The sequence below is a fragment of the Mycolicibacterium stellerae genome, from assembly GCF_003719305.1.
GTDB classification, from domain to species: Bacteria; Actinomycetota; Actinomycetes; order Mycobacteriales; family Mycobacteriaceae; genus Mycobacterium; species Mycobacterium stellerae.
The window spans coordinates 56,588-111,817 of sequence record NZ_RARC01000016.1; the positions used below are offsets into that span (position 1 = coordinate 56,588).

Here is a 55,230-nt window from a genome sequence, read left to right on the forward strand (position 1 = left end):
TCCTCGGCAAAGAGGCCGCACAGAACATCCTGGCGTTCAGGTTCGCCAACGGCCTTTTCGAGCCGATCTGGAACCGCAACTTCATCGACCACATTCAGATCGACATCCCAGAGACCCTCGGGCTCGACGAGCGTGCCAACTTCTACGAAAGCACCGGCGCCTATAAGGACATGGTGGTCACTCACCTGTTGCAGGTGATGGCGTTCGTCGTGATGGAGCCGCCGACGGCCCTGGAGCCGCGTGCCATCAGCGAAGAGAAGAACAAGGTGTTCCGGTCGATGCTGCCGATCAGGTGTTCCGACGTGGTGCGCGGCCAGTTCGCGGGATACCGCCAATTGGAGGGTGTGGCAAGGGATTCCGATACCGAGACGTTCATCGCACTGAAGGTCGGTATCGACAACTGGCGCTGGGCGGGCGTCCCGGTCTACTTACGTACGGGTAAGCGGATGGCCGAGGGCATGCGGATCATCTCGATTGCGTTCAAAGAGGCGCCGCGGTCCATGTTCCCTTCGGGCTCCGGCGTCGGCTCACAGGGACCCGACCACCTCACCTTCGACCTCGCCGACAACTCCAAGGTGTCGCTGTCCTTCTACGGCAAGCGACCAGGACCCGGAATGAAGCTCGACAAGCTCTCGATGCAGTTCTCCACTCAAGAGACCGACACCATGAACGACGTGCTCGAGGCGTACGAGCGGCTGATCCTCGACGCGATGCGCGGCGACCACACCCTGTTCACCACCGCAGAGGGCATCGAGTCGCTCTGGGAGCGTTCGGAGGACCTGCTGGCCGACCCGCCGCCGGTCAAGTCATACCCGCAAGGTACGTGGGGGCCCAACGCGATTCACCAACTCGTCGCACCCAACGCGTGGCGGCTGCCGTTCGAGCGGGCGTGGCGCGAGAAGAAGTAAAGGGCGCCCAGAAGCAACAATCCCCCGCACACACCAGGTGTGTCGGGGGATTGCGTCTGCTCGCGCAGAAACTGCTACTTGGCCTTCTCGAGGATCTCGACGAGCCGCCAGCGCTTGGTGGCCGACAGCGGACGGGTCTCCATCAGCGACACCCGGTCGCCGATGCCCGCGATGCCGTTCTCGTCGTGCGCCTTGACCTTGGTCGTGGTGCGGATGATCTTGCCGTAGAGCGGGTGCTTCACCCGGTCCTCCAGCTCGACCACGATGGTCTTCTGCATCTTGTCGCTCACCACGTAGCCGATGCGCGTCTTGCGACGGTTGCGCGGCTTCTCGGTCCGCGGGGTGTACGCCGGACCCTTGGTTGCCTTCTCTGCCATTACGATTCCTCACCAACGGGTCCGGAAGCCAGACCCAACTCACGTTCGCGCAGCACGGTGTACACGCGCGCGATCTCCTGACGCACTACCCGCAGCCGACGGTTGTTGGCCAGCTGGCCGGTCGCCATCTGGAAGCGCAGATTGAACAGCTCTTCCTTCGACTCGCGCACCTTCTCATGCAGCTCTTCGTCGGTCAGCTCGCGCAGTTCGCCCGGCGTCACTCCTACTGCCATCAGAACTGCTCCTCTCGGGTAACGATGCGTGCCTTGATCGGCAGCTTGTGGATGGCGCGGGTCAGCGCCTCCCTGGCGACCTTCTCGTCGGGATAGCTCAACTCGAACAGCACGCGACCCGGCTTGACGTTGGAAATCCACCACTCCGGCGAACCCTTGCCCGAACCCATGCGGGTTTCGGCAGGCTTCTTGGTCAGCGGGCGGTCGGGGAAGATGTTGATCCACACCTTGCCGCCACGCTTGATGTGCCGGTTGATCGCGATACGAGCTGACTCGATCTGCCGGTTGGTGACGTAGGCGTGCTCCAGTGCCTGGATGCCGTAGTCACCGAAACTCACCGTCGTACCGCCGCTGGCGATGCCGCGCTGACGCGGGTGATGCTGCTTGCGGTGCTTGACCTTACGGGGAATCAACATGGCTAGCTCTCCGTGCTTTGGGTTGACTCCGGGGTCGCCTCGGTTGCAGCGCCTGCAGCGGCCTCGGTGCCTGTCGACGCCTCCGCGACGGCGGGTGCCTCCTCGGTACCCGACTGTGCGGGGCCGGCTTCGCCGCCGGATGCCGCGCGACCGGCTTCGGTGCTCGTGGCGGTGGTCCCCGACGCGCCACTGCGACGCGGACGGCTGCCCGACGGACGCTCGCGGCGCGGACGATCGGCGCCCGCGGGAACGGCGGCGGTGAGTTCGCGCTTGCCGCCGACGATGTCGCCCTTGTAGATCCAGACCTTCACGCCGATGCGGCCGAACGTCGTCTTGGCCTCATACAGGCCGTAGTCGATGTCGGCGCGCAGCGTGTGCAGCGGAACGCGGCCCTCGCGGTAGAACTCCGAGCGGCTCATCTCGGCGCCGCCGAGGCGGCCGGAGCACTGCACCCGGATGCCCTTGACGTTGGGCTGACGCATCGCGGACTGGATGGCCTTGCGCATCGCGCGACGGAATGCCACGCGGTTGCTGAGCTGCTCGGCGACACCCTGGGCGACCAGCTGAGCCTGCGACTCAGGGTTCTTCACCTCGAGGATGTTCAGCTGAACCTGCTTTTTCGTCAGCTTCTCCAGGTCGGCCCGGATGCGGTCGGCTTCGGTGCCGCGACGGCCGATGACGATGCCCGGCCTTGCGGTGTGGATGTCGACGCGGACCCGGTCACGGGTGCGCTCGATCTCCACGTCGGCGATACCGGCGCGCTCGAGACCGGTGGCAAGCAGCCGACGGATCGCGACGTCTTCTTTGACGTAGTCCTTGTACTGCTTGTCGGCGTACCACCGGGATTTCCAGTCGGTGGTGATGCCGAGCCGGAAGCCGTGGGGGTTGATTTTCTGGCCCACTATTGCGAGCCTCCCTTCGCTTCGTCAGAAGCCTTTGATGCAGTGCCCGATGTCGCCGACTTCGCGGCCGCGGAAGCCTTCTTGGCGGCCTTCTTTGCCGGTGCCTTCTCAGCGGTCGCCTTCTGCGCAGTCGCCTTCGTTGCGGGTGCCTTCTTCGCCGGCGCCTTCTTGGCGGCGGCCTTGCTGCCCTGCGCGCGACGCGAACGGGTTGAGCTGGCCGACTGACCGGCGCGCTCACCGCGTGCCGGACGACTCTCGACGATCACCGTGATGTGGCTGGTGCGCTTGCGGATTCGGAACGCACGTCCCTGCGCGCGCGGCCGGATGCGCTTGGCCGTCGGACCCTCATCCGCGTAGACGGCGGCGACGACGAGCGTCGAGGGATCCAACCCGTCATTGTTCTGCGCGTTGGCGGCGGCGCTGGCGATCACCTTGGCGACCGGCTCGCTCGCCGACTGCGGCGCCCAGCGCAGGATGTCGAGCGCTTCGGACACGGTCTTACCGCGCACCAGGTCGATGACCCGGCGCGCCTTGGTCGCCGACACGCGGACAAAGCGGGCCTTCGCCGTCGCGCTCGGGTATTCGGTCTCAACAGAGGTCATCGCCGTTTGGCCTTCCGGTCATCTTTGATGTGACCCTTGAACGTGCGGGTGGGTGCGAACTCGCCAAGCTTGTGTCCGACCATCGCCTCGGTGACGAACACCGGGACATGCTTGCGGCCGTCGTGCACCGCGAAGGTGTGCCCGATGAAGTCGGGGATGATGGTCGACCGGCGAGACCAGGTCTTGATCACCTGTTTCGTGTTCTTCTCGTTCTGTACGTCGACCTTCTTCAAAAGATGGTCGTCGACGAACGGACCTTTCTTCAGGCTGCGTGGCATCGGCTACTCCTACCGGTGGTGCTTCTTGCCGGTGCGCCGGCGTCTGACGATGAGCTTGTCGCTCTGCTTATTGCGCTTACGGGTCCGGCCCTCGGGCTTGCCCCACGGGCTGACCGGGTGACGGCCACCGGAGGTCTTGCCCTCGCCGCCGCCATGCGGGTGGTCGACCGGGTTCATCACGACACCACGAACGGTGGGGCGCTTGCCCTTCCACCGCATACGGCCGGCCTTGCCCCAGTTGATGTTCGCCTGCTCGGCGTTGCCGACCTCGCCGACGGTGGCGCGGCAGCGCACATCGACACGGCGGATCTCACCGCTGGGCATACGCAGCGAGGCGTAGGTGCCTTCCTTGCCCAACAGCTGAATCGACGCGCCTGCCGAGCGGGCCATCTTGGCGCCGCCGCCCGGACGCAGCTCCACAGCGTGGATCAGCGTGCCTGCGGGGATGTTGCGCAGCGGCAGGTTGTTGCCGGGTTTGATGTCGGCGTTCGCGCCGGACTCGACAATGTGTCCCTGCGCCAGACCCTGCGGCGCAATGATGTAGCGCTTCTCGCCGTCCAGGTAGTGCAGCAGCGCGATATTGGCGGTGCGGTTCGGGTCGTACTCGATGTGTGCGACCTTGGCGTCGACGCCGTCCTTGTCGTGGCGACGGAAGTCGATCACGCGGTAGGCGCGCTTGTGGCCGCCGCCCTTGTGCCGGGTGGTGATTCGGCCGTGCGCGTTACGTCCGCCCTTGCCGTGCAGCGGGCGCACAAGCGACTTCTCCGGCTCCGTGCGAGTGATCTCGGCGAAGTCGGAGACGCTTGCACCGCGGCGACCGGGGGTCGTCGGCTTGTACTTGCGAATTCCCATGTCTTCTAATCCCTTACCCGGCGGTTACGCCGGTGCTCCGAACAGATCGATCGGCTTGCTGCCCTCGGCGAGCGTGACTATGGCGCGCTTGGTGTTCTTGCGCTTGCCGTAGCCTGCGCGGGTGCGCTTGCGCTTGCCCTGGCGGTTGGCGGTGTTCACGGACGAGACCTTGACCTTGAAGATCTTCTCGATCGCGATCTTGATCTGGGTCTTGTTCGAGTCGGGGTGGACGACGAACGTGTAGACGTTGTCCTCGATCAGCGCATAGGACTTCTCGGAGATGACCGGCGACAGGATGATGTCGCGCGGATCGGTGATGGTCGACATCAGGCCGAAACCTCCTCGTCAGTCTTCGTGTTGGCGCTGATGTAGGCATCCAGCGCCTCGACGCTGAACACCACGTCGTCGGCGTGCAGCACGTCGTAGGTGTTGAGCTGGTCCGGCAAGAGCAGATGGACGCCAGGAAGATTGCGCACGCTCTTGGCGCCGGCCTCGTCGCTGCGGCCGATGACGATGAGCACCTGCTTGCCCTCGACCAGCGTGGCCAGGAACGTCTTGGCGCTCTTCGTCGACGGCGTCTGCCCCTCGACGAGCTCGGTCACCGCGTGGATGCGGCCGTTGCGGGCCCGGTCGGACAGCGCGCCGAGCAGTGCGGCACGAATCATCTTCTTCGGGGTCCGCTCGCTGTAGTCGCGCGGCTTGGGGCCGTGCACCACGCCGCCACCGGTGAACTGGGGAGCCCGCGTCGAACCCTGTCGGGCACGGCCGGTTCCCTTCTGCCGGTACGGTTTCCGGCCGCCACCGCGGACCTCGCCGCGGGTCTTGGCCGAGTGCGTGCCCTGACGGGCGGCCGCCAGTTGCGCCGTCACCACCTGATGCATCAGCGCGATGTTCGGCTCGACGTCGAACAGCTCGGCGGGCAGCTCGACGGAGCCGTCCTTCTTGCCTGCCGGGGTGTGAACGTCGATCTTCACGGTCTTGGTGGCCATTACTTCTCGCCTCGCTTGATTGCGCTGCGGACCGTCACCAGTCCGCCGTTGCGACCGGGGATCGCGCCCTTGATCAACAGCACGCCGTTCTCGGCATCGACCTTGTGCACCACCAGGTTCTGCGTCGTGATGCGGTCGCTGCCCATCCGGCCCGACATGCGGGTGCCCTTGAACACACGGCCGGGGGTGGCGCAGCCACCGATCGAGCCTGGACGACGGTGCACAGCCTGCGCGCCGTGGCTCGCGCCCTGGCCCTTGAAACCGTGACGCTTCATGGTGCCCGCGAAACCCTTGCCCTTGGAGGTGCCCGTCACGTCGACATAGGCGCCGTCGCTGAAGATCTCGGCGGTCAACTCCTGGCCGACCTCGAATTCTGCTGCGGCGGCCTCGTCGTCGAGCCGGAACTCCGCGATATGACGGCGCGGGTTGACCCCCGCCGCGGCGTACTGCCCGGACAGCGGTTTGTTCACCTTGCGCGGGCTGATCTCGCCGTAGGCGAGCTGCACCGCGCTGTAACCGTCGCGTTCCGGAGTACGGATCATCGTGACAACGTTGGGGCCGGCCTTGACGACCGTCACGGGCACGACCTTGTTGTTCTCGTCGAACACCTGCGTCATGCCCAGCTTGGTGCCCAGAATGCTTTTTCTAGCCATTTCTCGTGGGTCTCCTACTGGATGTTGACGTCGACACTGGCCGGCAGATCGATGCGCATGAGGGCGTCAACGGTCTTCGGCGTCGGGTCGAGGATGTCGATCAGTCGCTTGTGCGTGCGCATCTCGAAGTGCTCCCGCGAGTCCTTGTACTTATGCGGGGACCTGATGACGCAATACACGTTCTTTTCGGTCGGCAGCGGCACTGGACCTACGACACTGGCGCCTGTACGGGTGACCGTTTCAACGATCTTTCGCGCCGAGGCGTCAATCGCCTCGTGGTCGTAGGCCTTGAGCCTGATGCGGATCTTCTGTCCCGCCACGCTTCTCCTACCTCGCTCCTGCTTCGTACATCGGCCGGCCCGTTACCGGACCTGGTCCCTGCGCTTCGCCCCCGTGGGTTATCCACGCGGACACAGCGCTGGTGTTGCCGCCGCTGTTTACCTGTCTGAAGTTCACCGGTCCCCGCGGTCGGGTGTGTCACCCGCACGCGCACTTCGACTCGACGGAAATTCCGCCTTCGTCGAAGATGGCACCGTGTGCGCCCGTTTGGGCGCCGGTTGTATGCCCGGCCAGGCGCAAACCCGGCTCAAGGCAACCCGAACAGTATGCCTCAGATCTGTGGTTGCTCCAAATCCCTGGCCATGGCATTGCCGCGCTGGCAGGCGGCCCGCGCGGCCGCGCTGCGGTGGCGCTTTCTTACTCCAGAGTAAGGTAGCTCGCCATGGCCGCTCCGACCACCACCTACAAGATGTGGAAACGCCTCGCCGGACATCCGGGCGGTGCCCGCCAGTTCTCGACGGCAGCGATGGTCCGGGTGGCGTATTTCGCGTCGCTCGCCCCGTATGTGGTTCGCATGGAGCCCGGGCTCGCCGAGGTCACCATCGGCTCACTTCAGCCGAGGTTGTAGCGGGCGAACTCTATCTGGATTCCGTCAGGATCGACGAAGTCGAACATTGTTCCGAGGTCCCCGGCTACGTTCCGGATCTCCGATCGCGCAACACCAGAGGTGTCAAGCCAACTCGCCCATGCCCGGAGGTCATCCAAAGACTCAGCCTCAAGCGCGAAATGATCCAGACCGGTACGCACAGGGTCGAACCGTTCACCTGCGTTGCTCGAATGCTCGCACAGGTCAAACACTTGGCCGCCCAGGCTCAGAATCGCCGCGCGCCCTGGGAAACGACGGCTGTCCTCACCCTCGGGGGTATCCGCCATCAAGAGATCAGCGCCGAGCACGTCGCAATAGAAACGAATGCTGCGCTCAAGGTTGGCCACCGAAATCCCAAAGTGATGCAGTCCGGCCAAGCGCGGACGAGTTGAATCGCTTTCCACGAGCTTTGATCGTGCCAGCGGCGGCACTGATACACGTCGTTTTTGACCATCGTCGGCCGACATCACCTGCTGGGTCACGCGAGTTGATTCTGCGTCGGCGGCGGCGGTCTCTCGCACTTCGTCGCCATCACCGCAGACTCAACGAAAACGTCAGCGCAGATACGTGCCGTGACCCACTCGCACCAGGTCGCCGTCGAAGGTCAGCACCTCGTTGACCAGTTCGCTTCGGTGGTTCCGGTAGTTGATCACCAGCGTCGACTCGCCCTGGTACACCCCGATGACGTCGAAGTGAAGGTCGGACAGCATCGTCAAGGCCGTTGTCCAATAGTGACGCAACGCATCCTTGCCACGGACCACGCCTTTAGAGTCGGGTAGCACGCGCGCCGCCACCGGCGAGGTGAACTCGATGTCGTCGTGGAAATGCGCGAGCACGGCCTCCACGTCGTGGGCGTTCCACGCGCGCACCCACTCCTCGGCGAACGTCCGGGGATCGGGGGTCGGCATCTGGCAAGCCTAAGGATCAGCCGGGCAGGTTCGCCCAGAACGCGCACTGGTGGCTGTCGTCGAAGTCGGTGACGACGCGACTGCCGTCGGGCTGCAACGACATCCACGGCTGCCCGGCGCCGTCGGCACCAACGGCGGGCCACTCCGGCTGGCCGACGGCATCGGGCGACGCATCGGCGATGAACCGGCTCCAGTAGTCGAGCATCTGGTCCGACAGTTTCTGTTGCGGGGGGTCCAACGGCTCTGCACCGCCGATCTCGAAGAGAAAGCGCAGCTCTAATGAGTGGCTGGCGCCGACCGGAAACGGCAATGTGCGCATCGCCTCCGGCGCGGGCGCATTGCGGTCGTTGAACTCATAGGCGTAGACCGGCCCCACCCGGGCGAGGTCGTCGCCCATCCGCTCGTTGACACACGAGAACACCCCGTCGGTGACCGCGGCCGAGTACGCGGATGGCACATTGCCGCCGTAATCGCTGAGCGGGTAGCGCTCGCCGACGGCAACAGCATTGGCGCCGAACGTATCTCGCAGCAGTTCCGGATACCGCTCGGAGGTGTAGACCTCTCCGAACCGCAAATACTGCAGCGCAACGAAGAGCGTGAACTCATCGCGGTTCGTGCCGATCAGCACCGGTACACGTGCGGCCTCATTCTGTGCGATCGCGGTGACCGGATCGACCGGAAGCGCCGCGCTGCCGGTCACGGGTCCGGCCAGCGCGTCGTCGCCGATGTTGTAGAAAGTCACCGGTTCTCGCAGTTTGTCCAGCGGCAATGACCTCAGGCAGTCCGCGGCGGTCTTCGGATCTCCGCATCCGACTTTGGCGGCGTAGTCGACGCTGTGCCATTCTGCGGTCGGCAGGTCGGCCTGAGCGCCGCACGGCGCACTCTGAATGATCGCCGCGCGGAACAATCCCTTCGAGCCCGGCGCCACCAGGTGATCACATACCGACATGCCGCCCGCCGACTCCCCTGCGACGGTCACCTTGTCCGGGTCGCCGCCGAAGTCGGCGATGTTGTCCCTGACCCAGCGCAATGCCGCCTGCTGGTCCTGCAATCCGTAGTTGCCGACGTCGCCGGCCGGGCCGAGGGCCGGATGGGCAAGGAACCCCAGCGTCCCGAGCCGATAATTGATGGTGACGACGATGACGTCGCCGCGCGACACGAGCCACCGGCCGTCGTAGATCTTGCCGCTGCCACCGGTGAACGAGCCGCCGTGGATCCACACCATGACCGGCCGCGGCGCTCCCTTCATCGCGGGAGTCCACACGTTCAGGTTCAGGCAGTCCTCATCGCTCTGCTTGCCGAATTCCGGATCGGCACCGGGGTCCTGGATGCACCGCGACCCCGGCTTGGTGGCATCGCGTATCCCTTCCCAGGCCGGTGCCGGTGCGGGCGGACGGAAGCGCAGCGGGCCCACAGGCGGTGCCGCGTAAGGGATACCGGCGAACAGCCGATGATCCCACTCGACTTGGCCGCGCACCGTGCCGCTGGCCGTCTGCACCAGAGACGTATCCGACTGTGGCGCGGGTGTGGGGACCACCGGTGACGGCGGCTCGAGGATTGCCGGAATGGCCGCTCCCGGCGATGCGCCGACGAGCCGTCCGAGCGCAACCACCAGCACCGTCGCCATCACGACGATCAAGACCACTCGTAGGCTTCGAGCCGTGCCTGGCTGCACGGAGTTCGAGCCTACGCAGCCTTGCGGCATAACCCTGGATCGCCGATGCGCCGATCCCCTAGACTGCTAACTTGACACCCGTCAAGTTATCTTCCAGCCCAACCCTCAGGGAGAGTCGATGAGCCCGCGCACGATGGACGAGGCCGCCAGGGTGCTGGCCGACCCGACCGCCTACGCCGACGACGACCGGTTGCATACCGCGCTTACCCACCTGCGGGCCAATAATCCGGTGGCATGGGTCGACAACCCGCCGTACCGGCCGTTCTGGGCGATCACCAAGCACGAAGACATCATGGCAATCGAGCGGGCCAACGACCTGTTTCTATCGGAGCCGCGCCCGCTGCTGGCCGCCGCCGAGGTCGACGATGTGCTCAAGGCACAACAAGAAGCCGGTCTGGGCATCCGCACGCTGATTCACATGGACGACCCGCACCATCGCAAGGTTCGCGCCATCGGGGCGGACTGGTTCCGCCCGAAGGCGATGCGCGCGCTAAAGGTTCGAGTGGACGAACTCGCCAAGCGTTACGTCGACACGATGCGCGACATCGGACCCGAATGCGATTTTGTCGAGGACATCGCAGTCAATTTCCCTCTGTACGTGATTCTTTCGCTGCTCGGCCTGCCCGAGGACGACTTTCTGCGGATGATGAAGCTGACACAGGAGATGTTCGGCGGCGACGACAAGGAGCACCAGCGGGGCGGTTCGTCCGAGGACCTGTTGGCTGTGCTGGCGGACTTCTTCAACTACTTCGGGGCCTTGACGGCGTCGCGACGCGCCAACCCGACGGACGATCTTGCCTCCGCGATAGCCAACGGCAGCGTCGACGGCGAACTGATGTCGGATATGGACACCTTGTCCTACTACGTGATCGTCGCCAGCGCCGGCCACGACACCACGAAGGACGCGATCTCCGGCGGCCTGCACGCGCTCATCCAGAACCCCGGGGAGCTAGCGCGTGTGCGGAACAACATGGAGCTGATGCCGACCGCGGTCGAGGAGATGATCCGCTGGGCGACGCCGGTGAAGGAGTTCATGCGGACTGCGGCCGAGGACACCACCGTCCGTGGCGTGCCGATCGCCAAGGGTGAATCCGTCTATCTGGCATACGTTTCGGGCAATCGTGACGAGGACGTCTTCAACGAGCCGTTCCGGTTCGACGTCGGCCGCGACCCGAACAAGCACCTGGCCTTCGGTTACGGCGTGCATTTCTGCCTTGGCGCCGCGCTGGCCCGAATGGAGATGAACAGCCTCTTCACCGAATTGTTGCCCCGCCTGGAGTCCATCGAATTGGCCGGCGAGCCCGAGCTGTCCGCGACGACGTTCGTCGGCGGACTCAAGCATCTGCCTATTCGCTACTCGCTGCGCTGAGCCCCTCGGCTTTCTTGCGATGGGTGGCGAGGAAACCGTCGACGGCGCAGACCGCAATCTCGCGATAGTCGAAGTCCGGCAAGGTCGACAGTTTGCCCAAGGCGATCGGGCCTAGAAGCAAGGCCGCCGCCTTGGTGCGGTCGATGTCACCGAGTTCGGCGATCGCCTGCGGGCTGCTCAGAATCGCCTCGAACGGCGCTGCGTACTGCTCGGCGACACGCTCGCGCAGAGTACGCACCTCGGGGCTGTCCTGCGAGCCCCGATGCGGTGCGCCAGGCAGTCTCTCGAGGTCCCCACCCAGGGTCAACCACGACATCGCAGTCAGCGTGACCGGAGCCTCGGCGATCAAATCGGCCTGCGCCTGCACAAGCTCGATCAACCGGTCCCGCAACGAACCTTCGGCGGGGGGCGTCGGCGCCGGCGGGATCAGTGCGTGAAATGCCGCCGCCAGCAGATCATTTCCGCTCGGGAAGTGTCGGTAGAGCGTGGCGCGAGCCACGTTGGCTGCTCGGGTGACCGCGTCGACGGTCACCGCGCTCGGGCCTCCCGAGCGCAGCAGCGTGGTCGCGGCATCGAGCAGCCGGGCCCGCGACCGCGCCGGTCGTGGATCATTGCGCCCCTCGGTCATGGTTTGCGCCCCCTTCCATCCGGGAACAAGACTGTCGATCTCGGAACGAGACTGTTAGTCTCAAAAATAGCCCGACCGAAAGTAGGTGCCGATTATGGTCGATACCCTCGTCCGGTCTGATCAGGATATCGACGCCAACCTGGCCTCCCTGTCGAAATTCGGCCGGTTCTGGTTGTTGACGGTCGCGGCTGTCGACGTGCTGCTGGTGATCTCCTCGATGGTCGCGCTGAACACCGCGCTTCCTGACATCGCGCTCGACACTGGGGCGACCCAGGCGCAACTCACCTGGGTCGTCGACGGGTACACGTTGGTACTCGCCTGCTTGCTGTTGCCTGCCGGCGCACTCGGTGATCGATACGGGCGGCGCGGTGCGCTGCTTGTCGGACTGGCGATCTTTGCGATCGCCTCGCTCGCGCCGACGGTTTTCGACAGCCCGGTGCAGATCATCACCGCGCGCGCGGTTGCGGGTATCGGCGCGGCATTCATCATGCCCGCCACCCTGTCCCTGCTTACCGCCGCTTTCCCGAAAAGCGAGCGCAACAAGGCCATCGGTATCTGGGCGGGCGTCGCGAGTTCTGGAGCGATCGTCGGCTTCATGGGAACAGGAATACTGCTGCACTTCTTCGGATGGCAGTCGGTGTTCTACGCATTTGCCGTCGCAAGCCTTGGGCTGCTCGTGTGCACGTGCACCATCCGTTCCTCGCGGGACGAGACCGCCACTCCGGTGGACTGGGTCGGCGCGGTGCTCATCGGCGGCGCCGTCGCGGTCTTCGTGTTCGGCGTGGTGGAGGCACCGGTTCGCGGGTGGACTCACCCTGTCGTATGGGGATGCATGACGGCCGGTGTCGCACTGGCCATGGCGTTCGTTGTCGTCGAACTGCGACGTAGGCATCCGCTGCTCGACGTGCGGCTGTTCATGCGGCCGGACTTCACCACCGGAGCGGCCGGCATCACCTTTTTGTTCTTCGCCAACTTCGGCTTCTTCTTCGTCGTCATGCAGTACATGCAGCTGATCCTTGGATACAGTCCGCTCCAAACAGCTTGGGCGCTAGGGCCGGTGGCCGTGCCGATCATCGTCCTTGGCGCAACGATGCACCTGATTCTTCCCAGGGTCGGCCTGCGACTCGTGGTGTCCGTCGGCCTGCTGCTGATGGCCGTCGGGCTGTTCAGCATGCGCTATCTGCAGGCCGACTCCGCCTACATCGAACTCGTGTGGCCGTTCCTGGTCACCAGCGCCGGAATCGGACTATGCGTTGCGCCGACGACGTCGGCGATCATGAACGCCGTCCCCACCGAAAAGCAGGGGGTGGCCTCGGCCGTCAACGACGCGACCCGGGAGGTCGGTGCAGCGGTCGGAATCGCCGTCGCTGGATCGGTGCTGGCCGCGCAGTACACCAATGCGCTGGCTCCTAGCCTGCGCGCATTCCCCGAGCAGATCCGCGACGCGGCTGCCGACTCGCTCGCCAACGCGCTCGAGATCGCCAAACAGCTTGGCCCGCAGGGCCCTGCGTTGAGGAAGCTCGCCGAATCGGCCTTCCTCGATGCGATGGACATGTCGCTGGTTGTCGTTTCCACAGTGCTCGCCGTCGCGGCCGTCTTCGTCGCGGTATGGGCACCGGGCCGGGACGGCCAACAGCTTGGGTTCGTTCGCAGACTTGGCTCCAGTCGGTCAGGCGACGACGAACTCGGCGGCGCGATGGCCGAGCATCACGATCGTGGCGTGGGGGCCGCGGCCGGTGACGGTCGGCAAGACCGACCCGTCGACGACCCATAGTCCGTCGACGCCGCGCACCCGACATCGCTCGTCGACGACCGCCGCGGCATCACCGTCAGATCCCATCGGCGCCGTCGCACACAGGTGCTGGGACGTCGACCAGGTCGCATGCCCGACTTCGGTTGACGACGACGCCAATTCACGTGCAAGTTCAGCGCCGGCGCTCAACATCGCCACATCGTGCGGGTCGCTGTCGTAACGATGCTCGATGACCGGCGCCACCGCAGGCTCGTCCGACACTATCCGCAACCTGCCCCGAGACCGCGGATGCATCAGCGCGACGCCAATGTGTGGTCGATCGGCTGGATCGACGCCTTGACCCTCCGTCATGGCGCCGAAGCCCCGCGTGTACGGCCTGATCTCGAGGCCGTTGGGCGTGGTGAGGATCGCCTCCACAGGAGGAAGGTCATGCGTCGGCGTCCAGTTCACGGGTAGCACCCATTCGGGGTGATCGCTCGTCCCCATGCCCACCGGTGCATTCTGCACCACGGGGATACCCGCACCTACGAGCACCTCCTCAGGTCCAATACCCGACAGCATCAAGAGCTGCGCAGAGCCGATTGCGCCCGCGCACAACACAATCCGGTCAGCGGACAGCTGGACCGGCCCGTCGGGGCCAATGCCGTCCGCGCCGATCGCGATCCCGCGGTCGAACCTGATCCGCGTGATCCGCGTATCCGCGATCAACGTCAGGTTGGGCCGGTCGAGTGCCGGCTGCAGGAAGGCACCTCCCGGCCCGATTCTGATACCGCCGTCGATATTCAGTGGTACGGCCCCGATACCAGCCGATAGCGGCCTATCCGGAGCCGCGCCGTTGAGATCAGCCACCCATGGATAGCCCATTTCAGTGGCAGCATTCACGAAAGTCTCTGTGCACCCGTCAAATTCGGAAACCCGACGAACGAGTATCGGACCTTCGGATCCGTGCAGCGGCCCGACGAAGTCAAGATCGTTCTCAACCGCCAGGAAGTGCGGAAGCACATCAGCCCATGACCAGCCTGGAATCGACCAGCTCTGGAAGTCCTCTGGCAACGCGCGGCAGAAATAGCCGCCGTTGACAGCTCCGGACCCACCCACCACCGCGCCACGCATGATGTGCCCCACGCGCCTCGGTTCATCAGTCAACGTCGCCGCAAAGTGCCGCACCACCGAGCTGGCGGTGCCGATCGGCATCCGCACCGCATCTGTGATCTGGGTGCTCACCTTCGGGTCAAACGGTGCCGGACCCGTCTCGACTACGATGACACTGCAGTTCTCATCAGCTGAAATACGTTCTGCTGCAACAGACCCGGCACTGCCAGCGCCGATGATCAGCACATCGCTGCGCAAGTGAGGAGCGGCGGGGCTGATGTGCAAAGCTGCTTCAGGTTCGGATCTGCGGCTTCAGGGCGCCGATGTGCCGTTCCCGAACTACTCCGGTCCACAGGCCCGTCCCATAGGCGATATCGTCCAACCGCTTCAGCAGCAGGTAGCTGACCAGGCCGACGGGCTTCGTATCGTCGTCAGCATTACCGTGCCGCTTCACCCAGTCCACAACACCGTCGATGATCGCGGCCACCAGCACAATGTTTCTGCACCGCTGAGAGAGCAGAGCGAGCACCAGGGCGACGGGCCAGTAGTGACGACAGATCGCCGCCGCGAGCTGAAGGGCCCCCGACCAGAGGCCGTGCGCGGCGACAGCCGCGACCTCCTTCGGTTCGGTGTCCACCGTGCCGAGTGAATTGGCAATCCGACGGCCGGTGATCGTGGCCACCACCATGGATGCGAGGTAGCCGACCGCGGAGCCCATCGCGAGCAGGATCCACACCACCAAGGTCCACCCCGAGATCACCAGCGGAGCGGTCTTACCCGGGTGACGAACCGAAAGCGGTGCCGCTGACTGACCGTAAAAAGCCCTGCGCACGAACCATTCTCGTAATTGGGTGCGGTGCTCGTGGGCGACCATCGCAATGGGTTCATATCGCAACCGCGCACCGGCTTCAACGAACCGCCAGCACAAATCGACGTCCTCACCACACTTCATCGTTTCGTCGAAGCCACCGACCTCTTCCAGCACGGAGCGCCGGCAGATGATCGCCGCACTCGGCACGTAGGCGACGGTCCCGTAGGGAACGACAGGTGCCTCCCGCTGTCCGAGGTCCAGCGACGAGCGCACCGCCTCGTAACGGGCGACCAAACTGTCCGGTTGCGCCAGATTCACAATTCGCGGTGCCACCAACGCCACTGCAGGATCGCAGAAGTGACCGAGCAGCGCTTCGAGCCAGCCGCGCCTCGGCACCACATCGGAGTCGAGGAACGCGACGAAGTCGGTCTTGCAGACAGCGAGGCCGGTGTTTCGTGCTGCCGCGGGTCCCTTGCTGCGGGGATGGCGCAACACCGCAACGTCGCAGTGCATGCCATCGAAGTCGGATTGTTGGAGCGGAGTCGCCGACCCGTCGTCGACCACGACCACACGCATGCCACGCAACGCCGAAACCAACCTGTAAACGCCAGAATCGTTGTCGCGCACCGGGATAACTACAGTGACATCACGGTGTGACGGTCCGCTGGCCGGCCTCGGGTGGGCAACGGTGGCGTCGAGCAGCGTGCGGGCGACCTGTGCGCTGAGGGCATCGTGCACCTCGAGCCTGCCGCCGTTCAGCATGGTCTGCGCGGCGGGCGCCAGCCGCAGCAGTCGGGTGGGGGAACCGCCCAGCAGAGCCGCGCCCTCGCCGAGCACCTTCACTCGGCGATCAACCTGCACCGCGAACCCGTCGGGCAGCCGCGGCTGACTCACGTCAGCATCCCGTTCCGGTCGGGCTTCCAGCGCGCGATCCGACGGGCGCAGCCGTCGACCATCTCGGCATACAGCCGTTCACCGTCGGCCGCGGTGGCGGTGGTGGGATCACCGAGGACGCCCACTTCGCTCACGGCCGCCATCCCGCCGCTGCGCATCGCGGGAAGCAGATCGGCCAGCGGTGCACGATTTCCGGGGACCATCTCCTCCAGCCGCACCCCGCCAGGCGAAATATGTAGCAATACAGACGTTTCGGTGTGTCCGGCGTGGGCGTCGGCGTTCTGCACACCGCATGAACACCACCCGGCGTCGCGACCCTCGTACCTCAGCAACGCCGCTGCAGCGGCAAGGGCCTCCACGTTTCCGCCGTGTCCGTTCAGGAACACCAGCCGCCTCGTCCAGCTGGCGGCCGACCGACCGAACTCGACCAGCAAAAGCCGCAGGGCAGCGGTGCCGATCGACACCGTGCCGGAAAAGCTCTCATGTTCGCCACTGGCCCCGTAGCCGATCGGCGGCGCAATCATCCATCCGGAATCTGGATCGGCGTCCGCGAGGCGGTCAGCAACCCCACCGGCGACGGCAACCGCGATCCTGGTGTCAGTGTCCAGCGGCAGGTGAGGTCCATGCTGTTCGGTGGAACCTACCGGGATTAACAACGCGGGTGATATGCCTTGCAGCTGCCTCGTCGTTGAGTTCCCAAGCTCGCTGGGGAAAGCCACCTGCCGATGGTAGGACGAATTCACCTGCTGTGCGCCGGTTGTTCGCGCATGCGCAGATTTCTTTTTCCATGAATTTGCCCCAGACGGTGTCGGCTAATCACGTCCGCCTCCCCTGCCACGCATGTTTCACGAGCAATGACGCTGGTAGTGGAGTTGTCCGCGTCAGGGGCGCGCGTCGGCGGGCACACCGAGCGCGCGGACGAAGTCCCCGGGCACCACCACATCGCCGGCGACGAGATCGTGTATCGACGCGCGGCCGAGGCCCATCATCGCCGAGTCGATGCCGCCACGGAGGACGTCGAGCACATTCTCGACGCCGGCCTGGCCCTCCGCCGCCAGGCCCCAGAGATAGGCCCGGCCGATCATGACGGCCCGTGCGCCCAGAGCCAGTGCCTTGACCACGTCGCTGCCGCGCCGGACGCCGCCGTCGAGCAGCACCTCGATCTGGTCCCCCACCGCCTCTGCGATAGGCGCCAGCGCCCGGATCGACGCCGGTGTCCCGTCCAGGTTGTTGCCGCCGTGGTTGGACACCGAAATCGCCGAAACACCGGCATCGACAGCGCGTTTCGCGTCATCGATGCGCATCACACCCTTGAGCATGAACGGCCCGCCCCACAGCTCGCGCAGCCAGGCGATGTCCTCCCAGGTGGGCGGTGGCGTCGCCATCCATTCCCCGTACGCGGCGAAGAACGGCGGTCCCGGCTCGCCAAGGGCGGCCTGGTTGGGCACCCGCAGGTTCGGCGGGCGCAGCGTCTTCGCCCACTGCAGGAACCACCGCGGTCGGGTCAGGCCCTCGGGAAGCATCCGCACCGTCGTGCGCAGATCCATATGCTCGGGGATCTTCGGGCTGCCCCAATCGCGGCCGTGCGCGAAGCTCCAGTCGGTGGTGGCGATGAGGCCGACGGCCCCCGCGGCCCTCGCGCGTTCAACCCGCGCGGCAATCGCATCCCTGCCGCCGAGCCAGTAGATCTGGAAGAACGTCTTGGGGTTGGCGGCGACGACGTCCTCAACGGGTTTGCTCGCAAACGACGACAGACCCATCGCGGTGCCCCTCGCCGCGGCAGCGCGAGCGACGGCGAGCTCACCGTCCGGGTGGACCGCTTGCACACCCGTCGGCGAAATCACCACGGGCAGCGAAATCTCCTGTCCCATAATAGTTGTGGATAGATCTCGCTTCTCTATCGCGCCGATGACGTGCGGGGCGAATCCGAGTTCACCGAACGCGTCGACGTTGTCGGCAACGGTGATGCCCTTCTCGCTGGCGGCCAGCAGGGCACTGTAGACGGACTTCGGCAGCCGCTTCTTCGCTCGCTGCTGGGCGAACGCCACCGTCTCGAACCACTTGTCGCGCGCCATGGCTAGACAGGGCTCTCGTTGCACAGCCGCGACGGAGCCGCTCCGGCGGCGACATCGAGCCTGGGCGGGGTGGTCAGCAGTTTGAGGGGGATCGGCCCCTGCCTTGTCCCGCGCGAATGATCCCCGCTTGGCTTCGGCTTGACCCGCTCTTTCTCCAACGCCGGAACACCATAGCCTTCAACACATTCGGGATCCGGTCCGTCCAGCGGCAGACCGGTGAAGAACTTGGCCGCCATGCAACCACCGCGGCAGCTGTCATAGTGACCGCAGCTCCCGCACGCTCCGGCCGACTGCGGCTCGCGGAGCTCACGAAACAGCGGTGCATTCTTCCAAACGCTGGCGAAGCCCGTCCCAAAACCTGAGTCGGACAAAATGTTTCCGGCAAGGAACCGATCGTGGATGGCGAACGGGCATGCATAGACATCGCCGACGGGGTCGATGAGACAGACCACCCGGCCAGCCCCACACAGGTTCAGGCCGGCGAGCGCCCCCGGCGCTCCGAGCCCGGACAGGTGGAAGAACGAGTCACCGGTGAGCACGCCGTCGCCGCGCGCGACGAGCCAGTCGTAGAGCTGGCGTTGTTGCTCCTGGGTGGGGTGCAGGTCATCCCATACGTCGGCGCCGCGGCCCGACGGGCGCAGCCGGGTTATCCGCAGCGTGGCGCCGTAACGCGCTGCCAGCGCAGCGAATTCATCAAGCTGATCCACATTGTGGCGCGTCACCACGACAGAGATCTTCGCGTCCTTGAAACCAGCATCGGCCAGGTTCTCCAGTGCCCGCACAGCCATCGCGAACGAACCCTCACCGCGCACGGCGTCGTTGACGTCGGCAGTCGCCCCGTCCAGGGAGATCTGCACGTCGACGTAGTCGCTGGCGGCCAGCTTCGTCGCCACCTCGGGCGTGATGCGCACCCCGTTGGTGGAGAACTTCACCCCGACATGGTGAGCGGTGGCGTAGTCGACCAGCTCCCAGAAGTCCGGCCGCACAGTCGGTTCGCCGCCACCGATGTTGACGTAGAACACCTGCATCCGCTCGAGCTCGTCGATGATGTCCTTGCACTGCTGGGTGGACAGCTCGCGCGGATCGCGCTTACCCGACGACGACAGGCAGTGCACGCACGCCAGGTTGCACGCGTACGTCAGCTCCCACGTCAGACAGATCGGCGCATCGAGGCCGTGCTCGAACTGCTCGACGAGGCGGGGCACCGGTTGGATTTCCGGCGCGCGTGCCGAGGCTGTCACCGGCGCGGGCGCCGAATCTGTCATGGTCATGCGTTTTCTCCCGTTACAAGCATCTTCGACTCGGCAAGCACGCCAAGCGCGTGCAGATACGGACCCTGCTGTGCGTCGTCGACCCCTGCCGCCCGGCAGGCGGACCTCACGTCGGGGTGTTCGCCCAGCGAGTTGATCACCTCGACGATGGTCCGGTTCTTCAGGAACGACAGCTTGCGCGTGCCGAAGTGGTACAGCAGCGCGCCGAACGGCTCAGGCCGCACCGCCACCTGGTGGTGCAGCCGCCAGCTGACGTCCGGATCGAACGTCATGGTCAGTAGACCCCGCACATCCCGTCGATCGACACCTCTTCGACCAGCGTCTCCGTAACGAGCTCTTCGTTCTCCACCTGCTGATTCGGCTCCATGATTGCCACCTTTCGTCAACCGGGTCTCGACATTTGTGATCGAGATCGCAAGAATATGGCATCGAGTGCCAGAATGGAAGGGCAGGGGTGACGATGCGGTCGAGTTCCGAGCACCGGGTGGGCCGGCGTCGCTCGACGACCTGGGACCACCTGAGCAATGTCGCGATCGATCTGTTCGTCGCCCGCGGCTTCGACGCGGTCAGCGTCGACGACGTTGCGCACGCCGCGGGGATCGCGCGCCGCACACTGTTCCGCTACTACCCCTCCAAGAGCGCACTGCCATGGGGCGATTTCGACGCACACCTCGAGCGCATGCGCGATCAACTGGCGCACCTCGATCCGAGTGTGCCGATCGGGGACGCGCTGCGAACGGCACTGTTGGCGTTCAACACTTTTGACGAATCCGAGACACCGAGGCATCGCCAACGGATGCGGGTCATCCTGCAGACGGCCGAACTCCAGGCCTATTCGATGACGATGTACGCGGGGTGGCGCGCGGTGGTTGCCGCGTTCGTGGCGCAACGGCTCGGCGTCAAGGACAGCGATCTTGCGCCGCAGACCGTCGCCTGGACGATGCTGGGGGTGGCGTTGTCGGCCTACGAACATTGGCTGGCCGACGAATCAGTGTCGCTGCCTCAGGCGCTGAACGACGCGTTCGACACGGTCAGCGACGGGCTCCGCGCGCTGACCTGAAACCGCGTCGAAAAGAAATTCTGGTTTCCGGCGTCGGAGTTCGGCGCTTCGAGGCGACGATAAGGGTGTGAGCGCCGAATCAGAGCCAGGCGACGCTCCGCGGACGCTGTTAGCGCTGTACGACGAGGCACTGCCCACGGTGTACGGATATTTCGTCCGACGCTGCGGTGACCGCGGAGCCGCCGAAGACCTGACGTCGGAAACCTTTCTTGCGGCTATGGACGCCGCGCGCAAAGAGGTTCCGCCGCAGATCACGGTGCCGTGGCTGATCGGCGTGGCGCGACACAAACTCGCCGACCACTACCGGCGACGGTCTGACCGGTTCACCATCCCGGTGGCCGATCTGCCCGAACCGGTCGACCCGGCCGACGAGTGGGACAGCGAGCTGAATCGGATTGTGGCCGAAAGTGTGCTGGCCAAGCTGCCCGAGCAGCACCGCACCGTGCTCGCGCTGCGCTACATGGACGACTGCAGCGTGGGTGAATGCGCCGAGCTGATCGGCCGCACCGTGCACGCCACAGAAGCCCTGTTGGTGCGGGCCCGTCGGGCCTTCAGATCGCACTACCCAGAACCGGAAGGAGGACGCCCGTGAACAACAGCCACGATCCATTGACCGTGCTGCATGGCGACGAGCTTCCGGTCCAGCCCGATCCGGCGTTCGCGGCTCGACTGCGCGCGCGCCTGGAATCGGCTGTGAATTTCTTTACGGCCCAACCGAATCGAACAGAAGGAGTCGACATGAGCGGCACAGATACCGCCATCGCAGAACTCAATGAACCCACCGCCGAGCGCGGGGTGGCGAGCGCACCCCCGCGTCCCGCGGCGCTGCCCTATCTTTCCGTCGCCAACGCCCGCGACGCCATCGCCTGGTACATCGACACGTTCGGCGCATCGCTGGTCGGCGAGCCCTACGAGATGGACGACGGCCGCATCGGGCACGCGGAGTTGCAGATCGGCGACGGCGTGCTCTATCTGGCCGACGAGTATCCCGAGCTCGGCCTCAAAGCGCCTGATCCGCAGGCGAGTTCGGTGAGCCTGATGCTGCATGTGGCCGACACCGACGCCACCCTGCACCGCGCGCGAGAGCGTGGGGCGGCCGTGCAGCGGGAGGCCTATGAGAACTACGGGTCCCGCGGCGCCACCATTCTCGACCCGTTCGGACACCGGTGGATGCTCAGCGGGCCGGTCACCGGTGCGCCGATCGAGATCCAGCACGGCGACGTCGGCTATGTCTCCGTGTGGACTCCCGATGCTGACCGCGCCGCTGCGTTCTACGGCACCGTGCTCGGCTGGACCTACGACCCGCAGACCCACCAGGTCACCAACACCAAGGGACACATCGGCATCTATTCGGTCGACGGTCCGCCAACGCTTTTCTGCTGCTATGCGGTGGCCGACCTCGCAGGCGCGCGGCAGTCGATCGTGGACGGTGGAGGAACGGTCGACGAACTCGAGCAGTTCGACTTCGGCACGCTCAGTGGGGCCACCGACCCGCAGGGGGCGTCGTTCGGCGTTTTCCGGCCGAACCCGGGCCAGCCGCGGCCTGACCTCAACGGCGCTGGACCGGGCGAACTTTCATACATCACATATGCGGTGACCGACTCGACGGCGTTCAAGGCGTTCTACAGCCGCGTGTTATTCTGGACCTTCGAGCAGGGCCGTATCGCCGACGGTTGGCAGGTGCAGCAGACACACCCCATGGCGGGGGTCGCGGGAGGCAACGCGCAGCAGACGACGGTGCCAATGTGGACCGTCGAGGACATCGACGCCGCGGTCGCCCGGGTGCGGGCAGCGGGCGGAACGGTCATCGAGGAGCCGTCGCGGCAGCCGTACGGCAGGAGCGCGCTTTGCACCGACGACCAGGGCAGCCGCTTCTACCTCGGCGAGCTCTGACCGCGATTTCGGCGCGCTGATCGACGCTGAGCGCACGCGAGCGCGCCAAAATCGCTAAAACTAGCCGAGCACGTCTGCGATCGGGGCACCGCCGGCGATCTTGCTGCGCGCCTTCATCACCTTGCCCGGCATCCCGCCGCCGACGACGCCCGCCACCACACCGTCGCGTTCGTAGAAGGCCAGGAACTTTCGGCCGTCGTCCTCGACCACGTGCACGATGTCGTCGGCCTGCGGTTCACCGAGACACTGGATCTTGACGTCGTACTGGTCGCTCCAGAAATAGGGCACCGAGACCGTCGCAGGAATGTCCTTGCCCAGCATTGCGGGCACCATGACCCGCGCCTGGTCGGCGACATTGCTCCAATGTTCAACGCGGACTTGATGTCCCACGGGGTGACGCCATGATGCGACATCGCCGATAGCCCACACGTGCGGGGTGGCGGTTCGGCCGACGTCGTCGCAGACCACGCCGTTGTCCAGTGCGATACCGCTACCTTCGAGCCACTCGGTGGCCGGCTTCGAGCCGATCCCGACAACCACCAGATCGGCGTCGAGCTCGGTCCCGTCCGAAAGCACGACCTTCTCGACATGGTCGGTGCCCCTTACCTCGTCCACCCCGACGCCGCAGCGCACATCGACCCCCTCGGCCTGATGCAGCCGGGTCACAAGAGCGCCGATCTGCTCGCCGAGAACCGACGCCAGCGGGGTCGGTTGTGGTTCCACCAGAACGACATTCACTCCCATGCCGCGCAGGCTGGCCGCAACCTCACAACCAATGAAGCCGGCGCCGACGACGACAGCCTGGCCCGCCGAACCCGCGTGCTGGCGCAGCGCGATGCTCTCGTCGAGCGAGCGAAGCACCCGGATACCCTCCAGATCCGGGAACGACGGGATGGTCCTTGGCACCAGGCCGGTCGCGATGATCAGCTCGTCATAGGCCACCCCGCTGCCATCGGCCAGCGTCACCGTCTGCGCGGCGGCATCCACTGATCGCACCGCGTTGCCGAGCCGCAGCGCGATGTCGTTCTCCTTGTAGAACTCCGCCGGTTTGAGGGTGACGTCGTCCACTTCGGCGCGCAACACCTCCTTGGACAGCGGCGGCCGATCGTATGGCAGGTGGTCCTCGTCGCTGAGGATCGTGACGGCGCCGGCGTACTCGGACCGTCTCAGCTGTTCGGCGGTCCTGGCGGCGGCCAGCCCGCCTCCGACGATGACGATCCCCGCAGATGTGCTCACGTGGGGTTTCTACACGATGGCCTAGGGCCTTGTGTGCGCCACCCTGCAGTTGCGGCCTCAGCCACGCATCCGGTCGATCATGTTCGTCAGCACCACGATGCTCTCACTGCGTTCGACATCGGCTGCCGACCGGATTCGCTCGAGCGCCTCTTCCAGATGCCGCATGTCGTGGGCGAGGACGTGCAGAATCGCGTCGGCAGTGCCGGTGACGGTCGCGGCGCTGACCACCTCGGGAATGTTGATCCATGCCTTCCGCAACTCGTCAGGGGCGATGGTGCCGTGGCGGAAAACCTGGACATAGGCCTCGGTGTTCCAGCCCAGGGCATTTCGGTCGACGACTGTGGTGAATCCGCGGATGACGCCGCTGTCGAGCATCCGGTCGACGCGCCGCTTCACCGCAGGTGCGGACAGGCTCACCCGCTGGCCGATCTCGGCGTAAGTCGCGCGGGCATCCTGCGCCAACTCGGCGAGAATGCGCTCGTCCGTCTCGTCCAACCGCTCCATGCATACCTCCACGCAATAAATCGCCGTGTTTGCGATTCTGACACAATAGATCACTGGTAGACACGCAATGGACGGCGATTGATTGCAAAATCGCGAGCAAATATCGTTTGATCATGACGATTTCAGATGTCGCCGCGCTCGCGGCCCCGGTATCCGATGTCGCCGCAACCCGGAGGCGCCCCGGCGCCGACCAGAAATGTGCGCAGCGATCCGCCCGTATCCGCCACTACGCGATGACGCCCCCGACGTTCTTCGCCGTCGAATACGCCATCAACCCATGGATGGACACCTCCACGCCCGTGGACACCCACCTGGCGATGAACCAGTGGGAGAGTCTGCGCCAGACCTATAAGGAATTGGGGCACACCGTCGAACTGGTCGAGCCCGTCGCCGGGCTGCCCGACATGGTGTATGCAGCCAACGGCGGTCTCCTCGTCAACGGCAAGGCCGTCGTCGCCAAGTTCGCGTATCCGCAGCGCGCAGGCGAGGCCGCCGCCTACGCCGAATGGATGGATCGCCACGGCTTCCGGCCCGCCCAGACGCGGTACGTCAACGAAGGGCAGGGCGATCTGCTCGTCGCGGGCGCGATCGTGTTGGCGGGCTACGGATTCCGTACCGACCGTCGCGCACATGACGAAATCGCTGCCGCCGTCGGCATGCCTCTTGTCAGCCTCGAACTCGTCGATCCGAGGTTCTATCACCTCGACACCGCACTGGCGGTGCTCGACGGCACCACCATCGCCTACTACCCACCGGCGTTCAGCGAAGACTCGCGCACTCGCTTGCTCGAACTCTTCCCCGACGCCATCGAGGTAGCCACCCCCGATGCCTACGTGCTCGGGCTCAACGCCGTCTCCGACGGTCGCAACGTTGTCCACCCGGCGGCCGCAACCGGTTTCGCCGAGCAACTCTCCGATGCCGGGTTCGTGCCGATCGGCGTCGACCTGTCGGAGCTGTTGAAGGGCGGCGGATCAATCAAATGCTGCACGCTGGAGGTGTACTCGTGACCATCCTTGACGTCGTGACGCCAACTTCGGAGGGCAGGAGCGATGGGCCCACGCCCGCAGGGCAGGGGACGACCGGGGCATCAACTTCCGATGCGATCGCCATCGACGATCGCTACGCCGCGCACAACTACTCCCCGCTGCCCATCGTCGCGGCCAGCGCAGAAGGCGCGTGGATCACCGACATCGAGGGCAGACGTTATCTGGACTGCTTGGCTGCGTATTCGGCCGTGAACTTCGGGCACCGCAACCCGGAGATCATCGCCACCGCACATGCTCAGCTCGACACCGTGACGCTGGTCAGCCGGGCCTTCCACTCCGACCGGCTCGGGCCGTTCTGCCGGTCGCTGGCCGAACTGTGTGGCAAGGACATGGTGCTGCCGATGAACAGCGGCGCCGAGGCCGTCGAAAGCGGCATCAAGGTGGCCCGCAAGTGGGGCACCGACGTCAAGGGCGTGCCGACCGGGCAGGGCAATATCGTGGTGGCGCAGAACAACTTCCACGGCCGCACCACGACGATCATCAGCTTCTCCGACGATGACAGCGCGCGCCGCGGCTTCGGCCCCTACACTCCTGGCTTCCGGTCGGTACCGTTCGGCGACGCCGACGCGATGGCGGCAGCGATCGACGACAACACAGTCGCGGTGCTCATCGAGCCGATTCAGGGTGAGGCAGGGATCATCGTCCCGCCCGACGACTATCTGCCCCGTGTGCGCGCCCTGTGCACCGAACGAAACGTGCTGATGATCGCCGACGAGATCCAGTCCGGACTGGCCCGTACCGGTCGCACGTTCGCCTGCGACCACTGGGGCGTGGTGCCCGACATCTATTTGCTTGGCAAGGCCCTCGGCGGCGGCGTCGTGCCGGTGTCTGCGGTAGTGGCGAACGAGGATGTTCTGGGCGTGCTGCACCCCGGCGAGCACGGCTCCACGTTCGGCGGCAATCCACTGGCGGCTGCGATCGGCACCACCGTCGTGGACATCCTGCGTCGTGGCGATTTCCAGTCTCGCTCAGCCGAACTCGGCGACCGGCTGCACGGCAGGCTTCGTGCGCTGATCGGTAAGGGGGTGATCGCTGTGCGCGGCATGGGCCTGTGGGCGGGCGTCGATATCGACCCGGCCATCGGCACCGGAAAGCAGATCAGCCTGCGCCTGGCCGAACGCGGTGTTCTAGTGAAGGACACCCACGGCTCGACGTTGCGCTTCGCACCCCCGCTCGTGATCACGGCCGAGGAGATCGACTGGGCCACCGATCAGTTCGCCGACGTTCTGGCCGAATCCGGGTCACACTTGTCCCCTACCGAGATCTAGCCGCACAGGAGGCGCACCATGACCGCTCCATCGCAAAGCCTCGGCCAGCAGATGCTGCGGCGCCGACCGGTGATCGGCGCCCCGATTGCGCACGGTGCCTCAGATCACCTGAAACGAAGTATCGGCACGTTCCAGTTGACGATGTTCGGTGTCGGTGCCACCGTCGGCACCGGCATCTTCTTCGTGTTGTCCTCTGCGGTGCCGGAGGCCGGGCCCGCGGTGATCGTCTCGTTCATCATCGCGGGCGTCGCGGCAGGGCTTTCAGCCATCTGTTATGCGGAAATGGCGTCGGCAGTTCCCGTTTCGGGCTCGACGTACTCGTACGCCTACACCACGATGGGCGAGTTCGTCGCAATGGGCGTCGCGGCGTGTCTGCTGCTGGAATACGGCGTCTCCATCTCGGCGGTCGCGGTCGGCTGGAGCGGTTACCTGAACAAGTTGCTGGACAATCTTTTTGGCGTCCAGATCCCCCAAGCATTATCGGCGGCGCCATGGGACAGCAGCCCAGGTATCGTCAACCTGCCCGCCGTCATCCTGATCGTCTTGTGCGCGTTGCTGCTGATCCGCGGCGCCAGCGAGTCGGCCACGGTGAACACGGTCATGGTGATGATCAAGCTCGGCGTGCTGGCGTTGTTCGTCATCCTCGCGCTCACCGCATACAACGCCGACCACTTCGCGGGCTTCTGGGATGCGGGGTTCGGGGGCATCACCCTGGCGGCCAGTACCATCTTCTTCTCGTTCATCGGCCTCGACGCCGTCTCCACCGCAGGCGACGAAGTGAAGGATCCGCAGCGCACGATGCCGCGGGCGATCATCGCGGCGCTGCTCATCGTGACCAGCGTGTACATCCTCGTCGCCTTCGCCGGGCTTGGCGCTCAACCCGCCGAGGAATTCGGGTCGGACGAGCAGGCCACCGCAGGCCTCGCGATAATCCTCGACAACATCACCGGGAGCACTTGGGCGAGCACGATCCTGGCCGCGGGGGCGGTGATCTCCATCTTCTCGGTGACCCTGGTGGTCATGTACGGGCAGACGCGCATCCTGTTCGCGATGGGCCGCGACGGTCTGCTTCCGTCGATGTTTGCAAAGGTCAACCCGCGCAGCATGACTCCGGTCAACAACACAATCATCGTCGCGGTCGTGACCGGCCTGTTGGCGGGCTTCATTCCGCTGGACTACCTGCTGGACATGGTGTCGATCGGCACACTGGTCGCGTTCATCACCGTATCGATCGGCGTCATCATCCTTCGGGTCCGCGAGCCCGATCTGACCCGCGGATTCAAGGTGCCCGGTTACCCCGTCACGCCGATCCTCTCAGTCGCCGCATGCATCGTGGTGCTGTGGGGCCTGCACTGGTACACCTGGCTGTGGTTCGCGTTGTGGGTCGGCGCGGCCTTGTTGTTCTATCTGGTCTGGAGTCGACGACACAGCGCCTTGAACGACGGCGGGGACGGCTACATTCCTACCGCGGTGCCCGGCGACGACGACGTGCTGTCCACCGGTCACCCTCAGGACACACCATGACCGTTGTCGTCGGCTATCTCGCCGGCAAAGCCGGTCGGTCGGCGTTGCACCTGGCCGTCGAGGCGGCGCAGACGCTGAGCACCTCGCTGGCCGTCGCGACCGTCGTTCCGAGGCCGTGGACCACCCCGTCCCCCGCCCGGATAGATGCCGAATACGCAACGTGGGCAGACCAATTGGGCTCCGACTCCCAGCGTGAGGCGCAGCGGTCCCTCGACCAGATCGCCAAGGGGCTCGACGTCAGCTTCCACAAGTTCGCGAGTCGCACCGCGGGCGAAGGGCTCCTCGACGCGGCCGAACAACTCGGCGCTTCGGTGCTCGTGACGGGATCGTCGTCTGACGGCTCACTCGGCCAGGTGGTGCTCGGCTCGACCACCGACTGGCTTCTGCACTCCTCACCGATACCGGTGGCGATCAGTCCGCGTGGATACCGGGGTGCCAAGTCCGGCAAGCTGACCCGCGTCACGTGTGCCTATTCGGGCACACCCGAATCCGTGAAAGTCGTCGAGCGGGTAAAGACGCTCACCGACGAACTCGATGTCACGATGCGGGTGGTCGCCTACGCGATCAGGGGACGCACGATGTTCCCGCCCGAGGTGGGTCTACATGCCGAGGATTCCCTGCTGTCGGCGTGGGCGGCGCAGTTAAGCGAGACGCTCGGGAAGCTGAAGGCGGACGGCGTTGTCGGTGATGACGTTGAGCTGCAGGTGATTACGGGCAACGGCTGGGCTGAGGCGCTTGACGCCACCGAGTGGGGTGACGGTGAGCTACTCGCTCTCGGCACGTCGTCGCGCCGCAGCCTGAAGACCGTCTTCCTCGGCTCGCACGGGGCCAAGATCATCCGGCACAGCCCGGTGCCGGTTCTGGTTCTACCCGGTTAGTACTTCGCCGTGCCGCGGTCGACGGCGATCTGGCTGCCCGAGATCGTCGCCGATCCGTCGCTGGCGAGCCACGCGACCACGTCCGAAACCTCTTCGGGCATCATGAATTCCATCAGGCCCTTCTTGCCCTGGTGGTTGACCGGCTGGTAGGGCATCGGCGAGAAGCTGTGCACGTACTGCGGGAACTTGGTGAAGAGGTCCATCATCGCCTTCTTCTCCACCATCGGCGTCTCGATGGAGTAGGGGTGGATGGAGTTCACCCGAATCCCGAACTCGCCCACCTCGATCGCCAGCGCGTTGGTGAGCGCAACGAGCCCGTGCTTGGACGCCGAGTAGTGGCCGTTGCCGGGGGTGGCCTTCAGGCCGGCCGACGAGCTGACGATGACGATCGAGCCGCCGTTACCGGCCTCGATCATCGCGGGCACTACGGCGCGGATCGTCTTCCAGGTGCCGCTCAGGTTGATGTCGATGACGGTGTCCCACTGTTCCTCCGACATCTCGAACAGCCGTCCCCAGCTCAACACGCCTGCGTTGGCGACCAGGATGTCCAGGCGACCGAACTGCTCGATGCCGTCGGCAACCACTTTCGCAAGCGCGTCCAGATCGCGGATATCCACCTCGCGGGAAAGCACCTTGCGGCCGGTGGCCTCCACGGCTTGCACCGTCTCCGCGAGCTCATCGGAAGAGCCCAGCGGATAGGTGATGCTGTCGGAGACCGGTCGGCAAATGTCGATGGCGATGATGTCGGCGCCGTCGTTGGCCAGCCGGATCGCGTGGGCCCGGCCCTGACCGCGGGCGGCCCCGGTGATGAATGCCACTCGCCCTTCAAGAGGGCCGCCAGATGCCGTCACCGCTTCTCCCTTCGCCGGCTCGCCAACGCGGGCAAGCACCGGAGTCAGGCTAACAGCCGAACTGGAACGTGTTCTAGATTGGGTCGCGGATAATCGGGCAGGTCATGCAGTGGCCGCCGCCGCGACCTCGGCCGAGTTCCGCCCCGACGATGGTGATGACCTCGACCCCCGCCTTGCGCAGCAGCGAGTTGGTGTGGGTGTTGCGGTCGTAGGCGAACACCACTCCGGGTTCGACGGCGACGAGGTTGTTGCCGCTGTCCCATTGCTGGCGCTCGTAGTCGTACTTGCTGCCACCCGTCTCCACCACCCTCAATTCCGGCAGCTCCAACGCCGCTGCAACCACCTCCACGAACGGCTTCGTCTCCTCGATCACGTCAACACCGATGGTGGAGTCGCCGGGCACCAACGTGAACGACGCGATGCTGTCGACGATCTCGGGATAAATGGTGACGACATCGCGGTCGGCGAAGGTGAACACGGTGTCCAGGTGCATGGCCGCGCGAAGCTTCGGCATTCCGGCGACGATCACCTTCTCGGCGGCACCCTGCCGGAACAGCTCGGCGGCTACCTGGGTGATGGCCTGGCGCGACGACCGCTCGCTCATGCCGATCAGCACCACCCCGTTGCCGGGGATCAACACGTCACCACCCTCCAATGTGGCTAGCCCCCAGCTTTTTTCGGGGTCTCCCCACCACACCGTCGATCCGACGTACTCGGGGTGAAATTCGTAGATCGCCTTCATCAGCAACGTCTCGTCATGCCGGGCGGGCCAGAAAAGCGGGTTGAGCGTGAGGCCGCCGTAGATCCAGCACGTGGTGTCACGGGTATAGAGCGTGTTCGGCAGCGGCGGCATCAGATACTCGGTGACCCCGGTGTCCTCGCGCGCCAGCGCCCGGTAGCCCGACTGGATCCCGGCGGGCAGGTCGCGCGTGGACATTCCGCCGATCAGCAGCTCGGAGAGCCGCCGCGGCTGCAACGAGTCCAGGAACCCTCGGGTGTCGTCGACCAGCCCCAAGCCGACCTCGTTGGCGACGATCTTGCGGTCCAGCAACCAGGTCTTGGCCTCGGGGATCTCCATTGTCTCGGTCAGCAGGTTGTGCAGCTCTACGACCTCGACGTCACGGTCGCGCATCTTGTCCATGAAGTCGAAGTGGTCACGGCGTGCGTTCTGCACCCACAGCACGTCGTCGAACAACAGGTCGTCGCAGTTGGTCGGCGTGAGTCGTTCGTGTGCCAGGCCCGGAGAGCACACCAGTACCTTGCGCAGCTTGCCGACCTCGGAATGCACACCGTAGTCGGCGGACGTATTCGTCACCTGAGTTCCTCTCGCGCGGTGGGCTACTAGATCTCAATCGCCCCTGTTGCCAAGGACACCACACCCGCGACGGCGCCGAGGAGAATCACTCCGAACAGCACCGCCTCGGCGGGCGTGAACACCCGAAGCCCCCGCTCGCGGCGGGCCTTGAAATACAACGCGGCGGCAGGCGCATACAAGATGCACGACAGAAGCAGCTTGTCCACACCCGCGGCATAGATCAGAAACAGCGTGTACACGGTTGCCACGGCGGCTACCACCATGTCGGCGACGACCGACTTGCCCTCGCCGTAGGTTTCGCGGGTGGCGGTCAGCTTGAGCGCATAGGCCGCGGCAAGGAGGTAGGGAATCAGTGACAGGGCCGCGGTCAGATCGAGCATGAAGTCGAGCGCATCCCCGGCAAACAGCAGCGCGACGAGCAACAGAGAGATCAGGCAGGCCGCCATCACCAAGGCAGGCATGGGTGCGCCGTGGCGGTTGGTGCGGGCCAGGAACTTCGGCATGTCGTCGGTGGTCGCGGGAATGTAGAGCACCTCGGCGGCCATCAGCGTCCAGGCAAGGTATGCGCCGAGTACCGAGACGATCACGCCGACGCGAATGAAGACCGATCCCCACGGCCCCACAACGGATTCCAGCACTGCGGCCATGGAAGGCTGACTGACCCCCGCCAACTCGCCCTGCGGCATCACGCCGTAGGACACCAGCGTCACCAGCGCGAAAACACTGAGCACACTGAGGAATCCGATCAACGTCGCGCGGCCGACATCCTCGCGCCTTCGGGCCATCCGGGAGTAGACGCTGGCCCCTTCGATTCCCAGGAAGACGAACACCGTGATCAGCATCGTGCCCGTCGCCTGATCCCAGATGGCGGAAAGCGAATATCCGTCCCCGCCCCAGAAGTTTTCGGCGAAGACGTCGGCCTTGAAGGCGACGATCGCGATCACGATGAACACCAGGATCGGCACGACCTTGGCTACGGTCACGATGTAGTTGATGACGGCGGCGTCCTTGACACCACGCAGCACCAGATAGCAGAACAGCCAGACGCCGATCAGCGAAACGATCACGGCGAGCACCGTGTCCCCCGCGCCGAGTGCGGGCACCACCGCGCTCATCGTCGCCGTGATGAGCACCCAGTAGGAGGTGTTACCCGCACATGCCGATGCCCAGTACCCGATCGCCGAGTTGAACCCGGCGTAGTCCCCGAATCCCGCCTTGGCGTAGGCGAAGATCCCGGCGTCCAAATCGGGCTTACGCATCGCCAGGCGCTGAAAGACGAAGGCCAGCATCAACATTCCGGCACCGGCGATTGTCCACGCGATGATGGCGCCCAATACGCCCGTCTCGGTGCCGAAGCGGCGCGGCAACAGGAACACACCCGACCCGATCATCGAGCCGACCACCATGGCGGTCAGAGTGGGCAGGCTGACCTTGTCGCTCGACTTCTCTGTCGGTGATTCAGTCGCGGTCATGGGACTAGACCCTCAATGTCCGAACGGGTTACAGATCGGAGAGGATCTGCGCCCGTTTCGAGTTGTACTCCTCTTCGGAGACGACACCGGTCGCGCGCAGGGTCTCCAGTTCCTGCAACCGCTGTGACGTGGACGGCTCGGTCGCCATCGCCGGATACTGAGGCGGCACGCCGGGCACGGGTGACGGACCCGGTCCGGCGGGAGCCTGCTGCGCTGCGGCCGCTCGCCGGACGATTGCCTGTACCTGTTGACGCGCAGCGGGATTGGACCGCAGATCGATCATGTTCTTCATGCCGATGCCGTTCGCCTTGAGGATCTGCAGGATCTCGATCAGCGCACCGGTCTGACCGCTGAGGTCGTAGGTTCTGTTGTCTTCGGCGATCGTGAACGTCGCAGGCACCAGCCCGTTGATCAACGCGCTGCGTTCCCAATCGATTTGATATTGCCGCGTGGCCGGGTCAACCAACACCACCAGTTTGCGATTGGTCAGGTTGCCCAGCCGAGTCACGCTGGCGATGACCCGGTCCTGCGAGTCGAATGGCGCGATTCCCGGACCCTCTATGCGCAGTTGCAGCTTCACCACCGGCTGGTCGTTGATGCGGGTGCCCGTCTCGCCCATTCCGGTGATCTGGGCCAGCGCCAACACACCACTCTGCTCGAGGGCGGCGGTCTTGGCCGCCGATTTCGCGCCGAAATTGGCGAGAGCCAATGCGATCAGCACATCGGCGGCGGTGATGAGCAGCCCGACGTAGAACATCCACTTCAGTAGGGACTGCTGGCCGGTGGCGAAGTACACGGCCAGAAAGATCGGACCGACGAGACCGCCGCACAGCAGAACCATCAGCTGAGCTTTGATGTAACGCCACACCATTTGCCACGCTCCTCGCTCGACGCGGTTTGCGTGTCAGATTAGCGCCAACAGGCGCTGTTTGACGCCGAGTTACGACAGGGTGGTGGCGCCGTCGGGAACCTCAGGTGCGGGCGTCGACGACGGACCGAGCAGCTGATGGACCATCCACGTCCACATCTGCCCGTTGCTGCCGCTGACTGTGTAGCTCGTGTGAATCGCCACCGCAGTCGCTGAGACCTCGTCGGCGTCGGGGTCGTAATCGCAGACGGCGTCGCCCGCGTCGCAGACGCTGATCGTCCGAACGCCGATATTGGCGGGCAGCAGCGCCGGGGCATGCGCCAAGATGGGCCAGTCCTGCGCTGCACCGCCCGTCTTCTCCGGATCCGTCGACGCCGATCCGATGTTGACGGTGGTGTCGTTCGGGTGCCGGTCACCATCTGCGATCAACAGCGCTGCGGCGAGATTGGGATTGGCGCCGATGGCGAGCAGATTCCGGTGCACCGCCATCGCGCCCTGCGAGTAGCCCGCCAGCACCACCTTGGTCTCGGGGCACTGCGCGGTGAACGCCGCGTACTGCGCACCGAGGGCGTTCGTTCCGGCATCCACACTGCCCATGTATTCGAGCCAGTCCCCTATGCCGGCATCGGCGGGCACGTCCTTGGCCGGATAGTTGACCGCTTCGGCGGTGATGGTCCGACCCTCGGCTGCCAGCTGTTGCTGGAGAGCCTGGTATGACTCGTAGACGATCTTGCCCATGCCGCCGTTGGCGGCCATGTCGTATTCGGTCCGCTCGCCAGAGCCTGCGGCGCCCATCCAGTGCACGTCGGGGCAACCGGGCGCCGCGTTTGCGGTACCGGCCGTCAATCCGACCAGCGCACTTCCTGCCACAGCGACCGCACAGGCCGCCGCACAAGTTCGACGAAACATAAAACCCCCAACCCGACCAGCAAAAACATGTTAACTGCGAGATCTATCGCCACACAGGTCTCACGCGTTACAGATGCATCACAAAATCCACGATCAGCGGGATCGACCGTTGCGGGTCGTATCGTCGGCGCGTGAGCTCGTCGAGCGGCACCGTGCGGCCCCAGTGGATCCTCGCGGCGGTGTCGACAGCGCTGTTCTGCGTTCAGATCGACTACTTCGCGATGAACCTGGCGCTGCCGCGGATGGCGGCGGACCTCGAGAGCAACGCCACCGACCTGCAGTGGGTGATCAGTGTCTACATGCTGGCCTTGGGTGCCTTCATGGTTCCGGCGGGCCGCATCGGTGACATCTTCGGGCGTCGACGGGCGCTGCTGGCAGGCATCGCGATATTCGGGCTCGCATCGGCGTTGTGTGCGGTTGCGCCGTCGGCAGCTCTGGTCATCGCTTTCCGCGCCGTGCAGGGTGTCGGCGCGGCGCTGATCTTTCCGGTATCTGTCAGCGTCCTGACGAACACGTTTCCTGCGGTGCGCGCCGGCCGCGCGATCGGGTTGGCCTACGGCATTGCGGGTTTGGGAAATGCGGCAGGGCCGTTGGTGGGTGGCCTGTTGACCCAGACGTTGGGCTGGCGATGGATCTTCTGGTTGTTGGTGCCGTTGACATTGGTCGCCTTCGTGATCGGCGTACTGACGGTGCCCGAGAGTTCGGACGACACCGTGCCGCGCCACATCGACGTCACCGGCCTGGCATTGATCACCATCGGAATCGGCCTGTTCACGTTGACCTTTGACCGCGCACCGGCCTGGGGCTGGTTGTCGCCCTCGACGGTCATCGCGTTCGTAGGCGCGCTCGCGGTGTTGGGTGTGTTCGTTCACGTGGAGAGACGGGTGCGTTGGCCGCTGCTCGACCTTTCGCTGTTCGGCAACGCACGCTTCACCGTTCTCGTGATCGCGGGCACCATCGCAAACATCGCCTACGCGGTGACCATCTACCTCTCCACCCTGAACCTGCAACAGGTGCGCGGCCTCGACCCGCTGATGGCCGGCCTCACGTTTCTGGGCCCGTCCATCGGTGCTGCACTGGGCGGCCCGCTCTCGGGACGATTGGCCGCGAAGTATCCGCCGTTGCTCGTGATGGGGGTCGGCTGCGTTGCCGCCGCCGTATCGCTGGCGGCGCTGGCGGTGTCGCGCGGCTGGGTCGTCTACGTCGTCGCGCTCACCGCATGCGGATTCGCCATGGGTCTGGCGTATGCGTTCACCACCGTTGCCACGCAGGCGGTCGTGCGACCCGAGCGCGCGGGTGAGGCGGCAGGCGTCGCGCTGACGTCGTTGGTGACACTGGCAGGCGTGGGCGTCGCGGTCTCCGGCACGATGCTCGAGGTGTTGCGGCGGGCCGAAATGTCAACGGGCGCCGGGATAACCGTCATATTCCTAGTCCTTGCGGCAGCACTGCTGCCCGCCGCAGGCGCCGTGCTCGCCTTCCGCAGACGCGAAGGAAAATGAAACGGCGCCCACCGGTGGGGGTGGGCGCCGTTCCGGCCTAGCTCCGGTCAGTCGTCGTTGTCGTTGCCGACGCTGTTCGGGCTGTTGTTCCCGCTACCGGTGTTGGTGTTGTTGCTCGAGGTGTTCGTAGCGTGATTGCCCGCAGCGGTCGCCGACTGGGTGTTGCTGGTGTTGTTGGTGACCGTGTTGGTGACCGTGCTGTTCTGGGTGGTGTTGCCGCCGCTGCTGCTCGCGGTGCCGTTGACAGTCGACGAGGCAGACGAGCTGGCAACCTGGGCGTTGGTGGCAGTCGCGGCACCGGAATTACCGGCAGTCGTCTCGCCGCTGATTTCACCACCGGTCGCAGTCAACGTTCCGCCGGTGTTATTGGTGGGATCGGAACCGTTGTCGATCGGGCCCGCCGTACCAGTGTTCGTAGTGACCGGTGTTACGGCGCCTGCCGTCGTGTTGACGGGGGTGTTGACCTCCGCGGGAACCTGGCCACCGGTGTTCTGGGTGTTTGCCCCGACGCCGATCGGCATAGCCAGAGCGCCACCGATGGGGGCGGAGGCGGAGGTAGTCGTGCCGGCGTTGATCGGGATCGCCGCGGCACCGCCGTTGAGGGCGGAGGTCTGCGCATTGGTGGTGACCGGGGAAGTTACCGGGGCCGTGGTGTTGGCCTGTACCGCGGTGCCGCCGACCACTGGGCTGAGGGCATTCAACTGGTTGTTCATGATGTTGCCGTTGAAGTTGCCGAACTGATTGGCGTTGCCACTGCCCATCTGCCCGATGATGGTGTTGTTGTTGTTGGCGTTGCCGCTACCGAGCCACCAGCCCTCGTTGTCGTTGTTGTCGGCGAAGGCTGTCGGCGCGCCGGCGAGTGCGCCGAGGCCAACGGCGGCACCGGCGATCGCGCCGGCGGCCAGGGTCTTCTTCAACATGCCCTCATGCGATTTGCGATGTGTACCCATTTGTTTGAGCTCCCTCTTATCTTGCTGTTTCGATTTGTGTTCTGTCGACGTTGATTTCGGTTTGCCTGCAGTGCGATTCAGTGACACTGCTCTGCACAGTCACGTCATCCGCACCTCCTTGCTGAGTTCTCGTGTCCCCTTATCAAGATGTCGAGCTGTCGGCGCTGGTGTCTTTCGGCTTGCTCAGACCCAGAGCACCCTTGACGGTGTCTGAGGCGTTCTTCACCGCGTCGGCGACACGCTGGCCGATGGGCCCAAGCGTGCCCGCTCCCGCAGTCGCGGTCGGCTGACCGGACGCATCGAGCAGTAGTCCGGAACCGCTACCGGAACCAGTGCCTGCACCCGTGCCGCCCGCATCCTCACTGGAACTGATCTGGGCATTCGTGAGTTCGGCCGGCTCTTGCGGCTCCGAGGTCGTCTGCACTTGCTCGACGACGGGGTCCTGCTGCTGACCCTGCGTCAGCCCGGTGAACAGCCGGAACTGCTCGTTGACGATGTTGCCGTTGCCGTTGCCGATCTGGTTGGCGTTGCCGCTGCCAAGCTGTCCGAGGATGGTGTTGTTTCCCCCGCTGCTCACGTCATTGGGGCTCCACTGGCCGTTCCAACCGGCATTGTTTGAGCCGGCCGTGTTTTCACTGACATTGACACCCCCGAACGTGCCCTGCGGGTTGAAGATGTTGGAGACAAGGCCGGCTACCTGATTTGAGTTGCCGCTGCCCGTCAAGCCGACCATGAACGCCCCAAGGCCGCCGCCCTCGGTGTAAGTCGGGCTGAAATTGCCGTTGAAGAACGACTGATTCGTCAACGCCAGGTTGCTGCTCGTGTTGCTGCCGAGAAGGCTGTACTGGGGGTTGAAAATGTTCCCCGATGCTCCGGCTACTTGGTTCGTGTTGCCGCTGCCCGTGATGGCGCTGAACGCCCCACCGAAGATCCCCGTCGACGTCGTTGGGCTGCCGTTGCCATTGCCCGCGGAGACGTTCGTCACCGCTGTGTTCTGGCTCAAATTGGAGCCGAACAGGCTGATCTGCGGGTTGAAGATGTTGCTCGAAAACAACGAGAGCTGAGTCGTGTTGCCGCTGCCGAGGGCGGGACCGAACAGCGACCCCGAGTCCGCGCTCGTCGTCGTTTGCCCATTGCCGTTGCCCGCCGAGACATTGCTAACGGTCGTGTTGACGCTTGTGTTGTTGCCGAAGATGCTCGCCTGCGGGTTGATGATGTTGTAGGACAGGACGTTGATCTGCGTGACATTGCCGCTGCCGGTGGCGCCGCCGAGCGCGATTGTCCCGATCTCGTAGGATCTTCCGGTCGGATCGCTGCCACCGAAGATGATGCTTCCGATGGTCCGGTTGTTGCTGCTATTGCTGCCGTCTCCGCCCAGACCGAACTGCGGCAAGAAGACATTGCCCTCGAGGATGTTGATCTGCGTCGCGTTGCCGTTGCCTCCGGGAAGCAAGATGGAGAGCGCGTGCGCGTCCGGCACGTTCGTCTCGGCAAGCAGTCCGATGCAAACGGCCGCGCCACCCACCACGACCGTCCGACCAACGAGCGACCGACGCCTCCGCGGCGCCCTGTGCGAGCCAGTTCTCCTGGTTTCCGACAAGCCCGCGCTGCAGTGATCCTGGTTCATCCTCGTCCCACCTCTCGGATGAAAGCTGTGTAACACCTAAGTTGCGAAATCAGACACTAGAGGTTTGCTACAGGTTGTGTCAAGCGTCACATGACGCGAGTTACTGGTCGCGCATCCCTGACTACAGCTAAGAGGCCCACGGAAGCCCTGCAAACGCGTTCGGCGCTGGGTCACTAGTCCCAAAAATGGCAATTGACCAGCTCTTACGCCGACTGGCATACTGGGCTTCTTACCGACAGGCGGACAATGTTACTTGCGGGCCCGTAAACAGGCTATGAGGACGCCACGGCCCAAGAAAAAATTCTTGCAGTAGTATCGCCGGTTTGGTAATTAGCTCGTAACATCTCTGGTAGTGTGCTATTCCCTCACTCGCCCCCCACGCCTCAGGAAGTACTCAGGTAGGCGCTGGGGTGCGCATTTCGCAAGATTCTCGGCTGTTCGTCGCAGCCTGGGTAATCTCACCGGCGTGGCCACCATGAAGATCGCCCGCGTTCCCGCGGCGAACGAAAAGTTCGAACTGACCGACATCGAAATCCCCGAACCGGGCCCCGGGCACGTCCGCGTCAAGGTGCACGCCTGCGGCGTCTGCCATTCCGACCTACTGACGGTGATCGGCATGATGGGTAATTCGTTCCCACGCGCGCCCGGCCATGAGATTGCCGGCGAGGTGCACGCGGTCGGCGAAGGCGTGCGCACGTGGAAGGTCGGTGATCGCGTCGGGGTTGGCTGGTTCGGCGGCTGCGATTTCACCTGCGAGCCCTGTCGCAGAGGCGATTTCATCTCCTGTGTGAACGGCAAGGTCCCTGGCATCGCGTACGACGGCGGCTACGCGGAGTACATGGTTGCACCCGCAGAGGCGATCGCGCGCATTCCCGACGACCTGTCTTATGTCGACGCCGCCCCACTGCTGTGTGCGGGCATCACCACCTTCAATTCCTTGCGCGAATCCGTGGCCAGGCCCGGTGATCTCGTCGCCGTTCTCGGCGTCGGCGGACTCGGCCACCTCGGCATTCAATACGCCGCCAAGATGGGCTTCGAGGTTGCCGCAATCGCGCGCGGTCAGGACAAGGAGCCGTTGGCCAAACAGCTTGGCGCACACCACTACATCGATTCCACGGCGTATGACGTCGCCGACGAGCTGAACAAGCTGGGTGGCGCGCAGGTCATCCTCGCAACGGTCACCGTTGCGGACGCGATGGCGGCCACCATCGGCGGACTCAAGGCGCGCGGTCAGCTCGTCGTCGTCGGCGCACCACCCGAACCGATGGAAACGCCGTTGGCCCCGTTGATCTTCAAGTCTGCCGCCGTCCAAGGACACGCGTCGGGCACCTCGCAGGATTCAGAGGACACACTACGGTTTTCGGCACTGACCGGCGTCCGGCCGATGACCGAGACGGTGCCGCTGTCGGAGGTGCAGGCGGCCTACGACAAGATGATGAGCGGCGCTGCGCGATTCCGCATGGTGTTGACGATGGACTGACGTCCTGTCGCCGAGGACCCCCGTCGCCGAGATCGACAAAATGGCGCGCACTACTCGTACTTTTGCGCCCAAATGTCGGTTTGGGCGCTATCACCCAAATGCAAAGTGGCGCCCATCCTTTCGGATGAGCGCCACTTGCGCTATCTAGGTCAGAACGTCACTTGACGATCTTGGTGACCCGGCCGGCGCCGACGGTACGGCCGCCTTCGCGAATCGCGAAGCGCAGACCCTCGTCCATGGCGACGGGCTGGATCAGCTTCACCGAGATGTCGGTGTTGTCACCGGGCATCACCATTTCGGTGCCCTCCGGCAGCGTCACCACACCGGTCACGTCGGTGGTGCGGAAGTAGAACTGCGGACGGTAGTTGTTGAAGAACGGCGTGTGCCTGCCGCCCTCGTCCTTGGCCAGGATGTAGACGCTGCCCTCGAACTCGGTGTGCGGCGTGGTGGTGCCGGGCTTCACGACAACCTGGCCACGCTCGACGTCCTCGCGCTTGACACCGCGCACCAGCAGACCGACGTTGTCGCCTGCCTGGCCCTGGTCCAGCAGCTTGCGGAACATCTCGACGCCGGTGACCGTGGTCTTGGTGGTGCCGGGCTTGATCCCGACGATCTCGACCTCTTCGTTGACGTTGATCACGCCGCGCTCGACACGACCGGTGACGACGGTGCCACGGCCGGTGATCGTGAAGACGTCCTCGACGGGCATCAGGAACGGCTTGTCGGTCTCGCGAACCGGATCCGGGATCGACTCGTCGACGGCGTCCATAAGCTCCTCGACGGACTTGACCCACTCCGGGTCCCCTTCGAGGGCCTTGAGCGCCGACACCTTGATGACAGGAGCATCCTCGTCGAATTCCTGGGCGGCCAGCAGTTCGCGGACCTCCAGCTCGACGAGCTCGATGAGCTCCTCGTCGTCGACCATGTCGGCCTTGTTCAGCGCCACCAGGATGTAGGGCACGCCGACCTGGCGGGCCAGCAGCACGTGCTCACGGGTCTGGGGCATCGGGCCGTCGGTGGCGGCAACCACCAGGATCGCGCCGTCCATCTGAGCCGCGCCGGTGATCATGTTCTTGATGTAGTCGGCGTGGCCGGGAGCGTCGACGTGTGCGTAGTGACGCTTCTCGGTCTGGTACTCCACGTGGGAGATGTTGATCGTGATACCACGCGCCTTCTCTTCAGGTGCGTTGTCGATCTGGTCGAAGGCCGACGCCTCGTTCAACTCGGGGAACTTGTCGTGCAGAACCTTCGTAATAGCCGCAGTCAGCGTGGTCTTGCCGTGGTCAACGTGACCAATGGTCCCGATGTTGACGTGCGGCTTCGTCCGCTCGAACTTCGCCTTCGCCACTTCTATGTCCTCCTGGACTGTGTTGGTGCTTGTTGTAAAGCAGTGTGTTGATCTTTGCAGTTGTTGTTCGCCGCGGTGGCAACAGGTCAGACTAGTGACCCGTCGCCGTCGCGTTTACTGACCCGTCGCCTTCGCGCAGTCGATTACTCGACTCCGGGCCAGCTCCGAGCCTCGGGCCTGACGGCCCTCGATTCTCACTGACCCGTCGCCTTCGCGATGATCTCCTTCGACACCTGCGCCGGAACTTCAGCGTAGGAATCGAAAACCATGGAGTAGTTCGCCCGGCCCTGGGTCTTCGACCGAAGGTCGCCGACGTAGCCGAACATCTCCGACAGCGGCACGTGCGCCCGTACCACGCGTGCACCGCTGCGCTCCTCCATGGCCTGGATCTGGCCACGGCGGGAGTTCAGGTCGCCGATCACGTCGCCCATGTAATCCTCGGGCGTGGTGACCTCGACGGCCATGATCGGCTCCAGGATGACCGGCTGGGCTTGTCCCGCAGCCTTTTTCAGCGCCTGTGAGCCAGCGATCTTGAATGCCATCTCAGACGAGTCGACGTCGTGGTAGGCACCGTCGAGCAGGGTCACCTTGAGATTCACCAGCGGATAGCCGGCCAGCACGCCGTACTGCATGGCGTCCTGCGCACCGGCATCCACCGACGGGATGTACTCACGCGGGATGCGTCCACCGGTGACCTTGTTCTCGAACTCGTAGGTCGCACCGTCCTCGCCGGAGAAGGGCTCGATGGAGATGAGCACCTTCGCGAACTGACCCGAGCCACCCGTCTGCTTCTTGTGGGTGAATTCGACCTTGTCCACCTTGCGCTTGATGGTCTCCTTGTAGGCGACCTGCGGCTTGCCGACGTTGGCCTCGACCTTGAACTCGCGCCTCATCCGGTCGACCAGGATGTCCAGGTGCAATTCGCCCATGCCGCCGATGACCGTCTGACCGGTCTCGACGTCCTGGTGCACCTTGAAGGTCGGATCCTCCTCGGCGAGCTTCTGGATCGAGAGGCTCAGCTTCTCCTGGTCACTCTTGGTCTTTGGCTCGATGGCGACCTCGATCACCGGATCGGGGAAGGTCATCGACTCCAGCACGACCTGGTTGTTCGGGTCGCTCAGGGTGTCACCGGTGGTGGTGTCCTTCAGCCCGATCACCGCGTAGATGTGGCCGGCCGACGCGTACTCCACCGGGTTCTCCTTGTTGGAGTGCATCTGGAACAGCTTGCCCAGCCGCTCCTTCTTACCCTTGGTGGCATTGATGACCTGTGAGCCGGAGTCGACCTTGCCCGAGTACACCCGGACGTAGGTCAGCTTGCCGAAGAACGGGTGCGTGGCGACCTTGAACGCCAGCGCCGCGAACGGCTCGTCCGTCGACGGCTCGCGGACGATGACCTCATCCTCCTTGCCGGGCGCGTGGCCGGTGGCAGGCGGCACGTCCAGCGGCGACGGCAGGTAGTCGATGACCGCGTCGAGCATGGGCTGCACGCCCTTGTTCTTGAACGCGCTACCGCACAGCACCAGGTATGCCTCTGAGGTGATCGTCAGCTTGCGCAGCGCACCCTTGATCTCCTCGACCGTGAGCTCCTCGCCGCCGAAATACTTCTCCAGCAGCGCCTCATCCGTCTCGGCGACCGCCTCGAGCAGCTTGGTGCGGTACTCGTCGGCCCGCTCCTTCAGATCGGCGGGGATCTCGATGGTGTCGTAGGTCTCGCCCAGCTTGGTTTCGCCCCGCCACACCTTGGCGTTCATCTCCACCAGGTCGACGATGCCCTCGAACTCGCTCTCCGAGCCGATCGGCAGCTGGATTGGGATGACGTTCGCGCCGAGGCGGTCCTCCATGGTCTTTACGGAGAAGTAGAAGTCGGCGCCGATCTTGTCCATCTTGTTGACGAAGCAGATGCGCGGAACCTCGTACTTGTCGGCCTGCCGCCAAACCTGCTCGGACTGAGGCTCGACGCCCTCCTTGCCGTCGAACACGGCAACGGCACCGTCGAGCACCCGCAGGCTGCGCTCCACCTCGACGGTGAAGTCGACGTGGCCGGGGGTGTCGATCAGGTTGATCTGATGGTCTTTCCAGAACGTGGTGGTGGCAGCCGAGGTGATGGTGATGCCTCGCTCCTGCTCCTGTTCCATCCAGTCCATGGTGGCGGCACCGTCGTGCACCTCACCGATCTTGTAGCTGATACCGGTGTAGTAGAGGATGCGCTCGGTGGTCGTCGTCTTGCCGGCATCGATGTGCGCCATGATGCCGATATTGCGGACCTTGTTCAGGTCGGTAAGCACGTCCTTCTGTGCCACGGAAATTTCACTCTTTCGGTTGCTTGGTTGCTGTTGTCGTCACGCCCGGCGGCCGCATCCGTTGGACGTCGCCGCCCCGCGGTTCCGCGCACCGCAGGCGTTTCTCACCAGCGGTAGTGCGCGAAGGCCCGGTTCGCCTCGGCCATCTTGTGGGTGTCCTCGCGTCGCTTGACGGCGGCACCCAGGCCATTGCTGGCGTCGAGAATCTCGTTGGACAGACGCTCGACCATCGTCTTTTCGCGCCGCTGCTTGGAGAAGCTGACGAGCCAACGCAGGGCCAGCGTCACCGACCGATCCGGCCGAACCTCGACCGGAACCTGGTAGGTGGCGCCACCGACGCGGCGGCTACGCACCTCGAGCGAAGGTTTGACGTTGTCCAGAGCGCGCTTGAGAGTGACGACCGGATCGGTGCCGGTCTTGTCGCGGGCCTGTTCGAGCGCACCATAAACAATGCGTTCGGCCAGCGATTTCTTCCCGTCCAGCAGAACTTTGTTGACCAGCTGGGTGACCAACTGCGATCCGTAGACCGGGTCGTTGACCAGCGGACGCTTGGGTGCGGGCCCCTTGCGCGGCATCAGCTCTTCTCCTTCTTGGCGCCGTAACGGCTGCGGGCCTGCTTGCGGTTCTTCACGCCCTGGGTGTCCAGCGAACCGCGGATGATCTTGTAGCGCACACCCGGGAGGTCCTTCACACGACCGCCGCGGACCAGCACCATCGAGTGCTCCTGGAGGTTGTGACCCTCACCGGGGATGTAGGCCGTGACCTCAACCTGGCTGGTCAGCTTGACGCGCGCCACCTTCCGAAGCGCCGAGTTCGGCTTCTTCGGGGTGGTGGTGTAGACGCGGGTGCACACACCGCGCCGCTGCGGGCTGCCCTTGAGGGCCGCGGTCTTCACCTTGGCGATCTTGTCGCGGCGACCCTTGCGGACCAGCTGCTGAATGGTTGGCATCTACCGGCTTTCCTTCTTCGTCTCTTCGTGTTGTTCTTAAGTCTCTGTACTGCTGTTATGCCCCGATCGCTTACCCCGCGACCGGGTGTGTCGCACGCGCCCGCACCGGATTTTTGACGATCCGTTTCCGATGCTCAACGACATGCGAATTCGGCCCGGCGCGCGGCAACCGCTTACCTGCCAGGCACGGCGATCCACGATACCAGGGCGGAGCACGTCGATCCAAACCCGCGACCAGGCACCTAACCGCAGGTCAACCCGTACGGATACTCAACGCCTCTGCATGCCCGACGCGAGCCGCATGACCATGTCACTGAACACTGTATCGGTGTCCGCGATCGCGTTCATCACCCCGGTCATCTCCAGCAGCACGAAACCGTGCAGTGCCGACCAGAATTCGAGCGCGGCGTGGAAGGCGTCCTCGCCGTCCAGGCCGTAGGACGACAGCACCGAGATGACCGGCATCGCGGCCGCCCTGGTTGCGTCGGTGAACTCGGGATCGTCGCCGCCCAACGGCATCCGGGTGAATGCCGAGTACCGGCCCGGGTGATGGTGGGCGTAGCTGCGGTAGGAGCTGGCCATCGCGATCACTGCGTCGTCGCGGGTGCGGCCCTGGCCGACGGTGTTCAACATGTCGATGATGTCGCCGACGACTCGCATCCTGACCGTGCGGCGCAGGTCCTCGAGGCTGTCGACGTGGTTGTAGAGCGAGGGCCCCTTGGTGCCGAGCTGGGTCGCCAGCGCGTTGATCGTCAACGCGTCCCAGCCGTCGCGATCCAGGAAGGTCAAGGCGGCGTTGACGATGGCGTCCCGGCTCAGTTTCGCCGGTCGCCGACCGGTCGATTGGGGCGCGGGACGGCCTGTCATATGCGAAAACTAACACCTCTAGTTTCCGGCAGAGTCAGTTGACACGTTCCTGACTGAGCTGGGCGAGCTGCTGGGTGATGTCGCATAGATCGGGCAAGGTGGCCGGATTCATCGTCTGGATCGACCAGGTGATGACGTCGCCGCCCTTGGAGACGTAGATGCTGCATGCGTTGGCGTCGTGTGCCTTGAATCCCTTGTTGCCGTCGACGGACAGTTCGGTCAGCGTCCGCCCGGCCTGCTGCTCGAGGGTCCGCTCGGTGTCCATGTCGCTGCCGCGGTACCACCATGTGGAGATGCCCATGCCCGCGCCGAAGGACCCGAGCATGGTGTTCTCCTGCCAGAAGCAGCCCGCGTCGCTGTCCACGACTTTGGTGAACGTCGCCGATCCGACGGCCTTGGCGACGTCGGCGTCGGTGACGTTGTTGCAATCACCGCTCTGGAAGCCACTGCTCTGCGGTGCGGCCGGGGTGTCCGGCGCGACAGGGTGTTCCGCAGTGCTGCAGCCGGCGGCCAGCACGGCGACACCGGCGGCCAGCGCGGCACGGAAGCGGGACTGCGTACGACGCGACATCGTCATAGATCCGACGACAGCGTGGCTGCGAGTAGCTTTTCGGCGTCCTTGCAGGGGTCGGCGTCGGTGTTGCCGCGGGTCTGCACCCACCAGCTGAGCACCCCGGTGCCCGCGGCGGCGGTCGCCGAACAGCCTGCGCCGTTGGTGTCGCGGCGGGCGAGGAAGGCTTCGTGCCGCTCGACGTCCTTCTCGGTGACCCGGGCACCGCGTTGCTGCGCCAGGGTCCGTTCCCGGTCAAGGCTGCCGGCCTCGAACCAGGAGAAGACGACGTCCACAGTGATGGCCGGAGGGCTGCCTGCGCCGGCATCACGCCCAGAATCGCGCTCCAGCACGTACTGACATACGGCGCCGCTGTAGGGCCGCACCACGTTCTCGGCGCCAAGCATCTCCTGGATCGAGCTGTCCTCCAGTAACCCGCACCGGTTGTCGACGTAGCCGTAGCTGCGCTGCGGATCGGGCACGGCGGGGTGGGCCCGCTGCGCGGTCCCGTTGACGGTCTGCGCGCATCCGGCGCCGGTCACCACCGCTGTGACCGCCGCGATAGCAACCGCTTTGACACGCCAACGCATCGCCTGCACACGCTACCGAGCGCGGTGCGGCACCGCGACTCGTTCGGCCAAGGCCCAGCCGTGGATCGAAGCGGTCAAGTACTGCCATGAAGGACGCCCGCGACGTACGCTCTACAGCCATGACCGCTGGGGGTTGGAAAGCAACGGGCCGGTCGATGGCCGCATGCCTGGTCGCCCTGCCCATGTCGGTGGCGGTGGGGTTGCCCGAGGCGCAGGCCAAAAACGGCGACACGCACATCACCTCGATCGGGTCGACTCAGACCATCGACTGCAACGAGTCGACCCTGATCGTGCTGGGGGCCAACAACACCATCAACGCGCTTGGCACCTGCTGGGCGGTGACGGTGCAGGGCTCGGGGAACCTCATCGTCGCCGACAACGTGATCAACGACATCACGGTGTACGGCTCCGACCAGACCGTCTTCTACAAAGCCGGCGAGCCGGTTGTCTGGGATCGTGGACGGGAACTGGGCATGACGAACCGGATCGACCGCATTCCGGCGTGATCGCCGAGTTCTGATCGCATCGAACGGAAGCGAGGAACCATGCGTACGCACGTCTTGATCGGGGTGGCTGCCGCCGCGATGATCGGGCTCGCCGGCTGCGGTGCGGACAGCAGCGACTCCAACACTCCCACCGCCACATTCGGAACCGAGGGCGGACAGGTCGAGATCGGCAACACCATCAACTACAGCTCGGTCGGCACGACCACCGAGCTCGATTGCGCGGACGGCAAATCGCTCAACATCGGCGGCAACAACAACAAGCTGACCGTCAAGGGCACCTGCGCCAACGCCAACATCGGTGGTGCGGACAACACCGTCAACATGGACCGCGTCGACAAGGGCCTCAGCGTCGTCGGCTTCAACAACACCGTCACCTACAAGCAGGGCGATCCCAAGGTCAACGACACCGGATCGGGTAACAAGATCAGCAAGGGCTGACGCTGCGTTTTTGGTGTCTATAACCATGGACACCAATTGTGGATTTGATGTACATTCCGATGGACATGAAACCGCGGAAGTACGACATGGGCGCGCGCCAGCAGGCCAAAGCTGCCACCCGCGACGCGATCGTCACGGCTGCGATCGACACCTTCATGGCCGAACGGTCCTTCGCGATCACGCTGCCCGCCGTCGCCCAGCGGGCGGACGTGACAGTCAAGACCGTGCTTCGGCATTTCGGCAGCCGAGACGCCTTGGTCGAGGCTGCGTGGTCGCGGGCCTACGACGAGGTGATGGCGGAACGCGTCCCGCCACGGGGCGACCCCGAAGCCGCGTTGAAGGTTCTCATCGCCCACTACGAACGGCGAGGCAGCGTCGTACTCGCCATGCTCACCGACGAGAGTGACCCGCGCGCCGCGCGGATGAACAACGCCGGTCGGCTCGCACATCGCCAATGGGTGGACGAGGTTTTCGCCGACCGCCTTCCCGAACAGACCGCGGCGCGATTGCGGCTGATCGACGTCCTCGTCGTCGCCACCGATGTCTACGCATGGAAGTTAATGCGCCGCGACCGCGGGCTGTCCGTCGACGAAGTCCATGACCGGATGCTGCTGATGACCGAAGCGCTTTTGGCCGCAACGGATCTCACGGAAGTAGCCGCGGAGGCGCGGTGAGGATTCTCTTCGCAATCGTGGACGGCGGCGGTAACATCCCGCCGCAGTTGGCGGTCGCGCGGGCGCTTCGAGCCCGCGGCGTCGAAATCCTGGTGCTCGGTCATCGCGGCGTTCGCGAGCGGGTCGAGGCAGCGGGCCTCGCGTTCGAGCCGTTCACCGAAGGACAGCATTTCGACCCCACCGTGCAGCGGTCGCTGGCCGCGATCATGACGGCGTTCACCCGAGTGGCGGCCGATCGACGCCTTGGCCACAGTGTGGTGCAGGGCGCGCGGCGCCACGATGTGGACGCCGTCGTCGTCGACATGATCCTCACCGCTGGAATTCCCGAGATCGTCGACTCCGGCATCCCGACGATCGTTTTCGTGCACTGCTTCTATCGCGCCGTTCAGGACCTCGCGGCGAGCCCGGTCGGCTGGGTCCTCCGGCTGCGCGGCACGGATCCGCTGGCGCCAGAACACCGAGGGCTGCTCCAGGTGGTCTCCGCTCGCGCTGATCTCGACCCGATGCGCGGACGTCCTGCGGTATGCCATGCCGGTGTTGTGTGGCAGGGAGTGCCGAAAGCCGCCGAGCAGGCCCGTGTGCCACGAATCCTGGTCAGCCTCAGCACATGTGCCTTCGCCGGGCAACGTCGAATGCTGCAGAACATCCTCGACGCGATTGCACCGCTACCGGTCGAGGCGACCGTAACGGTGGGACCGGCTATCGACGCCGCAGGCTTGCGGGTGCCGCAGAACGCAGCGATGCACGCGTGGCTCGACCATGACGACGTCCTCGCCACCGCGTCTCTGATGGTCGGACACGGCGGACACAGCACGGCGATGCGGGCGCTGTCGTTCGGCGTGCCGCAGATCGTCATGCCGGCCAACCCGATGATCGACCAGAAAGGTGTCGGCGCGGCACTTCAGCACGCCGGTGCGGGCATCCTTCTGCGGAAACATGCTGGGCCCAAACGCATTCGAGCGGCGATCCAGGCCGTGCTGAACGACCCCGACTACCGTGAGGCCGCCGGTCGGCTGGGCGCTCAGATCCGGCAGCGCGACGGGGCCGAGGCGGCCGCCGATGCCATCGGCGACTTCGTCAGCAACACCCAGCGCGTCGAGTCTTAAGCCTTCGCCCCGTGGCGTCCGGCTCCCTTCGAGAAGCGCTGCGCGCCTTCGAGCGACTCGGCCGCGACGCGCGACAGGCTGCCGAACTCGAAATCCATGGCGTCGGCTTCAGACACTCCCCACTGACGGAGCGCAGACGTCCGGTCCGCCCGCATGCACTGCTGCGGCAGTGCGGCCAGTTCCGCGGCGAGCTCCTCGGCTTTCTCCCGCGCCTCGCCCGTCGGCACGACGCGATTGGCCAGGCCCATCGCCAGGGCCTCGGCGGCATCGACACCGCGGCCGGTCAGGATCAAGTCCATCGCGCGGCTGTGGCCGATGAGTCGCGGCAGCCGTACCGTGCCACCGTCGATCAGCGGGACACCCCAACGTCGGCAGAAGACACCCATAGTCGCGTCCTCCTCCACCACCCGCAGGTCGCACCACAACGCCAGCTCCAGGCCACCGGCCACCGCGTAGCCGCTCACCGCGGCGATCACCGGTTTGGACAACACCATCCGGGTCGGCCCCATCGGGCCCGGCCCGGTTCGGTGTGCGGGGTTGACGTCCGGTGTGCCGAACGCCTTGAGATCGGCACCGGCGCAGAAGGTTCCGTTGTCACCCCACAGCACCGCAACCCGCGCCGAGTCGTCGTTGTCGAATTCATCGAAGGCGGCGAATAATTCGGCCGCGGTCGGGCCGTTGACGGCATTACGGGCCTCGGGTCGGTTCATGATGACGGTGGTCACCGGGCCGTTGCGTTCGACTCGCACGCTCATCGCGCCTCCATTGGTTCGTACTCGTTTGATCTGGCCACCAGTTCGATGGCGAACTGTGCATAGGAATTCCGCAGTGCGGCACCGGGCCAGCCGACGGGCAACAACTCGTCCGGCAACACGGGATCGGTCAGCAGGTGGCGCACCATCCCCGCGGCCGCAACGAATCGGCCAGGAACATCGGCAGCCGCAGACATGTCGTCGAGGAGCAGGCTGCCGGCGCTCGCCCAGGCCGGTAGATCCCACAGCCGGGCGGCCAGTTCGGCAGGGCTGTCGTCGTAGGAGTGCAGCAGCCGCCCGCGCGAGCGCACCTCATCAGGCAAGATGACGTTGACATTGTCGGGCCGCAGCCAGACACCTTCGCGCAACTCGGCGAACCTGTTCTGCTGCAACGTCACCCGCAGCGAGGCGCGGATACGTGCGTCGATGCCGACACTGGTGATAACGAATGTCGCCCATGAGCCGTCCCACGGCGTCAGCTGCGGATTGATCGCGTCGTCCTGACGTCGCTGCCGGGCCAGCAGCCGGTCGGACAGTCGGTAGCCGTCCTCGGAACGCACCAGGTCCCCTGCGCTGACCATCCGGGTGAGAGCGACTCGCAGCGTGGCTTCTTTGATATCGAAATCGGCTGTGAGACGGACGAGTTCGGCTGTGGTTGCCCATGCCGGATGAGCACCCAGCAGCACGCTCAAAACCACCGAGCGCGCCGTCATCCGGCGCAGCGTGGCCACCGGTCAGACCCCGGACGTCTTGCGGCCCGCATCACCGAACGGCTCGTCGCGGCTCTTCACCGCCTCGCGGAAACCGTGGTCGCGCGCCTCGGCGACGAACGCGTGCCCCTCGGGGGTGTGGCGGGCGACGCCGTCGAAAACGGTGCTCACCATCCGGCTGGTGGCGACCCCCTGCTGCAGCAGCGCCGTGTTGAGCGCGAGCTTGGCCATGATCAGCTGGTTCACCGGCATTGCGGCGATGCGCCCGACGAGGAGTTCGGTCCGCTCGTCGAGGTCGGCCGGTTCCGGCGCCTCCACTGCCAAGCCCCAGTCCGCCGCTTGCGCGCCGCTGATGCAATCACCGGTGAACAGAAGGCGTTTCGCGCGCTGGTCGCCGAGTCGGTGCGCCCACAGCCCCGCGGCGGGCACGCCCCATACGCGCATCGGCGGGTAACCGATCTTGGCGTCCGACGCGGCAATCACCTGGTCGGCGTGCAACGCGATGTCGGTGCCGCCTGCCACGCAGTAGCCGTGGATCTTGACCACTGTGGGCTTGTCACAATGCATCAGGCTGGAGAAGCCGCGAACGAAGCGGCTCATCATCTGGTAGTCGATCATCGGATCCCATGGCTGATCGGGCAGATGGTTGATCGCCTGCGTCTTGCCGGACAGAACGGTGTTCGCATACGGGTTGCCGCCGCCCGCCGACGACGATCCCTCGGCGTAAGCCGACAGGTCGAAACCGGCACAGAACCCTTCTCCCCGGCCCGACACCAGGATGACGTGGACATCGGGGTCCAGGTCGGCCCGCTCGACGAGCGCGGACAACTCCAGCGGGGTGTCCGCGATGATGGCGTTGCCCTTTTCGGGGCGGTTGAACGTGATTCGGGCGACCCGATCGGTGACCTCATAGGTCATCGTCTTGAGGTTGTCGAAGTCGACCGGCCTGATCGCGTGCGTCATCAGATGGTCACCTTCAGTCGCGAGCAGACGCGAAAGTACCCGAAATGCCGAGTTTCAGGGGACATTTGCGTTCCCCTACTGACGTGTGGGCCCAGCTCGGCGGAGGAGGCAGTGCCGGAAGAGGGCGTCATCCCTTGACCAGCACCCGCTCGAGGATCGGCGCGAGATCCAGGCCGTCGGGCATGGTGCCGTAGGCGCCGCCCCACTTGCCGCCCATCCGGGTGGCGAGAAACGCTTCGGCGACGGCCGGATGCCCGTGCCGCACCAGCAGCGAGCCCTGCAACGCAAGGGCGATGTCCTCGGTGACCTTGCGGGCCCGATACTGGATGCTCTCGACGTCGTCGAACTGTGGCTTGAGCGAATCGATGTGGGCGTCCAGCCGCGGATCCTGACCTTGGCTCTCGGCGAGCTCATCGAACAGCACGCCGACGCTCTCCGGCCGAGTTGCCATGGCGCGCAACGTGTCCAGCGCGCTGACGTTGCCCGATCCCTCCCAGATGCCCATCAGCGGCGCCTCGCGATACAGCCGCGGCATGCCGGACTCCTCGACATAACCGTTGCCGCCGAAGCATTCCATCGCCTCCGCAGCGTGTCCAGTCGCGCGCTTGCAGACCCAGTACTTGCTGGCCGCCAAGCCGATGCGGCGAAAAAGCGACTCACGCTCGTCGCCGCGCGCCGCGCGGTCGGTGGCACCGGCCATCCGCATCGCAAGGATGGTTGCAGCCTCGGCCTCCACCGCGAGGTCGGCGAGCACGTTGCGCATCAGCGGCTGGTCAATCAGATAGGCGCCGAACGCTTTTCGATGCTGCGCATGATGGATGGCGCGCGTCAGACCGGTGCGCATGCTGGTCGCGCTGCCCAGTGTGCAGTCCAGCCGGGTGAGGTTGACCATCTCGATGATGGTCGGCACGCCACGGCCCTCCTCGCCGACCAGCCACGCGGTGGCACCGTCGTATTCGACCTCCGAGGACGCGTTGGCGTGGTTGCCGAGCTTGTCCTTGAGGCGCTGCAGGAACATTCGGTTGCGGCTGCCGTCGGGCAGGACTCGCGGCAAGAAGAAACACGACAAGCCCCCTGGCGCCTGGGCCAGCACCAGGAAGATGTCGCACATCGGCGCCGAGGTGAACCACTTGTGCCCGGTCAGGCTGTAGCTGCCGTCGGCATTCGGGGTGGCTTGGGTGGTGCCCGCGCGGACGTCGGATCCGCCCTGCTTCTCGGTCATCGACATGCCCGCGGTGATACCGGCTTTGGCGGCAGGCACTTTCAGCTCGGGATCGTAGGCACGGCTGGTCAGCAGCGGCTCGTAGATCTCGGCGAGTTCCTCGTTGAAGCGCAGCGCCGGAACCACCGCGTAGGTCATCGAGATCGGGCAGATGTGGCCGGGTTCGGGTGTCCACACCGATGTCTTGGCGGCGCGGACGACGTGGGCGCCTGGCCGGTCGTCGCTCCACGGGGCGGCGTGCAGGCCGTGCCCGATCGCGACCGTCATCAGCTCGTGGTAGGCGGGGTCGTATTCGACTTCGTCGACGCGGTGGCCGTAGCGATCGTGGGTGTGCAGGATCGGCTGGTTGCGGTCGGCCAGTTCGCCCCAGCGCTGCGCCTGGGCGCCGCCGGAGAGTGCGCCGAGTTCGGCGACCTCATCGAGGCCCCACTCCCCGCCCTCGCGAATCAACGCATCGGTGAGTACCGGCGACGAGGCCGGGTTGAAGTCCTCCAGCTGCGGGACCTGGTTGGTGACGACGTGCGTGTCTGACATGTCACCGATATTACAGTTTTGCGACAGCCGCACAATGCGTGTAACAAACGGCCTACGGCAACTCACCGGCGTCACGGTGAACTTGCGGACATCGAGCGAACTCAAACAGTAGGGAAACACCCGATTCCTTCCTGATCCATTCGGCGATACGTTCCGAGCGAGTCAGCTGCGCGCGACGCGATCCATCGGAGGCCCATATGTCAGTAAAGTCAGTAGCCGCAAAGTGCGCCGTCACCGCATGTGCGGCAGTGGCGGGATTCCTTGGCGTTCACGCACCGGCGCAGGCTGAGCCCCGCTACCCGCTTCCTTTGGCGCCCGCATGCACGCAGTTCATCTTCTCGGGGCCGGTCGAAATTCGCAGTGCCCAGGGAACGCTTGTCACCTTCTTTTCCACCGGTGCAGCGGTTAACGGAGCAGCAAAGTATTCAGGTGCGGGACTTCCTGCTGTGGACGCCACCGTGAACGGGAGCATCACTGGCGATTCCATAGCACTTACCTTGACCAGCTCCGATCCCGGCGTGCTGCCCAACGCCCAGTACTCCGGCAAAGTGGACGACAATGGTTTCGCAGCTGGCAAAGTGAAGTTCGTTGGTCACGACGACCTTGGCGATGTCGATTGGAATGCCACTGCCAGATTCTTCTGTGCCCAGGGCGCGCAGAACGGCGGCGGGGCCGCAGAGGGCAAGCCTGGCACGGTGACGGTTCTCAAGGATTCGGACGTCTACGACGCACCTGGGGGCAACAGGCTCGAAGAGCCGTTCTTCCTTGACAACGACAGCGTGCTGACCACCGTCAAACCCTGCGCCGACAACTGGTGCCTACTGCAGATACCCAACCTGCCGGGCGGAGCACACGGCGGCCTCCCCGCCGGCCAGGCATGGGTGTACTCCGGCGACGACTTTCTCAAGGTGAACTAGCGGTAGCGCTACTTGCAGAGGTCGGCGACCTTGTTCCTGCCGTCCTCGCCGGCGGTGAGCCGCGCCGCCTGCTGCGGATCCTCGTTGGTTGCGCCTGCCAGCGCGTTGACCCCGATGTCTTCGAGGTTGTTCGCAAACAACCGAACGGCTTCGGCCAGGTCCGGTGGTGTCTGATCGTCGAGGCGACTCAGCAGGTATTCACCGCCGCCGATCAACGCCAACCGCGCGTTACCCGCCACCGCGGTCTGCGCGACCGGGTCCGGTCCGAGATCGGCGTGGGTCTGCAGCTGAACCGCCTTGCTCACGGTCTCGAATGCCGCGCACACCTTCTGTTTCGACTCCGCGGTCGGCTGGACCGTCGCGTCCTTTTGTGGCCACGCCAGCACCACAGCCCATGCCGCGACACCGAGCGCGGCCAACGCGATGAACGCCGTGAACAGCGCCACCCAGCGAGCCCCTCCCCCTGATGACTTTTCCGGGGACTTCGCACGAGCGTGAGGTTGCGGCGCTGTTTCGCTGTCGGTCATGCGGGAATCGTAGCGGCCGCTATCGTCAGGATCCCCGAGCTTCGACGCATGTCAACGCGCGAGGCGCGCGGTCACCGCCTTCAGCACCGGCTCGGCCGACACGAAGAAAGACCCCATGTGCCCCTGCCCGTCGATCACGTCGACGGTGGCGTCGAGAGCCTCGGCATCAGCGCGCACGTGCGGCACGATCCAGTCCTCGGAACCGACGTAATATGTTGCGGGGCAAGCGATCGAAGCCGGATCGACATACCGTGTGGGCCGTTTCGAACCTTCCACTGCCGCCGCG

General features: G+C 65.1%; 62 protein-coding genes (2 of these 62 only partly in view). 18 read left to right on the forward strand and 44 right to left on the reverse strand.

Annotated features, from left to right (window positions below; translation table 11 throughout):
* On the forward strand, positions 1 to 908 hold the 3' portion of the coding sequence (gene zwf, locus D6M19_RS19680) for a glucose-6-phosphate dehydrogenase (protein WP_123027002.1). The gene continues 589 nt to the left of window position 1, outside the view; the window shows 908 of its 1,497 coding nt (coding positions 590–1,497); the start codon falls outside the window, past its left edge; the stop codon is at positions 906 to 908.
* 74 nt (positions 909 to 982) lie between these two features.
* Here the strand turns inward: zwf and rpsQ are convergent, their stop codons facing one another.
* Genes rpsQ through rpsJ form a run of 11 tightly spaced genes read right to left on the reverse strand, consistent with a single transcriptional unit; the run spans position 983 to position 6,530 of the window.
* Positions 983 to 1,285, reverse strand: coding sequence for a 30S ribosomal protein S17 (gene rpsQ, locus D6M19_RS19685; RefSeq protein WP_123026932.1), 303 nt, complete (start codon positions 1,283 to 1,285; stop codon positions 983 to 985).
* Positions 1,285 to 1,518: a 50S ribosomal protein L29 gene (rpmC, locus tag D6M19_RS19690; protein WP_123026933.1), complete on the reverse strand. Its 234-nt coding sequence runs from the start codon at positions 1,516 to 1,518 to the stop codon at positions 1,285 to 1,287. Before rpmC ends, rpsQ begins: the two co-directional genes overlap by 1 nt.
* A complete protein-coding gene (gene rplP / locus D6M19_RS19695; protein ID WP_123026934.1) occupies positions 1,518 to 1,934 on the reverse strand; it encodes a 50S ribosomal protein L16 in 417 nt (138 codons plus the stop codon). The genes rpmC and rplP overlap by 1 nt, the downstream gene beginning before the upstream one ends.
* A 2-nt stretch (positions 1,935 to 1,936) precedes the next feature.
* A complete protein-coding gene (gene rpsC / locus D6M19_RS19700; RefSeq protein ID WP_123026935.1) occupies positions 1,937 to 2,836 on the reverse strand; it encodes a 30S ribosomal protein S3 in 900 nt (299 codons plus the stop codon).
* Positions 2,836 to 3,438, reverse strand: a complete 603-nt coding sequence (rplV, locus tag D6M19_RS19705; RefSeq protein ID WP_123026936.1) for a 50S ribosomal protein L22 — start codon at positions 3,436 to 3,438, stop codon at positions 2,836 to 2,838. Before rplV ends, rpsC begins: the two co-directional genes overlap by 1 nt.
* Positions 3,435 to 3,716 (reverse strand): 30S ribosomal protein S19, encoded by a 282-nt coding sequence (gene rpsS / locus D6M19_RS19710; RefSeq protein WP_010908582.1) that lies wholly within the window; start codon positions 3,714 to 3,716, stop codon positions 3,435 to 3,437. The genes rplV and rpsS overlap by 4 nt, the downstream gene beginning before the upstream one ends.
* Positions 3,717 to 3,725: 9 nt before the next feature.
* Complete coding sequence (rplB, locus tag D6M19_RS19715) at positions 3,726 to 4,568, reverse strand: 50S ribosomal protein L2 (RefSeq protein ID WP_123026937.1); 843 nt, start codon at positions 4,566 to 4,568, stop codon at positions 3,726 to 3,728.
* A gap of 24 nt (positions 4,569 to 4,592) precedes the next feature.
* Entirely contained in the window at positions 4,593 to 4,895 is a 303-nt protein-coding gene (gene rplW, locus D6M19_RS19720) for a 50S ribosomal protein L23 (RefSeq protein WP_123026938.1), read from the reverse strand.
* Positions 4,895 to 5,557, reverse strand: coding sequence for a 50S ribosomal protein L4 (rplD, locus tag D6M19_RS19725; protein ID WP_123026939.1), 663 nt, complete (start codon positions 5,555 to 5,557; stop codon positions 4,895 to 4,897). The genes rplW and rplD overlap by 1 nt, the downstream gene beginning before the upstream one ends.
* The gene (rplC, locus tag D6M19_RS19730) at positions 5,557 to 6,210 is read right to left on the reverse strand and encodes a 50S ribosomal protein L3 (protein WP_123026940.1); all 654 of its coding nucleotides are present in this window, start codon (positions 6,208 to 6,210) and stop codon (positions 5,557 to 5,559) included. The genes rplD and rplC overlap by 1 nt, the downstream gene beginning before the upstream one ends.
* A 14-nt stretch (positions 6,211 to 6,224) precedes the next feature.
* Positions 6,225 to 6,530 carry a 30S ribosomal protein S10 gene (gene rpsJ, locus D6M19_RS19735; protein ID WP_003883485.1) on the reverse strand — a complete coding sequence of 102 codons (306 nt, stop codon included), beginning with the start codon at positions 6,528 to 6,530 and terminating at the stop codon, positions 6,225 to 6,227.
* 401 nt (positions 6,531 to 6,931) lie between these two features.
* Here rpsJ and D6M19_RS19740 point away from each other — a divergent pair, with 401 nt between their 5' ends.
* The gene (locus D6M19_RS19740; RefSeq protein ID WP_123026941.1) at positions 6,932 to 7,117 is read left to right on the forward strand and encodes a hotdog family protein; all 186 of its coding nucleotides are present in this window, start codon (positions 6,932 to 6,934) and stop codon (positions 7,115 to 7,117) included.
* Here the strand turns inward: D6M19_RS19740 and D6M19_RS19745 are convergent.
* The 3 genes from D6M19_RS19745 to D6M19_RS19755 all read right to left on the reverse strand — a co-directional run bounded on the left by D6M19_RS19745 (position 7,102) and on the right by D6M19_RS19755 (position 9,670).
* Positions 7,102 to 7,617 carry a VOC family protein gene (locus D6M19_RS19745; RefSeq protein WP_164478585.1) on the reverse strand — a complete coding sequence of 172 codons (516 nt, stop codon included), beginning with the start codon at positions 7,615 to 7,617 and terminating at the stop codon, positions 7,102 to 7,104. The two genes, D6M19_RS19740 and D6M19_RS19745, sit on opposite strands and share 16 nt — an antisense overlap.
* A gap of 72 nt (positions 7,618 to 7,689) precedes the next feature.
* Positions 7,690 to 8,043 (reverse strand): nuclear transport factor 2 family protein, encoded by a 354-nt coding sequence (locus tag D6M19_RS19750; protein ID WP_123026943.1) that lies wholly within the window; start codon positions 8,041 to 8,043, stop codon positions 7,690 to 7,692.
* A gap of 16 nt (positions 8,044 to 8,059) precedes the next feature.
* Positions 8,060 to 9,670 (reverse strand): carboxylesterase/lipase family protein, encoded by a 1,611-nt coding sequence (locus D6M19_RS19755; RefSeq protein WP_123027003.1) that lies wholly within the window; start codon positions 9,668 to 9,670, stop codon positions 8,060 to 8,062.
* Between the two features lie 166 nt (positions 9,671 to 9,836).
* Here D6M19_RS19755 and D6M19_RS19760 point away from each other — a divergent pair, with 166 nt between their 5' ends.
* Positions 9,837 to 11,087, forward strand: a complete 1,251-nt coding sequence (locus D6M19_RS19760; RefSeq protein WP_123026944.1) for a cytochrome P450 — start codon at positions 9,837 to 9,839, stop codon at positions 11,085 to 11,087.
* On the opposite strand, the gene D6M19_RS19765 is transcribed toward D6M19_RS19760, so the two are convergent.
* Positions 11,065 to 11,715 (reverse strand): TetR/AcrR family transcriptional regulator, encoded by a 651-nt coding sequence (locus tag D6M19_RS19765; protein WP_123026945.1) that lies wholly within the window; start codon positions 11,713 to 11,715, stop codon positions 11,065 to 11,067. The genes D6M19_RS19760 and D6M19_RS19765 overlap by 23 nt on opposite strands.
* Before the next feature lie 94 nt (positions 11,716 to 11,809).
* Between D6M19_RS19765 and D6M19_RS19770 the strand changes: the two genes are divergently transcribed.
* Complete coding sequence (locus D6M19_RS19770; RefSeq protein ID WP_123026946.1) at positions 11,810 to 13,489, forward strand: MFS transporter; 1,680 nt, start codon at positions 11,810 to 11,812, stop codon at positions 13,487 to 13,489.
* On the opposite strand, the gene mftG is transcribed toward D6M19_RS19770, so the two are convergent.
* The 7 genes from mftG to mftA form a co-directional block, all read right to left on the reverse strand.
* The gene (gene mftG, locus D6M19_RS19775; protein WP_123026947.1) at positions 13,385 to 14,818 is read right to left on the reverse strand and encodes a mycofactocin dehydrogenase MftG; all 1,434 of its coding nucleotides are present in this window, start codon (positions 14,816 to 14,818) and stop codon (positions 13,385 to 13,387) included. The genes D6M19_RS19770 and mftG overlap by 105 nt on opposite strands.
* Positions 14,819 to 14,852: 34 nt before the next feature.
* Entirely contained in the window at positions 14,853 to 16,265 is a 1,413-nt protein-coding gene (mftF, locus tag D6M19_RS19780) for a mycofactocin biosynthesis glycosyltransferase MftF (protein ID WP_123026948.1), read from the reverse strand.
* On the reverse strand, positions 16,262 to 17,008 hold the full coding sequence (gene mftE, locus D6M19_RS19785) for a mycofactocin biosynthesis peptidyl-dipeptidase MftE (protein WP_123026949.1): 747 nt from the start codon (positions 17,006 to 17,008) through the stop codon (positions 16,262 to 16,264). Before mftE ends, mftF begins: the two co-directional genes overlap by 4 nt.
* Positions 17,009 to 17,146: 138 nt before the next feature.
* On the reverse strand, positions 17,147 to 18,340 hold the full coding sequence (mftD, locus tag D6M19_RS19790; protein WP_123026950.1) for a pre-mycofactocin synthase MftD: 1,194 nt from the start codon (positions 18,338 to 18,340) through the stop codon (positions 17,147 to 17,149).
* A gap of 2 nt (positions 18,341 to 18,342) precedes the next feature.
* Positions 18,343 to 19,605, reverse strand: coding sequence for a mycofactocin radical SAM maturase (gene mftC, locus D6M19_RS19795; protein ID WP_123027004.1), 1,263 nt, complete (start codon positions 19,603 to 19,605; stop codon positions 18,343 to 18,345).
* 2 nt (positions 19,606 to 19,607) lie between these two features.
* A complete protein-coding gene (gene mftB / locus D6M19_RS19800) occupies positions 19,608 to 19,883 on the reverse strand; it encodes a mycofactocin biosynthesis chaperone MftB (protein WP_123026951.1) in 276 nt (91 codons plus the stop codon).
* 2 nt (positions 19,884 to 19,885) lie between these two features.
* The gene (gene mftA / locus D6M19_RS19805) at positions 19,886 to 19,978 is read right to left on the reverse strand and encodes a mycofactocin precursor MftA (protein ID WP_123026952.1); all 93 of its coding nucleotides are present in this window, start codon (positions 19,976 to 19,978) and stop codon (positions 19,886 to 19,888) included.
* 93 nt (positions 19,979 to 20,071) lie between these two features.
* Between mftA and mftR the strand changes: the two genes are divergently transcribed.
* The 3 genes from mftR (at position 20,072) to D6M19_RS19820 (ending at position 22,564) form a co-directional block, all read left to right on the forward strand.
* The gene (gene mftR / locus D6M19_RS19810; RefSeq protein ID WP_123027005.1) at positions 20,072 to 20,671 is read left to right on the forward strand and encodes a mycofactocin system transcriptional regulator MftR; all 600 of its coding nucleotides are present in this window, start codon (positions 20,072 to 20,074) and stop codon (positions 20,669 to 20,671) included.
* A 67-nt stretch (positions 20,672 to 20,738) separates the two neighbouring features.
* On the forward strand, positions 20,739 to 21,263 hold the full coding sequence (locus D6M19_RS19815) for an RNA polymerase sigma factor (RefSeq protein WP_123027006.1): 525 nt from the start codon (positions 20,739 to 20,741) through the stop codon (positions 21,261 to 21,263).
* A complete protein-coding gene (locus D6M19_RS19820; protein ID WP_206428573.1) occupies positions 21,260 to 22,564 on the forward strand; it encodes a VOC family protein in 1,305 nt (434 codons plus the stop codon). Before D6M19_RS19815 ends, D6M19_RS19820 begins: the two co-directional genes overlap by 4 nt.
* A gap of 60 nt (positions 22,565 to 22,624) precedes the next feature.
* On the opposite strand, the gene D6M19_RS19825 is transcribed toward D6M19_RS19820, so the two are convergent.
* Positions 22,625 to 23,800, reverse strand: a complete 1,176-nt coding sequence (locus D6M19_RS19825) for an NAD(P)/FAD-dependent oxidoreductase (protein ID WP_123026954.1) — start codon at positions 23,798 to 23,800, stop codon at positions 22,625 to 22,627.
* A gap of 57 nt (positions 23,801 to 23,857) precedes the next feature.
* The gene (locus D6M19_RS19830) at positions 23,858 to 24,304 is read right to left on the reverse strand and encodes an Rv2324 family transcriptional regulator (protein ID WP_123026955.1); all 447 of its coding nucleotides are present in this window, start codon (positions 24,302 to 24,304) and stop codon (positions 23,858 to 23,860) included.
* Positions 24,305 to 24,417: 113 nt separating this feature from the next.
* On the opposite strand from D6M19_RS19830, the gene ddaH reads away from it, so the two are divergent.
* The 4 genes from ddaH to D6M19_RS19850 all read left to right on the forward strand — a co-directional run bounded on the left by ddaH (position 24,418) and on the right by D6M19_RS19850 (position 29,020).
* Positions 24,418 to 25,311 (forward strand): dimethylargininase, encoded by an 894-nt coding sequence (gene ddaH / locus D6M19_RS19835; RefSeq protein ID WP_123026956.1) that lies wholly within the window; start codon positions 24,418 to 24,420, stop codon positions 25,309 to 25,311.
* 95 nt (positions 25,312 to 25,406) lie between these two features.
* The gene (gene rocD / locus D6M19_RS19840; protein ID WP_407665377.1) at positions 25,407 to 26,618 is read left to right on the forward strand and encodes an ornithine--oxo-acid transaminase; all 1,212 of its coding nucleotides are present in this window, start codon (positions 25,407 to 25,409) and stop codon (positions 26,616 to 26,618) included.
* A gap of 18 nt (positions 26,619 to 26,636) precedes the next feature.
* The gene (locus D6M19_RS19845) at positions 26,637 to 28,142 is read left to right on the forward strand and encodes an amino acid permease (RefSeq protein ID WP_123026958.1); all 1,506 of its coding nucleotides are present in this window, start codon (positions 26,637 to 26,639) and stop codon (positions 28,140 to 28,142) included.
* On the forward strand, positions 28,139 to 29,020 hold the full coding sequence (locus D6M19_RS19850) for a universal stress protein (RefSeq protein ID WP_123026959.1): 882 nt from the start codon (positions 28,139 to 28,141) through the stop codon (positions 29,018 to 29,020). Before D6M19_RS19845 ends, D6M19_RS19850 begins: the two co-directional genes overlap by 4 nt.
* On the opposite strand, the gene D6M19_RS19855 is transcribed toward D6M19_RS19850, so the two are convergent.
* The 5 genes from D6M19_RS19855 to D6M19_RS19875 form a co-directional block, all read right to left on the reverse strand.
* Positions 29,017 to 29,871, reverse strand: coding sequence for a mycofactocin-coupled SDR family oxidoreductase (locus D6M19_RS19855; protein ID WP_123027007.1), 855 nt, complete (start codon positions 29,869 to 29,871; stop codon positions 29,017 to 29,019). The genes D6M19_RS19850 and D6M19_RS19855 overlap by 4 nt on opposite strands.
* Positions 29,872 to 29,944: 73 nt before the next feature.
* On the reverse strand, positions 29,945 to 31,186 hold the full coding sequence (locus D6M19_RS19860) for an arginine deiminase (RefSeq protein WP_123026960.1): 1,242 nt from the start codon (positions 31,184 to 31,186) through the stop codon (positions 29,945 to 29,947).
* Positions 31,187 to 31,212: 26 nt separating this feature from the next.
* Complete coding sequence (locus tag D6M19_RS19865; protein ID WP_123026961.1) at positions 31,213 to 32,658, reverse strand: basic amino acid/polyamine antiporter; 1,446 nt, start codon at positions 32,656 to 32,658, stop codon at positions 31,213 to 31,215.
* A 28-nt stretch (positions 32,659 to 32,686) separates the two neighbouring features.
* A complete protein-coding gene (locus D6M19_RS19870) occupies positions 32,687 to 33,529 on the reverse strand; it encodes an SHOCT domain-containing protein (protein WP_123026962.1) in 843 nt (280 codons plus the stop codon).
* Positions 33,530 to 33,598: 69 nt separating this feature from the next.
* Positions 33,599 to 34,435: a cutinase family protein gene (locus D6M19_RS19875; protein ID WP_123026963.1), complete on the reverse strand. Its 837-nt coding sequence runs from the start codon at positions 34,433 to 34,435 to the stop codon at positions 33,599 to 33,601.
* 131 nt (positions 34,436 to 34,566) lie between these two features.
* Between D6M19_RS19875 and D6M19_RS19880 the strand changes: the two genes are divergently transcribed.
* Positions 34,567 to 35,934 (forward strand): MFS transporter, encoded by a 1,368-nt coding sequence (locus D6M19_RS19880; RefSeq protein ID WP_234834947.1) that lies wholly within the window; start codon positions 34,567 to 34,569, stop codon positions 35,932 to 35,934.
* Between the two features lie 47 nt (positions 35,935 to 35,981).
* Here D6M19_RS19880 and D6M19_RS19885 read toward each other — a convergent pair whose 3' ends face one another.
* Both D6M19_RS19885 and D6M19_RS19890 read right to left on the reverse strand, forming a co-directional pair.
* Entirely contained in the window at positions 35,982 to 36,854 is an 873-nt protein-coding gene (locus D6M19_RS19885) for a hypothetical protein (protein WP_206428574.1), read from the reverse strand.
* 172 nt (positions 36,855 to 37,026) lie between these two features.
* Positions 37,027 to 38,409 carry a hypothetical protein gene (locus D6M19_RS19890; RefSeq protein ID WP_164478586.1) on the reverse strand — a complete coding sequence of 461 codons (1,383 nt, stop codon included), beginning with the start codon at positions 38,407 to 38,409 and terminating at the stop codon, positions 37,027 to 37,029.
* A gap of 577 nt (positions 38,410 to 38,986) precedes the next feature.
* Between D6M19_RS19890 and D6M19_RS19895 the strand changes: the two genes are divergently transcribed.
* Complete coding sequence (locus tag D6M19_RS19895) at positions 38,987 to 39,991, forward strand: alcohol dehydrogenase (RefSeq protein ID WP_206428578.1); 1,005 nt, start codon at positions 38,987 to 38,989, stop codon at positions 39,989 to 39,991.
* Between the two features lie 157 nt (positions 39,992 to 40,148).
* Here D6M19_RS19895 and tuf read toward each other — a convergent pair whose 3' ends face one another.
* The 7 genes from tuf to D6M19_RS19935 form a co-directional block, all read right to left on the reverse strand.
* Entirely contained in the window at positions 40,149 to 41,339 is a 1,191-nt protein-coding gene (gene tuf, locus D6M19_RS19900) for an elongation factor Tu (protein WP_123026967.1), read from the reverse strand.
* Positions 41,340 to 41,533: 194 nt separating this feature from the next.
* The gene (gene fusA / locus D6M19_RS19905) at positions 41,534 to 43,639 is read right to left on the reverse strand and encodes an elongation factor G (protein ID WP_123026968.1); all 2,106 of its coding nucleotides are present in this window, start codon (positions 43,637 to 43,639) and stop codon (positions 41,534 to 41,536) included.
* Between the two features lie 104 nt (positions 43,640 to 43,743).
* Positions 43,744 to 44,214, reverse strand: coding sequence for a 30S ribosomal protein S7 (gene rpsG, locus D6M19_RS19910; RefSeq protein ID WP_123026969.1), 471 nt, complete (start codon positions 44,212 to 44,214; stop codon positions 43,744 to 43,746).
* Entirely contained in the window at positions 44,214 to 44,588 is a 375-nt protein-coding gene (gene rpsL, locus D6M19_RS19915; RefSeq protein WP_007167812.1) for a 30S ribosomal protein S12, read from the reverse strand. The genes rpsG and rpsL overlap by 1 nt, the downstream gene beginning before the upstream one ends.
* A gap of 270 nt (positions 44,589 to 44,858) precedes the next feature.
* Positions 44,859 to 45,455 (reverse strand): TetR/AcrR family transcriptional regulator, encoded by a 597-nt coding sequence (locus tag D6M19_RS19925; RefSeq protein WP_123026970.1) that lies wholly within the window; start codon positions 45,453 to 45,455, stop codon positions 44,859 to 44,861.
* Positions 45,456 to 45,489: 34 nt separating this feature from the next.
* Entirely contained in the window at positions 45,490 to 46,032 is a 543-nt protein-coding gene (locus D6M19_RS19930) for a DUF3558 domain-containing protein (protein WP_407665375.1), read from the reverse strand.
* Entirely contained in the window at positions 46,029 to 46,595 is a 567-nt protein-coding gene (locus tag D6M19_RS19935) for a DUF3558 domain-containing protein (protein WP_123027009.1), read from the reverse strand. The genes D6M19_RS19930 and D6M19_RS19935 overlap by 4 nt, the downstream gene beginning before the upstream one ends.
* Before the next feature lie 119 nt (positions 46,596 to 46,714).
* Here D6M19_RS19935 and D6M19_RS19940 point away from each other — a divergent pair, with 119 nt between their 5' ends.
* The 4 genes from D6M19_RS19940 to D6M19_RS19955 all read left to right on the forward strand — a co-directional run bounded on the left by D6M19_RS19940 (position 46,715) and on the right by D6M19_RS19955 (position 49,319).
* The gene (locus D6M19_RS19940) at positions 46,715 to 47,101 is read left to right on the forward strand and encodes a DUF3060 domain-containing protein (RefSeq protein ID WP_164478587.1); all 387 of its coding nucleotides are present in this window, start codon (positions 46,715 to 46,717) and stop codon (positions 47,099 to 47,101) included.
* 39 nt (positions 47,102 to 47,140) lie between these two features.
* Positions 47,141 to 47,539, forward strand: coding sequence for a DUF3060 domain-containing protein (locus D6M19_RS19945; protein ID WP_123026973.1), 399 nt, complete (start codon positions 47,141 to 47,143; stop codon positions 47,537 to 47,539).
* 65 nt (positions 47,540 to 47,604) lie between these two features.
* Positions 47,605 to 48,213, forward strand: coding sequence for a TetR/AcrR family transcriptional regulator (locus D6M19_RS19950; RefSeq protein WP_164478588.1), 609 nt, complete (start codon positions 47,605 to 47,607; stop codon positions 48,211 to 48,213).
* On the forward strand, positions 48,210 to 49,319 hold the full coding sequence (locus tag D6M19_RS19955; RefSeq protein WP_123026975.1) for a glycosyltransferase: 1,110 nt from the start codon (positions 48,210 to 48,212) through the stop codon (positions 49,317 to 49,319). The genes D6M19_RS19950 and D6M19_RS19955 overlap by 4 nt, the downstream gene beginning before the upstream one ends.
* Here D6M19_RS19955 and D6M19_RS19960 read toward each other — a convergent pair.
* The 4 genes from D6M19_RS19960 to D6M19_RS19975 all read right to left on the reverse strand — a co-directional run bounded on the left by D6M19_RS19960 (position 49,316) and on the right by D6M19_RS19975 (position 53,500).
* The gene (locus tag D6M19_RS19960; RefSeq protein WP_206428575.1) at positions 49,316 to 50,074 is read right to left on the reverse strand and encodes a crotonase/enoyl-CoA hydratase family protein; all 759 of its coding nucleotides are present in this window, start codon (positions 50,072 to 50,074) and stop codon (positions 49,316 to 49,318) included. The genes D6M19_RS19955 and D6M19_RS19960 overlap by 4 nt on opposite strands.
* On the reverse strand, positions 50,071 to 50,784 hold the full coding sequence (locus tag D6M19_RS19965; RefSeq protein ID WP_123027011.1) for a PaaX family transcriptional regulator C-terminal domain-containing protein: 714 nt from the start codon (positions 50,782 to 50,784) through the stop codon (positions 50,071 to 50,073). The genes D6M19_RS19960 and D6M19_RS19965 overlap by 4 nt, the downstream gene beginning before the upstream one ends.
* Before the next feature lie 21 nt (positions 50,785 to 50,805).
* Positions 50,806 to 51,744, reverse strand: coding sequence for a crotonase/enoyl-CoA hydratase family protein (locus D6M19_RS19970; protein ID WP_123026976.1), 939 nt, complete (start codon positions 51,742 to 51,744; stop codon positions 50,806 to 50,808).
* Between the two features lie 127 nt (positions 51,745 to 51,871).
* The gene (locus tag D6M19_RS19975) at positions 51,872 to 53,500 is read right to left on the reverse strand and encodes an acyl-CoA dehydrogenase family protein (RefSeq protein WP_123026977.1); all 1,629 of its coding nucleotides are present in this window, start codon (positions 53,498 to 53,500) and stop codon (positions 51,872 to 51,874) included.
* 248 nt (positions 53,501 to 53,748) lie between these two features.
* Between D6M19_RS19975 and D6M19_RS19980 the strand changes: the two genes are divergently transcribed.
* Positions 53,749 to 54,417 (forward strand): hypothetical protein, encoded by a 669-nt coding sequence (locus D6M19_RS19980; RefSeq protein WP_164478589.1) that lies wholly within the window; start codon positions 53,749 to 53,751, stop codon positions 54,415 to 54,417.
* A gap of 8 nt (positions 54,418 to 54,425) precedes the next feature.
* Here the strand turns inward: D6M19_RS19980 and D6M19_RS19985 are convergent, their stop codons facing one another.
* Together D6M19_RS19985 and D6M19_RS19990 are read right to left on the reverse strand one after the other, a co-directional pair.
* Positions 54,426 to 54,944 (reverse strand): hypothetical protein, encoded by a 519-nt coding sequence (locus D6M19_RS19985; RefSeq protein WP_164478590.1) that lies wholly within the window; start codon positions 54,942 to 54,944, stop codon positions 54,426 to 54,428.
* Positions 54,945 to 54,995: 51 nt separating this feature from the next.
* On the reverse strand, positions 54,996 to 55,230 hold the 3' end of the coding sequence (locus D6M19_RS19990) for an alpha/beta fold hydrolase (RefSeq protein ID WP_123026980.1). Its footprint extends 518 nt past the window's final position; the window shows 235 of its 753 coding nt (coding positions 519–753); its start codon lies beyond the right edge, outside the window; its stop codon occupies positions 54,996 to 54,998.

Bases quoted from the DNA above. Each gene is read 5' to 3' on its own strand.
- rpsQ (WP_123026932.1), bottom strand. From the start codon at position 1,285: ATGGCAGAGAAGGCAACCAAGGGTCCGGCGTACACCCCGCGGACCGAG.
- rpmC (WP_123026933.1), bottom strand. From the start codon at position 1,518: ATGGCAGTAGGAGTGACGCCGGGCGAACTGCGCGAGCTGACCGACGAA.
- rplP (WP_123026934.1), bottom strand. From the start codon at position 1,934: ATGTTGATTCCCCGTAAGGTCAAGCACCGCAAGCAGCATCACCCGCGT.
- rplV (WP_123026936.1), bottom strand. From the start codon at position 3,438: ATGACCTCTGTTGAGACCGAATACCCGAGCGCGACGGCGAAGGCCCGC.
- rpsS (WP_010908582.1), bottom strand. From the start codon at position 3,716: ATGCCACGCAGCCTGAAGAAAGGTCCGTTCGTCGACGACCATCTTTTG.
- rplB (WP_123026937.1), bottom strand. From the start codon at position 4,568: ATGGGAATTCGCAAGTACAAGCCGACGACCCCCGGTCGCCGCGGTGCA.
- rplW (WP_123026938.1), bottom strand. From the start codon at position 4,895: ATGTCGACCATCACCGATCCGCGCGACATCATCCTGTCGCCGGTCATC.
- rplD (WP_123026939.1), bottom strand. From the start codon at position 5,557: ATGGCCACCAAGACCGTGAAGATCGACGTTCACACCCCGGCAGGCAAG.
- rplC (WP_123026940.1), bottom strand. From the start codon at position 6,210: ATGGCTAGAAAAAGCATTCTGGGCACCAAGCTGGGCATGACGCAGGTG.
- D6M19_RS19740 (WP_123026941.1), top strand. From the start codon at position 6,932: ATGGCCGCTCCGACCACCACCTACAAGATGTGGAAACGCCTCGCCGGA.
- D6M19_RS19750 (WP_123026943.1), bottom strand. From the start codon at position 8,043: ATGCCGACCCCCGATCCCCGGACGTTCGCCGAGGAGTGGGTGCGCGCG.
- D6M19_RS19755 (WP_123027003.1), bottom strand. From the start codon at position 9,670: ATGGCGACGGTGCTGGTGGTTGCGCTCGGACGGCTCGTCGGCGCATCG.
- D6M19_RS19760 (WP_123026944.1), top strand. From the start codon at position 9,837: ATGAGCCCGCGCACGATGGACGAGGCCGCCAGGGTGCTGGCCGACCCG.
- D6M19_RS19765 (WP_123026945.1), bottom strand. From the start codon at position 11,715: ATGACCGAGGGGCGCAATGATCCACGACCGGCGCGGTCGCGGGCCCGG.
- D6M19_RS19770 (WP_123026946.1), top strand. From the start codon at position 11,810: ATGGTCGATACCCTCGTCCGGTCTGATCAGGATATCGACGCCAACCTG.
- mftD (WP_123026950.1), bottom strand. From the start codon at position 18,340: ATGGCGCGCGACAAGTGGTTCGAGACGGTGGCGTTCGCCCAGCAGCGA.
- mftC (WP_123027004.1), bottom strand. From the start codon at position 19,605: ATGACAGATTCGGCGCCCGCGCCGGTGACAGCCTCGGCACGCGCGCCG.
- mftB (WP_123026951.1), bottom strand. From the start codon at position 19,883: ATGACGTTCGATCCGGACGTCAGCTGGCGGCTGCACCACCAGGTGGCG.
- mftA (WP_123026952.1), bottom strand. From the start codon at position 19,978: ATGGAGCCGAATCAGCAGGTGGAGAACGAAGAGCTCGTTACGGAGACG.
- mftR (WP_123027005.1), top strand. From the start codon at position 20,072: ATGCGGTCGAGTTCCGAGCACCGGGTGGGCCGGCGTCGCTCGACGACC.
- D6M19_RS19830 (WP_123026955.1), bottom strand. From the start codon at position 24,304: ATGGAGCGGTTGGACGAGACGGACGAGCGCATTCTCGCCGAGTTGGCG.
- ddaH (WP_123026956.1), top strand. From the start codon at position 24,418: ATGACGATTTCAGATGTCGCCGCGCTCGCGGCCCCGGTATCCGATGTC.
- D6M19_RS19845 (WP_123026958.1), top strand. From the start codon at position 26,637: ATGACCGCTCCATCGCAAAGCCTCGGCCAGCAGATGCTGCGGCGCCGA.
- D6M19_RS19850 (WP_123026959.1), top strand. From the start codon at position 28,139: ATGACCGTTGTCGTCGGCTATCTCGCCGGCAAAGCCGGTCGGTCGGCG.
- D6M19_RS19865 (WP_123026961.1), bottom strand. From the start codon at position 32,658: ATGACCGCGACTGAATCACCGACAGAGAAGTCGAGCGACAAGGTCAGC.
- D6M19_RS19870 (WP_123026962.1), bottom strand. From the start codon at position 33,529: ATGGTGTGGCGTTACATCAAAGCTCAGCTGATGGTTCTGCTGTGCGGC.
- D6M19_RS19875 (WP_123026963.1), bottom strand. From the start codon at position 34,435: ATGTTTCGTCGAACTTGTGCGGCGGCCTGTGCGGTCGCTGTGGCAGGA.
- D6M19_RS19885 (WP_206428574.1), bottom strand. From the start codon at position 36,854: ATGTTGAAGAAGACCCTGGCCGCCGGCGCGATCGCCGGTGCCGCCGTT.
- D6M19_RS19895 (WP_206428578.1), top strand. From the start codon at position 38,987: ATGAAGATCGCCCGCGTTCCCGCGGCGAACGAAAAGTTCGAACTGACC.
- rpsG (WP_123026969.1), bottom strand. From the start codon at position 44,214: ATGCCGCGCAAGGGGCCCGCACCCAAGCGTCCGCTGGTCAACGACCCG.
- rpsL (WP_007167812.1), bottom strand. From the start codon at position 44,588: ATGCCAACCATTCAGCAGCTGGTCCGCAAGGGTCGCCGCGACAAGATC.
- D6M19_RS19925 (WP_123026970.1), bottom strand. From the start codon at position 45,455: ATGACAGGCCGTCCCGCGCCCCAATCGACCGGTCGGCGACCGGCGAAA.
- D6M19_RS19930 (WP_407665375.1), bottom strand. From the start codon at position 46,032: ATGACGATGTCGCGTCGTACGCAGTCCCGCTTCCGTGCCGCGCTGGCC.
- D6M19_RS19935 (WP_123027009.1), bottom strand. From the start codon at position 46,595: ATGCGTTGGCGTGTCAAAGCGGTTGCTATCGCGGCGGTCACAGCGGTG.
- D6M19_RS19940 (WP_164478587.1), top strand. From the start codon at position 46,715: ATGACCGCTGGGGGTTGGAAAGCAACGGGCCGGTCGATGGCCGCATGC.
- D6M19_RS19945 (WP_123026973.1), top strand. From the start codon at position 47,141: ATGCGTACGCACGTCTTGATCGGGGTGGCTGCCGCCGCGATGATCGGG.
- D6M19_RS19950 (WP_164478588.1), top strand. From the start codon at position 47,605: ATGAAACCGCGGAAGTACGACATGGGCGCGCGCCAGCAGGCCAAAGCT.
- D6M19_RS19960 (WP_206428575.1), bottom strand. From the start codon at position 50,074: ATGAGCGTGCGAGTCGAACGCAACGGCCCGGTGACCACCGTCATCATG.
- D6M19_RS19965 (WP_123027011.1), bottom strand. From the start codon at position 50,784: ATGACGGCGCGCTCGGTGGTTTTGAGCGTGCTGCTGGGTGCTCATCCG.
- D6M19_RS19970 (WP_123026976.1), bottom strand. From the start codon at position 51,744: ATGACGCACGCGATCAGGCCGGTCGACTTCGACAACCTCAAGACGATG.
- D6M19_RS19975 (WP_123026977.1), bottom strand. From the start codon at position 53,500: ATGTCAGACACGCACGTCGTCACCAACCAGGTCCCGCAGCTGGAGGAC.
- D6M19_RS19985 (WP_164478590.1), bottom strand. From the start codon at position 54,944: ATGACCGACAGCGAAACAGCGCCGCAACCTCACGCTCGTGCGAAGTCC.